At 39.4% G+C, this 57,671-nt stretch carries 44 protein-coding genes and 1 other annotated feature (2 of these 45 cut by a window edge); of the genes, 39 read left to right on the forward strand and 5 right to left on the reverse strand.

Features of this window, described 5'->3' with window-relative positions:
• From DFR58_RS10765 to DFR58_RS10945, 37 genes are all read left to right on the forward strand, one after another.
• Positions 1 to 247, forward strand: the 3' portion of a protein-coding gene (locus DFR58_RS10765; protein ID WP_114297856.1) for an acyl carrier protein. 5 nt of this gene lie to the left of the window's left edge; only the last 247 of its 252 coding nucleotides appear in the window; the start codon falls outside the window, past its left edge; the stop codon is at positions 245 to 247.
• Positions 248 to 316: 69 nt separating this feature from the next.
• Complete coding sequence (locus tag DFR58_RS10770; protein WP_114297857.1) at positions 317 to 1,471, forward strand: acyl-CoA dehydrogenase family protein; 1,155 nt, start codon at positions 317 to 319, stop codon at positions 1,469 to 1,471.
• Positions 1,464 to 3,080 carry an amino acid adenylation domain-containing protein gene (locus DFR58_RS10775; RefSeq protein WP_114297858.1) on the forward strand — a complete coding sequence of 539 codons (1,617 nt, stop codon included), beginning with the start codon at positions 1,464 to 1,466 and terminating at the stop codon, positions 3,078 to 3,080. Before DFR58_RS10770 ends, DFR58_RS10775 begins: the two co-directional genes overlap by 8 nt.
• Positions 3,081 to 3,306: 226 nt before the next feature.
• On the forward strand, positions 3,307 to 4,686 hold the full coding sequence (hemN, locus tag DFR58_RS10780) for an oxygen-independent coproporphyrinogen III oxidase (protein ID WP_114297859.1): 1,380 nt from the start codon (positions 3,307 to 3,309) through the stop codon (positions 4,684 to 4,686).
• A 268-nt stretch (positions 4,687 to 4,954) separates the two neighbouring features.
• The gene (locus tag DFR58_RS10785; RefSeq protein ID WP_114297860.1) at positions 4,955 to 5,209 is read left to right on the forward strand and encodes an acyl carrier protein; all 255 of its coding nucleotides are present in this window, start codon (positions 4,955 to 4,957) and stop codon (positions 5,207 to 5,209) included.
• A gap of 34 nt (positions 5,210 to 5,243) precedes the next feature.
• On the forward strand, positions 5,244 to 6,914 hold the full coding sequence (locus DFR58_RS10790; protein ID WP_114297861.1) for a class I adenylate-forming enzyme family protein: 1,671 nt from the start codon (positions 5,244 to 5,246) through the stop codon (positions 6,912 to 6,914).
• Between the two features lie 2 nt (positions 6,915 to 6,916).
• Positions 6,917 to 7,171, forward strand: a complete 255-nt coding sequence (locus DFR58_RS10795) for an acyl carrier protein (protein ID WP_114297862.1) — start codon at positions 6,917 to 6,919, stop codon at positions 7,169 to 7,171.
• A gap of 36 nt (positions 7,172 to 7,207) precedes the next feature.
• Positions 7,208 to 8,272: a 3-oxoacyl-ACP synthase III family protein gene (locus DFR58_RS10800; RefSeq protein ID WP_170138122.1), complete on the forward strand. Its 1,065-nt coding sequence runs from the start codon at positions 7,208 to 7,210 to the stop codon at positions 8,270 to 8,272.
• 21 nt (positions 8,273 to 8,293) lie between these two features.
• Entirely contained in the window at positions 8,294 to 9,337 is a 1,044-nt protein-coding gene (locus DFR58_RS10805) for a hypothetical protein (RefSeq protein ID WP_114297864.1), read from the forward strand.
• Positions 9,338 to 9,417: 80 nt separating this feature from the next.
• Positions 9,418 to 11,832 (forward strand): non-ribosomal peptide synthetase, encoded by a 2,415-nt coding sequence (locus tag DFR58_RS10810; RefSeq protein WP_170138123.1) that lies wholly within the window; start codon positions 9,418 to 9,420, stop codon positions 11,830 to 11,832.
• 44 nt (positions 11,833 to 11,876) lie between these two features.
• Positions 11,877 to 16,688 carry an SDR family oxidoreductase gene (locus DFR58_RS10815; protein WP_114297866.1) on the forward strand — a complete coding sequence of 1,604 codons (4,812 nt, stop codon included), beginning with the start codon at positions 11,877 to 11,879 and terminating at the stop codon, positions 16,686 to 16,688.
• A gap of 24 nt (positions 16,689 to 16,712) precedes the next feature.
• Positions 16,713 to 21,428 carry a type I polyketide synthase gene (locus tag DFR58_RS10820; protein WP_114297867.1) on the forward strand — a complete coding sequence of 1,572 codons (4,716 nt, stop codon included), beginning with the start codon at positions 16,713 to 16,715 and terminating at the stop codon, positions 21,426 to 21,428.
• Positions 21,429 to 21,446: 18 nt separating this feature from the next.
• Positions 21,447 to 22,226, forward strand: coding sequence for an electron transfer flavoprotein subunit beta/FixA family protein (locus tag DFR58_RS10825; protein WP_114297868.1), 780 nt, complete (start codon positions 21,447 to 21,449; stop codon positions 22,224 to 22,226).
• 27 nt (positions 22,227 to 22,253) lie between these two features.
• Complete coding sequence (locus DFR58_RS10830; RefSeq protein WP_242987555.1) at positions 22,254 to 23,459, forward strand: electron transfer flavoprotein subunit alpha; 1,206 nt, start codon at positions 22,254 to 22,256, stop codon at positions 23,457 to 23,459.
• 299 nt (positions 23,460 to 23,758) lie between these two features.
• Complete coding sequence (locus DFR58_RS10835) at positions 23,759 to 24,499, forward strand: Fic family protein (RefSeq protein WP_114297869.1); 741 nt, start codon at positions 23,759 to 23,761, stop codon at positions 24,497 to 24,499.
• 338 nt (positions 24,500 to 24,837) lie between these two features.
• Positions 24,838 to 25,068: a binding site (T-box leader), on the forward strand.
• Positions 25,069 to 25,171: 103 nt separating this feature from the next.
• Positions 25,172 to 26,752: a 2-isopropylmalate synthase gene (locus DFR58_RS10840; RefSeq protein ID WP_114297870.1), complete on the forward strand. Its 1,581-nt coding sequence runs from the start codon at positions 25,172 to 25,174 to the stop codon at positions 26,750 to 26,752.
• Positions 26,753 to 27,271: 519 nt separating this feature from the next.
• Positions 27,272 to 28,045: an enoyl-CoA hydratase/isomerase family protein gene (locus DFR58_RS10845; protein ID WP_114297871.1), complete on the forward strand. Its 774-nt coding sequence runs from the start codon at positions 27,272 to 27,274 to the stop codon at positions 28,043 to 28,045.
• A gap of 2 nt (positions 28,046 to 28,047) precedes the next feature.
• Positions 28,048 to 29,376, forward strand: a complete 1,329-nt coding sequence (locus DFR58_RS10850) for an asparagine synthase C-terminal domain-containing protein (protein ID WP_114297872.1) — start codon at positions 28,048 to 28,050, stop codon at positions 29,374 to 29,376.
• 94 nt (positions 29,377 to 29,470) lie between these two features.
• Entirely contained in the window at positions 29,471 to 30,673 is a 1,203-nt protein-coding gene (locus DFR58_RS10855) for a type III PLP-dependent enzyme domain-containing protein (protein ID WP_114297873.1), read from the forward strand.
• Positions 30,674 to 30,709: 36 nt separating this feature from the next.
• Positions 30,710 to 31,810, forward strand: a complete 1,101-nt coding sequence (locus tag DFR58_RS10860) for an AMP-dependent synthetase (protein ID WP_114297874.1) — start codon at positions 30,710 to 30,712, stop codon at positions 31,808 to 31,810.
• 44 nt (positions 31,811 to 31,854) lie between these two features.
• Positions 31,855 to 33,213 carry an aldehyde dehydrogenase family protein gene (locus DFR58_RS10865; protein WP_170138124.1) on the forward strand — a complete coding sequence of 453 codons (1,359 nt, stop codon included), beginning with the start codon at positions 31,855 to 31,857 and terminating at the stop codon, positions 33,211 to 33,213.
• A 97-nt stretch (positions 33,214 to 33,310) separates the two neighbouring features.
• Positions 33,311 to 34,522, forward strand: coding sequence for a bifunctional glutamate N-acetyltransferase/amino-acid acetyltransferase ArgJ (argJ, locus tag DFR58_RS10870; protein WP_114297876.1), 1,212 nt, complete (start codon positions 33,311 to 33,313; stop codon positions 34,520 to 34,522).
• A 2-nt stretch (positions 34,523 to 34,524) separates the two neighbouring features.
• Complete coding sequence (locus tag DFR58_RS10875) at positions 34,525 to 35,895, forward strand: B12-binding domain-containing radical SAM protein (protein ID WP_147273168.1); 1,371 nt, start codon at positions 34,525 to 34,527, stop codon at positions 35,893 to 35,895.
• 32 nt (positions 35,896 to 35,927) lie between these two features.
• Entirely contained in the window at positions 35,928 to 37,610 is a 1,683-nt protein-coding gene (locus DFR58_RS10880; protein WP_114297878.1) for a B12-binding domain-containing radical SAM protein, read from the forward strand.
• Positions 37,611 to 37,732: 122 nt separating this feature from the next.
• A complete protein-coding gene (locus tag DFR58_RS10885; RefSeq protein ID WP_114297879.1) occupies positions 37,733 to 38,647 on the forward strand; it encodes a 3-oxoacyl-[acyl-carrier-protein] synthase III C-terminal domain-containing protein in 915 nt (304 codons plus the stop codon).
• Between the two features lie 43 nt (positions 38,648 to 38,690).
• Positions 38,691 to 38,933 carry an acyl carrier protein gene (locus DFR58_RS10890; RefSeq protein WP_114297880.1) on the forward strand — a complete coding sequence of 81 codons (243 nt, stop codon included), beginning with the start codon at positions 38,691 to 38,693 and terminating at the stop codon, positions 38,931 to 38,933.
• A gap of 83 nt (positions 38,934 to 39,016) precedes the next feature.
• Positions 39,017 to 40,528: a class I adenylate-forming enzyme family protein gene (locus DFR58_RS10895; protein ID WP_114297881.1), complete on the forward strand. Its 1,512-nt coding sequence runs from the start codon at positions 39,017 to 39,019 to the stop codon at positions 40,526 to 40,528.
• A gap of 39 nt (positions 40,529 to 40,567) precedes the next feature.
• Entirely contained in the window at positions 40,568 to 41,347 is a 780-nt protein-coding gene (locus DFR58_RS10900; RefSeq protein WP_114297882.1) for an electron transfer flavoprotein subunit beta/FixA family protein, read from the forward strand.
• Between the two features lie 10 nt (positions 41,348 to 41,357).
• Positions 41,358 to 42,347, forward strand: a complete 990-nt coding sequence (locus DFR58_RS10905) for an electron transfer flavoprotein subunit alpha/FixB family protein (protein WP_207659217.1) — start codon at positions 41,358 to 41,360, stop codon at positions 42,345 to 42,347.
• Positions 42,348 to 42,435: 88 nt separating this feature from the next.
• Complete coding sequence (locus tag DFR58_RS10910; protein WP_114297884.1) at positions 42,436 to 43,725, forward strand: phthiocerol/phthiodiolone dimycocerosyl transferase family protein; 1,290 nt, start codon at positions 42,436 to 42,438, stop codon at positions 43,723 to 43,725.
• 30 nt (positions 43,726 to 43,755) lie between these two features.
• Entirely contained in the window at positions 43,756 to 44,907 is a 1,152-nt protein-coding gene (locus tag DFR58_RS10915; RefSeq protein ID WP_114297885.1) for an acyl-CoA dehydrogenase family protein, read from the forward strand.
• A gap of 26 nt (positions 44,908 to 44,933) precedes the next feature.
• Complete coding sequence (locus DFR58_RS10920) at positions 44,934 to 45,626, forward strand: hypothetical protein (protein ID WP_114297886.1); 693 nt, start codon at positions 44,934 to 44,936, stop codon at positions 45,624 to 45,626.
• Between the two features lie 29 nt (positions 45,627 to 45,655).
• Positions 45,656 to 46,279 carry a cupin domain-containing protein gene (locus DFR58_RS10925; RefSeq protein ID WP_114297887.1) on the forward strand — a complete coding sequence of 208 codons (624 nt, stop codon included), beginning with the start codon at positions 45,656 to 45,658 and terminating at the stop codon, positions 46,277 to 46,279.
• A 30-nt stretch (positions 46,280 to 46,309) separates the two neighbouring features.
• Complete coding sequence (locus DFR58_RS10930) at positions 46,310 to 48,022, forward strand: thiamine pyrophosphate-binding protein (protein WP_114297888.1); 1,713 nt, start codon at positions 46,310 to 46,312, stop codon at positions 48,020 to 48,022.
• A gap of 23 nt (positions 48,023 to 48,045) precedes the next feature.
• A complete protein-coding gene (locus DFR58_RS10935) occupies positions 48,046 to 48,612 on the forward strand; it encodes a nitroreductase family protein (RefSeq protein WP_114297889.1) in 567 nt (188 codons plus the stop codon).
• A gap of 56 nt (positions 48,613 to 48,668) precedes the next feature.
• Positions 48,669 to 49,823, forward strand: a complete 1,155-nt coding sequence (locus DFR58_RS10940; RefSeq protein WP_114297890.1) for an acyl-CoA dehydrogenase family protein — start codon at positions 48,669 to 48,671, stop codon at positions 49,821 to 49,823.
• A gap of 135 nt (positions 49,824 to 49,958) precedes the next feature.
• The gene (locus DFR58_RS10945) at positions 49,959 to 51,716 is read left to right on the forward strand and encodes a class I adenylate-forming enzyme family protein (RefSeq protein ID WP_170138125.1); all 1,758 of its coding nucleotides are present in this window, start codon (positions 49,959 to 49,961) and stop codon (positions 51,714 to 51,716) included.
• A gap of 36 nt (positions 51,717 to 51,752) precedes the next feature.
• Here DFR58_RS10945 and DFR58_RS10950 read toward each other — a convergent pair whose 3' ends face one another.
• Positions 51,753 to 52,367 (reverse strand): methyltransferase family protein, encoded by a 615-nt coding sequence (locus DFR58_RS10950; RefSeq protein WP_114297892.1) that lies wholly within the window; start codon positions 52,365 to 52,367, stop codon positions 51,753 to 51,755.
• A gap of 225 nt (positions 52,368 to 52,592) precedes the next feature.
• Between DFR58_RS10950 and DFR58_RS10955 the strand changes: the two genes are divergently transcribed.
• The gene (locus DFR58_RS10955) at positions 52,593 to 53,972 is read left to right on the forward strand and encodes a peptidoglycan DD-metalloendopeptidase family protein (RefSeq protein WP_207659218.1); all 1,380 of its coding nucleotides are present in this window, start codon (positions 52,593 to 52,595) and stop codon (positions 53,970 to 53,972) included.
• 69 nt (positions 53,973 to 54,041) lie between these two features.
• On the opposite strand, the gene DFR58_RS10960 is transcribed toward DFR58_RS10955, so the two are convergent.
• The 4 genes from DFR58_RS10960 to DFR58_RS10975 all read right to left on the reverse strand — a co-directional run bounded on the left by DFR58_RS10960 (position 54,042) and on the right by DFR58_RS10975 (position 57,294).
• On the reverse strand, positions 54,042 to 55,892 hold the full coding sequence (locus DFR58_RS10960) for a heavy metal translocating P-type ATPase (RefSeq protein ID WP_114297894.1): 1,851 nt from the start codon (positions 55,890 to 55,892) through the stop codon (positions 54,042 to 54,044).
• Between the two features lie 128 nt (positions 55,893 to 56,020).
• Positions 56,021 to 56,296: a metal-sensing transcriptional repressor gene (locus DFR58_RS10965; RefSeq protein WP_114297895.1), complete on the reverse strand. Its 276-nt coding sequence runs from the start codon at positions 56,294 to 56,296 to the stop codon at positions 56,021 to 56,023.
• A 131-nt stretch (positions 56,297 to 56,427) separates the two neighbouring features.
• The gene (locus tag DFR58_RS10970) at positions 56,428 to 56,862 is read right to left on the reverse strand and encodes a DUF3788 domain-containing protein (protein WP_114297896.1); all 435 of its coding nucleotides are present in this window, start codon (positions 56,860 to 56,862) and stop codon (positions 56,428 to 56,430) included.
• Positions 56,863 to 56,928: 66 nt separating this feature from the next.
• On the reverse strand, positions 56,929 to 57,294 hold the full coding sequence (locus tag DFR58_RS10975; protein ID WP_114297897.1) for an ArsR/SmtB family transcription factor: 366 nt from the start codon (positions 57,292 to 57,294) through the stop codon (positions 56,929 to 56,931).
• 249 nt (positions 57,295 to 57,543) lie between these two features.
• Here DFR58_RS10975 and DFR58_RS10980 point away from each other — a divergent pair, with 249 nt between their 5' ends.
• On the forward strand, positions 57,544 to 57,671 hold the beginning of the coding sequence (locus DFR58_RS10980) for an MATE family efflux transporter (protein WP_114297898.1). The gene runs 1,279 nt beyond the window's last position; the window shows 128 of its 1,407 coding nt (coding positions 1-128); its start codon is at positions 57,544 to 57,546; the stop codon falls past the right edge of the window.

Consider the following 57,671-nt stretch of genomic DNA (forward strand, 5'->3'; position numbering starts at 1 on the left):
GGCGAAGGATAAAATCAGGGGATACATAGAGGACAACCTTTCGGTATTTGATGACGAAGTAAATTTTTCTGATGAGGATAATATTTTTCAAATGGGGTTTGTCAATTCATTGTTCGCAATGAAGCTGCTGAGTTTTGTGCAGCAGGAATTTGAAATTGAAATTTGTGACGATGAGATTGATTTAAAAAACTTTAGTTCAATAAATAATGTAATAAATTTGATTAAAAGCAAAAGGGATATTGAGTAGGTTTAGATAGAGTAAATACAGGCAATTAAAGCTCATTATATAATGACAGGAAAAATGAGGTGTGGATAAATGGATTTCAATATATCGAATTTTCAAAAGGAAATGCTTGAGCTGATAAAGGAGCTGTCAAATAAAAAGCTTAACGAAAATGTTTTTGAGGATGACGAAAAGCAGGTTTTCTCAAGAGATAAGTGGAATGAATGTGCAGCTCTCGACATACTGGCCTTGCCGCTTGAGGAGCAGTACGGAGGCATGGGAGAGACTATGCTTACTATGGCAATGGCCATACAAGCACTTGGAAGGTATTGCAAGGATGAGGGCCTCATTTTTTCCATATGCGCGCATTTCTGCACCTGCATAGTTCCTATTTGGAAGCTTGGCACAGAAAAGCAGAAAGAAAGGTATTTGCCTAAACTGGTAAGCGGAGAGCATATAGGAGGTAATGGCTCAACCGAGGCCGAAGCCGGCTCCGACCTGTCTTCAATGAAGACTAAGGTAACAAGGCAAGAAAATTTCTACTTATTGAACGGGGCCAAGATATTTGTAACCAACGGCCCTGTGGCAGATGTTTTGATTCTATACGGGATACATCAGGACGGTATTAAAATTGCCAACATAAGCGGCTTTATTGTTGAAAAGGGCTTTGAGGGTGTGAGTGTGGGACAGGTGTTTCACAAGATGGGGCTCAGGACAAGCCCTATTGCGGAAATAATATTAAATGGATGCAGGGTTCCCGAAGAAAATCTCCTGGGCAGGGAAAGATGGGGGATGATGGGATTTAATAAATCCATGTATTGGGAACGCATACTGATGAGCGCTTATCATTTGGGAGCAATGGAGCAGCAATTTAATATTGCCCTTGAATACGCAAATAACAGAAAGCAGTTTGAGACAAGGATAAAGGATTTCCAAAGCATATCAGGCAAATTGGTAGAAATGCGGGCGAATATTGAAACATCAAGGTGGCTTCTGTATAATGCCTGCTGGAGGTTTGACAATGGAATGGAAAATCTTGCCGATGCGTCGATGGTAAAGCTTGTGGTATCCAATGCAAAGATTAAAAACAGCCTTGACGCGGTACAGATTTTTGGAGCATATGGCTTCATGAAGGAGTATATGGTGGAAAAGCAGCTAAGGGATTCAATTCCGGCGACAATATATTCCGGCACCTCGGAAATACAGAAAAAAATTATTAGTGAAGGCTTGGAGAAAATAGATGGATAAGTATTTGCTGCATCATTTATTTAAAGACTCGGCAATTAAATACCCCGGCAATACAGCCGTTATTGAGGGGGATAAAAGGATTACTTACAGGGAATTGGACGAAAAAAGCAGCCTGGTGGCCCGTACTCTTATTAGATCGGGATTAAAGCCCGGAGAGGTTGTTGCCGTTTATATTAATAAATCAATAGAAGCAATAATTTCGTTTCTGGGGGTGCTTAAAGCGGGAGCCGCCTACATTCCGATCGACGGCAATTATTCTCCCTGCACAAGGATAAGCACTATTTTAGATATAAGCGAGACGGCATTTGTGCTGACAAATACCGGCAATTGGAATTATTTTTTAAGCAATTGCAAAGACCGCTCCAAGTTTGATGAATTAAATATCGTATTTACCGACAATTTATATAATGAATCCTCACCACTGTCCTATATGGGAGATATCGACTTGAAAGGCAAATGCGTATTTGTTGGGGAGAGTGACGGGTATGACGGCGTTGATGTTGAGGTGCCGGCGGTCAGCGAGGATTTGGCGTATATACTTTACACATCCGGCTCCACAGGTGTTCCCAAGGGTGTTATGCTTTCTCATTTAAACGCGTTAACGTTTGTAAACTGGGCTGTTAACTATTTTAATACAAATGACAGCGACATATTTTCGAGCCATGCTCCGTTCCATTTTGACTTATCGGTATTTGATATATACGCTGCACTATCCTCTGGCGGAGCTGTTAATCTTATTCCGTTCCAGACAGGTCAAAACCCGCGCCTGCTGTTCGACTGGATATCAAAAAGTGGTATTACCTTGTGGTATTCGGTGCCTTCCGTGTGGATTGCAATAATGAATCATGCCAATCCCGATTTTACTAAAATCGGGAGCATGAAAAAAATACTTTTTGCGGGAGAGGAGTTTCCCAATGTGTACCTTAGAAGGCTTATGGAAGCCTTCCCTGCGGCAGATTACTACAATTTATACGGGCCTACTGAAACGAATGTATGCACCGCCTATCATGTAAAAGCTGCCTCGGAGGTTACGGACGAGCCGGTACCGATTGGAGAGGCATGTGCAAACACAGAGATTGTCGTCCTTAATGACAAAATGGAGCCGGCAGATATTGGAGAAGAGGGAGAGCTTTTTGTAAGAGGCACCACGGTAACAAAGGGCTATTACAAAAACAGTGAAAGGACTGAGCTTGTCTATATCAAAAGCCCGCTTAAGCGGCACAACGGTGAAAGGCTATACAGGACGGGGGATTTGGTCGTAAGGCTTGATGAAAGGAATTACCGCTTTATCGGGCGCATTGACAATATGGTTAAAATATCTGGCTTCAGGATTGAATTGCAGGAAATAGTTACTGCGCTTTTAAAGGTGGATTTTATTGAAGAGGCGGCTGTGGAGGCTGTTTATAATGAAGAAAGGGGAAGCAAGATACTGCACGGCTTTATCAAGGTACGGCCGGGACATAAATGCTCAATAATGATGCTGAAGGAATATTGCAGTGAAAAGCTTCCTTATTATATGATACCTGAAGCCTTTGTGGTGCTGGATGAAATGCCGAGGAATGCCAACGGCAAAATTGATTCAAAAAAGCTGCTATATAGTATGCAATAAAGATTTTACAAACATAGAGAATATAATTGCTTACAGAAATTTTTAAATAGCATCGAAAAGACGCCTTGCGGGGAAATGTCTCTAGGGTCTGTCATCAGGCGCTTTTCTCAGATGTATTCCTTACGGGTCAAAAAAATTTCTTCCATCAAATTATATTCTCCATGTAAAATCTTTATCGCTAAATATTATAGAAAGCATATAGAGAAATGGAGAGTGCAATATAATAATGAAACTTTTAAGAGAGATGGATAATCAGGATTATCTTAAGATTGAATATTTATCAAAAACATACAATGAAGCAAGCATACCATTGTATATCAGCTATCCCACACTGACCTGCTGGAACGGCAATTCTTCTGAGGCCGAGTATATCGAAGGAATAAGAAGTGAAAGAAACCCGTTCTTATACTTCCATTTTCCCTATTGTAAATCGGCATGCTATTATTGCCTGTGCTATAAAATGGTTGGGTCATCGGAAGAAACCATAGACAGGTATTTGGACTATATGGAAAGAGAAATTCGTTTAAAGGCACAGTATATGCCCTTAGACGAAATGAATATAAGCCAGATGCACTGGGGCGGAGGAACTCCGACAAATCTCACTCCAAGGCAGCTCGAAAGAATTTTTACAGTCATATCGGACAATTTTAATATTACCTCCGGCGAAAAATCAAGTATTTCAATTGAGTCCTATCCTGATGACACGCTAATAGGCATAGATAAATTAAAGCTTATAAAGGAGCTTGGCTTTACCGAAATAAGCTTTGGTATTCAGGACTTTGATGACAGAGTCCAGAGGATTATTAACAGGGACTGTAAGCCTGAGGTTGTGGAGAAGCTTTTTAACGAAGCAAAAAAGCTGGGGCTGAGGATTCATGTCGATCTGTGCTACGGGCTTCCGTTTCAGGAGATATCAGGTTTTCGGAATACACTGGAAAAAATATTGATGCTGCAGCCGGACAGGATAGCAATGGAAAATTATTCGCACTTTCCTGCCTATTACCCATTGCAAAGGCTAATTCCTACAAGCTCTGTCCCAAATTCCTTCAATAGAATAGTTCTTTCCATTTTGGCAAATGAGCTTTTAACTGAAGGCGGTTATGTCAGAATAGGGGATCACTATGTCAAGCAGGGAAATAACATGCATATTGCGTTTGAGGATAAAAAGATTAACCGTGACCTTATGGGGTATTCAATTTCAGACAGAAGGCAGGTCGTGGCGTTTGGAAGCTCGGGAATAAGCTTTATTGACGGTACGTATTGCCATAACAAAAAAACCGCGGAGGAATATTTTGAGGATCTTGATTCAAATAAAATGCCTCTGGACTGCAATGGAGCGCACAAGCTGAATCAGGACGATAAAATAAGGGCGGCGGTAATTCTTAAATATCTGCTGACGTACTATGAAATTGACAAGACGGCAATAAACAAGGATTTTGATATTGACTTTGATGAGTATTTCGCAAGTGAAATAAAGCAGCTGGATAAATTTGCAAGCGACGGTATAGTAACGCTTGAGGACGATAAAATTAAGGTCACCGATATGGGAAGGTATGTAGTAAAGCATGTCGCGTTTGTATTTGATAACCATTACAGAAAAGCATAGATGTATATAGGACGTGACAAAGATTTTACAAACATAGAGGATGTAAAATAATATCCTCCATAATAATTTCTACTCTAACTATAAAAGCATGTATACCTTTAGAAGGCGCTTGTGATTTTAGTTAGCTTAAATTATATCCCGGTCACGCATTCCGGGGAAATTATTATTCTGGAAATTATTTTACAGCCTTTTTAGATAGTTTATATCCTAATTTATATAGACATATAGGATAAAAATAATTTTATATAAAAAATAAGGGGATGGTATTATGTCAACACAGTCGGGTGTTAATTTGGATAGCTTAATTGACAACATAGCAAGGATTGCAAAGTTTCCAAAGGAAGAGGTGAAAATGGATTTCAGGCTGTACAATTCACGAGTGGTTTCCTCTCTGTCTATGCTGGAAATTATGAGCTTTGTTGAGAAGGAATACGGCATTGTCATTTTGCCGGAGGAAATGATTGAGGACAACTTTGGAGATATCGGCAAATTAAAGGAAATGATAGACAGAAAGCTGGCGTGAGTGATTATCAGATATTTAAGTGGGGGATAAGTAAATGTTTAAAGGTAGAAAAACCATTGGTAATGTTATTAATTCATATACCGAAAAGTTTCAGGACAAAACGGTGCTGATGTTTGATGATTCACACTATTCATTTAAGGATTTACAGAAAACGGCAATAATCATAGCTTATAATTTATCTAAGCTGGGAATTAAAAAAGGTGACAGGGTTGCCATTGTGATGAATAACAGGGTGGAATATATCTTTTGCTATTATGCGCTGGCGCTGCTGGGGGCGTGGGTGATACCCGTCAACATTCGGTATGAGGCGGGAGAATTGAAAAATGTCCTTTCAAATGCCGAGGCGTCTACCGTTATATATGAAAGGCAAATAGACAATTTTGATTTTTACAGGGTTATTGACGAGATAAAGCATGAATTGCCAAACTTAAGGAATTTGATAGTATGCCAAATGGAAGAGCAGGTTGAGGACAAAACTCTGTTTTTAGATGTGCTGAGGCTAAAGGATGATGAGAATTACCATGATGCCTTCAATAAGGTGATGGAATTGGAGGCGCAGGTTGAGGAGGATGCCACCTTCCTTTTAGCCTATACGTCGGGTACTACGGGAAACCCTAAGGGTGTGATGCTCCAGCACGATTATTTTGTAACGATATGCCATAATCTTAATGAAATATGGAGCGGTGAAAGAAAAAAGGAAGAGGGCGGGCAGTCCCACGGAATAACAATGTCCGTTGCTCCCTTATATGCCGCGCAGGGCTTTATGGCGTTATTCATTGAGCTTCTGACGGGAGAGACAATTCAGATGTGCTCAAGCTTTATACCAAATGAGATAATACGGTATCTCAACAATAAAAACGTCATAGCATTTCACACCCAGCCTACCTTCTGGAGCCTTTTATTGACGGTCCCTTACTTCCACCATTTAGACCTGACCCACCTGCAAAGATGCGTCGTATCGGGATCATTATGCTCGCCCACTCTGGCGGCAAAGATAGCAGAACTTACAAAGGGCATAATCATAAATGCATACGGGCTTGTTGAGGCTACATGCATATCAACTATTACCAGGCTGGAGGATTTGCCCGACATCACTTTTAACACAATAGGCAAGCCTGTAGACGGAATTGAATATAAAATTGTGGATTCGGAAAGAAAAGAGGTGCCCAAGGGTGAGGTCGGAGAGCTTGCGTTAAGAGGCTTCAATATGAAGGGGTATTACAGAAATCCTGAAAAGACCAAGGAAGTGATAGATGACGAGGGATGGCTCTACACAGGAGATTTGGTCAGAATGTATGATGAAGAAAATATCAGCATTGTGGGGAGATCAAAGGATATGGTGGTGCGTGGCGCGTTTAATGTTTATCCGAGCGATATAGAGGAATGTCTGTATGGCTTTGATAAAATTCATGATGTCGCCGTCGTAGGCAAGCCCAACGAAATACTCGGAGAAAGCCTTGTTGCCTTTGTTGTTCCAAAGCCGGGGGCTGTATTAAAAGAAGGTGACATTATGAGGTTTTGCAGAGGAAAGATATCCAATTATAAAATTCCCGATGATGTTGTTTTTATATCACAGATGCCTATTTTGGAGTCGGGAAAGGTAAAGAAGAATGTGCTTAGAGAATGGGCATTATCCGGCACACCCGATAATCAAAGACTGTTTTTTAACAACAGGGCCAGAGCTAATTTTGGTAAAGGAGAATAGAAATGGCAGATATAACAATGGAAGATTTTAAAGAGATCATATCCGATCATTTAGGCATAAACATTGATGATATCAAACCGGAATCAAACTTTATAAATGATTTCAGGATTGACTCTTTGTCACTTGTAAATTTTATTATCAAGCTGGAAATGAAGCTGGGAATTAAGATTCCCACAGAACAACTGGTGGAGATGAGGGACATGGAAGCGACCTTTAGAATAATCAGTGAGGCAATGGCGGCCAAGGAGACGAAATAGTCCATATTAAAAGGAAAGAGGGGAAAGAGGATGGCAATGGATAGTATAAGAATAAAAGCTTTTTCATATTATGTTCCGGAGGGAAGAATTACGAATGATCAGGTAGTAGAGCCGTTTCTTGAGGTCAACAAGGACCATTTAAGCAGTGAAGACATTGAATATATTTCATATAGCTGTAAAAGAAAGTTTGAATTTTTAGGAGTTCAGACCCGCTCCATAGGCATTAACGGGGATAATGCGGTGGGAATGGCCGTCAAGGTTTGCGAGGATGCTATGGCAAAAGCCAATGTCACTCCCCAAGAAATTGATTGCCTTATTTTTGCAGCGGTAAGCAATCCTTTTTTTGAGCCTTCCTTTGCCACTGTCATAGCGAAGGAAATCGGAATAGAAACCGGCGATTTCTTTGATATAGGCGATACCTGCAACGGGTTTATGAAGGGTATTGAAATTGCCGGCATTTATCTTTCCACGGGGAAATACAGGAATGTTTTAGTGGTAGCCAGCGAGCACCCGTATGAAGTGGGGGAGAGCATTCAGAATACTGCGAGGATTGATGTTGTGGAGGATATAGACAAGAAATTCTCCACATTTTTTGCTGGAAGCGGCGCGGGTGCGTTTTTGCTTTCTAAAGAGGGTGACGGGCCCGAAATAAAGCACTACTTCCAGTACAGGGAAACCGAAAACTGGGATATATCTCTATACATGCTGCCGGGCATAACACTGCCCAAGACAAGATATGAAAAGATATTGAATGGAATATGGGCAGATCCTTACAGCCTTTCGGCTCTGATTATACAGAATATGCCCGGCTTTTTATTAAAAAGCTTTGAGGAAAATGACATTGATAAGGATAAGATAGATTTATTCTTTACTCATCAGCTTGGAGACAATATTACCTTTGCCACCTTGGACAAGCTGGGAGTAGAAAGATCAAAGGCTCCCATACATACCTTCAAGGAGTTTGGCAACTTAGCCGCCGCAAACCTGCCGGTATCTATAGGAATGGCAAATGACGCCGGGTTGCTGGAAAAAGGTAAGAATGTGGTGCTGATGAGCAGTGCGTGCGGTTTAACCTTTGCGTGCATGTATATAACATGGTAGTTTTATAGGGGGACATTTATAATGGGAGCTATATCGGTGAGGCAGCCATCGTTGCTACTGGGGAAATTAAATAATAACGACAATTTTATAAATAAAATTGTAAAAGAGAATTATAGCCTTTTAGACGATAGTGTTGCTATGGCGCGCTACAGGGGCAACATTATTTTTAAAAGCACCGGGAATGATACGAAAATCATAGCGTGGCAGAGAAACATACTGAAGGTAAGAAGCGGCTATAGCTCTGCCCCCTGTATTTTGACCCTTACAATAGATGGGGAAGGGAAAATAAAAACCATTGATGTAGATCCCTCATTCCGCGGGAGCAAGGGAATAGTCTGCTCGGCTAAATATTTCGACAAAATAGTCAAGAAGCTTTTAGGGTATAAAATTGACAACTTGTTTTTAAGCAAGACAAAGACAAGCGACACACACTGCTTTCATGTCACCGAGGTGCTAAGGGGCGTGTTTACCGCATATAAGCTGTATATGAATGAGGGCTGTGACAAAATGGAAGAACCCGCTTTGTTCTATGAAGAGGAGAACCTTAATTCATATATTGAGGACGGAGCATTATACCTGTCCGGCTTGCAGACCTATAACAATGAAAAAAGCATACGGTATGCATTAAGACTTGAGGATATATTTGAAAAGGTCTGTTTTGACGAGAACGGCGCAATGCATGTTTATGAAGGAGCAAAGGTTGAATTTATTATTAACGGAGAGGCTGTAAAAAGCAAAAGGGTTAATGTCAACCCCAGAGACAACAGCTTTCCCAATTTTACCGAGTTTATAGTGGAGTGTATGCCGTTTCTGGAAAAGGCGGTAGAGCCGTCGGGAAGGTTGAAAATATTTAATACAAACACATACATATTTGCTATTATAGGGCTGCTTACACAGTCTGTCGCCATAAAGATGTTCGGTCATAACTATGATTATGTATTCCACATAATCAACAACATTCAACGCATAAATAATGTTCCGGCCTGTGTTGGGGGGCTTTTAAACCAGGAAGAGGCGGATAAATATTACCCGGAATTTAAATTTTCCGATATATTCGGGATATGATTCCATGCGTACTCACCCCCCTGCCCCCTCTCTTTTCAAAAGAGGGGGAGATAGCTGCATATAGAAATGAGGAGTTGCAATTGAATTTAAATGAAAAGGATATATTGTCCATGTATTCCCGCTTAAACGACACCGATTTGGAATACGACAGGGATAAAACTCTGGCGGAGCTGTTTGAATGCCAGGTCCGGTCAACACCCGATAGTATTGCTGTGGTGTTTGAGGATAAAACGGTTACTTACAGCCAATTGAATATAAAAGCCAATAAGCTGGCGTGGAAATTAAGGGATATGGGCATTGGCAGAGGCAGCCTGGTTGCAGTCATATTAAACCGCTCCATTGAGCTGTTTGCGGCTATTTTGGGTGTCTTGAAATCGGGCGCGGCTTATATTCCCATAGACCCCGATTATCCCCCCGAAAGAGTGCGTTACATGCTTTCGTTCAGTAATGCCGCCCTTGTCATATCGTCACAAAATATTTCGGAGGGAACAGACTTACATGGCAATGTCTTGAACGCTGACGACACAGCCCTTGAAGGACAGAAGGAGATAAACCCTCCCGTTTTAAACGGGCCGGAGGATCTTGCCTATGTCATATTCACCTCGGGTTCCACAGGGAAGCCAAAGGGTGTGATGATTGAGCAAAGGGCGGTAAATAATTTCTTTGCGGGAATAACACGGCTTATTGATTTTAATCCTTCAAAAAAGATACTTGGGTTAACAACCGTTTCCTTTGACATTTTTGTGTTGGAAACCTTTCTGCCTCTTTTTACGGGAGCGCGGATAATACTGGCAAATGAACGGCAGCAGATGGATTCAAAGCTTCTTAGCAGCCTTATAGTAACGCACCGGGTAGACATGCTTCAAATAACGCCGTCCAGGCTGCAAATGCTCATGTCCCACCCAAAAAGCCGGGAAGCCTTAAGCTGCGTTAAAGAAATTATGGTTGGGGGAGAAGCGTTTGTAAAAAAGCTTTTGCCCGAGCTGCAAAAATTCAGCTCCCTTAGAATTTTCAACATGTACGGGCCTACCGAAACAACTGTATGGTCAACCGTCATGGAGCTTACAAACAGAGAAAAAATCACTATAGGAAGGCCTATAGCAAACACGCAGGTTTATATATTAAACGACAGAAATATTCCGGCGGGGATTGGTGAACCGGGTGAGCTTTGCATTTCAGGTGACGGACTGGCAAGAGGCTATTTGAATGATCGCGAAAAAACAGATGAAAGCTTCATTGAAAGCCCGTTTAAGGAAGGCACAAGGCTGTATAGAACGGGGGATTTGGCCAGACTGCTGCCCGATGGAGATATAGAGGTTATAGGCAGGAATGATTCACAGGTAAAGATAAGGGGCTACCGCATAGAAATAAAGGAGATAGAAGAAGCTCTGGGCAAATATGAAGGCATAACAGGCTGTGCGGTTTTAGCACTTGACGATAAAATGGGCTATAAATATCTTGCCGCATACTATACTTCAAACGGGGAGCTGGACAAGTCGGGGATCAGGGAGGAGCTGCACGGCGTTTTGCCTTCGTATATGGTGCCGTCGGTGTTCATCAGGATAGATGAATTCCCGATGACGCCTAACGGCAAGCTTGACAGAAAGGCTCTGCCCTCGCCTGAAGGCTTTAATAATGAGACATCGTCTGATAATACCCAAAAGGTTTCGGTGGATAATGAGGTACAAAGAGAAATTTTAAAAGTGTGGATGGAGCTGCTGCCTGCTAAGAGCATAGGAATTAATGACAATTTTTTTGATATAGGCGGCAATTCCATGCAGCTTGTCATTATGAGCAACATGATAAATGAGGTATATGAGGATAAGGTCGAGGTGGCGGATATATTCGCAAATCCTACCATAAAGCGTCTGGCCGGCTTCATAGAATCAAAGTATCAAAATAATGACGAACCATTATATGAGGCCCCGGTTATAGAGTTCCCGGATGCCTTTATGCAGGATTCATATGAGGACAGTATTAAGCTATGCCTGAATGTAGATGAAAATAAAATCAGAGGCTTTGAAGAGATTTCCTTAAGTTATGAAATTACTAATGAGATACTCTTTGCGGCAATGTTCCTTTTCCTTATATCACAGATAACAAATCAAAAGGCCTTTTCAGTTGCTTCTATTTTAACGGGCGAAAATGCCATAAGGAACATATCGCTGGATTTTAACGGCATTGAAGACTTAGCTGAGGTTTTAATGCAGATGAAGGGGATAACCGAGAGGTATTCCGGCTGCTTGAGCTACCCTGTTGAACAGGTAAGAGAGCTTGGAAAGGGCATTAACAATACCCCCGCTTCGGTATTGGTGGCTGTCGGAGGCACTCAGACCAAGGGGCTGGAAAATGTTTTCGACTTGATTTTCCAAATCGACAATAAAGACGGCGCGCCGGTGTTTCTATTGGAATATAACGCTTCAGTGTTTAAGCAGTCCAAAATCAAAAAGATATTAAGCAACTATCAGGAATTAATTGAAATGCTGGTTGATTGACAAATGGAAATTTGAATAATGGATTGGAGCTATGGTATAACATCATGAAAAAGGATTTATTGAATGTTAAAAATTTGAGCTTTTCAAAGGACAGTGATAGTAGCGGTTCCATAACCCAAATTACCAGAAGGGATATAGCCATTATAGGCATGTCCGGGAAATTCGGAGGTACTGCGGACTATAATGAGTTCTGGGACGCCATAAGATCGGGAGGCAGTCTGGTGAGGGAGTTCCCCGAGGCAAGGAAAGGGCATGTGGATCAGTATTACCGCAATAAGGGAGCCGGTGACGGGTACAGCAAGGAGTATTTTCTCGGAGCTTACTTTGACAGGATAGATGAGTTTGATTACAGGCATTTTTCACTTTCTCCAAAGGAAGCGGAATTGATGGACCCTCATCAAAGAATATTTTTGCAAACCGCGTGGAATGCCATAGAGGATTCGGGCTACGGAGGCAATAAAATAAAGGGCACTAGGACGGGCATATTTGTCGGGTATAGCGCGGATTTCGGGGAGGATTACAGGGAAATCATCAGGACAAATGACCCCGCGGCTCTTGAGCTTTCTGTTGTGCCCAACTTAAGGAGCATTATCGCAAGCAGAATTGCCTATATTCTCGATTTGACAGGCCCGTCGATGGTTGTTGACACGGCATGTTCATCTTCTCTCATGGCTATACATCTTGCGTGCAAAGCACTGCAGCAAAATGAATGTGATATGGCAATAGCGGGGGGCATTCGGCTGTTGCTTATTCCCACCAAGAAGGATGACGAGTTAAGAATAGGGCTGGAAAAAATACTGGGGGTTGAATCGGACTCGGGACATGCAAGGACATTTGACGAAACCTCCGACGGGACGGGGCTGGGGGAAGGTGCGGGTGCGCTCATGCTCAAGCCTTTAAGCAATGCAATTGAGGATAACGATCAAATATATGCCGTAATTAAAGGCTCCGCCGTAAATCAGGACGGTGCTTCGGTGGGAATAACCGCGCCTAATTCCGAGGCGCAGTCCAAGGTTATAATAAGCGCATGGAAGGATGCAGGTGTGAAGCCTGAAACTATTTCCTATGTGGAGGCACACGGAACGGGTACAAATCTGGGAGATCCTATTGAGATTAACGGGCTGCAAAGAGCATTCAGAAGGTTTACCGGCAAAAGGCAGTTCTGCGGAATAGGCTCTCTTAAGACAAACATAGGGCATCTGGATAACGCGGCAGGCACAGCGGGTATTTTCAAGGCGGTATTGTCATTAATCCACCGCGAGCTTCCGCCAAGCCTCAATTTCAATTATCCAAACAAAAAAATTAATTTTGTCGATTCTCCCATTTTTGTAAACGACGTATTAAGGAAATGGGAGGCCGCCAATTATCCGAGACGCTGCGGAGTCAGCGCGTTCGGGCTTAGCGGAACAAACTGCCATATAATATTGGAGGAGGCGCCGGAAGGCAGCGGCAATGCCGCGGAAGAAGCAAGGGGCTATAAAATATTGACAATATCCGCGTCCGGCAAGGAGGCATTAATTGATTTAATCTCCGGCTATAAGGCGTTCCTTGCATCCGGCAGGCAAATAGATATAGATTCCCTGTGCTATACCGCAAATACGGGAAGAGGGCATTATATATACAGACTGGCATTGATTGTGTCCGGCAAGGAGGATTTGCTTGCAAAGCTTGAAAGGATAAGCGATCCTGAAAGCATGGCTGATGACACATGTATAATGTACAAGGAGCACAGAGTTGTCGCAGAGGACTCTCTTGTTACAGGCGACGGGGAGATCACCGAAAGCAATAAGAGTCTGCTGACATCCAGGGTGGAAGAGTATATCCTGCGGATGGAGGGCGAAGACTTTGATGCGGAAGCCTTTAATACAATTGATAATTTATCGCGGTTATGCAGTCTGTATGTTGACGGAGCGGATGTCGATTGGGAGAAATATTATTTAAAGCAGGGCAGAGACATAAAGAAAATGTCAATTCCGGCGTATCCTTTTGTAAAAAGGCAATGCTGGGTTAAAACATCGGATAAAATCAAAAACAGAAAGGCATTTTACAAAAAAGAAATTGACATGCCTCTTATAGATAATTTGAAGATAAGCATGAATGACTTCTTTGTGTATGAAACAAGGTTCAGTGTTGAAAATAACTGGGTACTGAGCGAGCACAAGATATTAGGGCAGTATTTGGCTCCGGGAACCACATACATTGAAATGATAAGGGAAATAATCCGCTGTCACTATAATGACGCCGGCTTTGAGATTTTGGGGCTTACCTTCTTAAGCCCTATGACAGTTAAGCCCGGAGAAGCGAGGGACGTACACACAGTTTTGCAGGGCAGGGGAAATGCTTTGGAATTTACCGTATCAAGCAAGCCGGAATACAGCGGTGCGTCTGTCGTCCATGCCGCCGGAAAAATCAATCTTTCACCAAATAAAGCGGGGAGGAATTCTCCCAATATTGAAAAGATGAAGGACTCATTAAAGGAATTAAGCATGGACAGTATAATTCAGGTTGAAAGCAGCAGGAGTGATATTGAGGTTGGAGCGAGATGGGACTGTGCCAGAAAAATTTTTTCAGGGGACAAGGAGTATCTGGCATATATCGAGATACCGCGGCAGTATGAAAAGGATCTTGAAAGCTTCATTATTCATCCCTCGCTCATGGATTGTGCGGTAAATGTTTTAAATTCGGAAATAAGCAGTGAGCTATTCCTTCCATTTACATATAAGAGAATAAGGTTTTTTGAGCCGCTGCCAAAAGGCTTCTGGTGCTGCCTGAGGCGGAAGGAAAAGGGAAGCGGTGAAACCATTAGCTTTGACATTGACCTTGTAAGCAGTGATGGTAAGCTGCTGGCGGAAATAGAGGAATACACCATTAAAAAGGTCAACAGCCTGGATTTCGGGCCGGATAATCACCAGGACGGCAAGCTTTTCAAATTAGGCTGGAAGGAAGCAGACGCTATGGAGGAGCAAAGTGACTCTTCAAATTGCACCATTCTTTATTTCAAGGGACAGGACAATTTAAACAGCCGGATTTGTGATTTGCTTAGAAACAAAGGCGGCAATGTTATTGAGGTAGTTGAAGGAGAATGCTTCAAAAAGACCAATGAAAGCCTGTATGCCGCTAATTTCAGTGAAGCCGGATATAAGGAGCTGTTTGAACGGCTTAGCATAAATTCTGCGGACTATATTATCCACTCTCTGGCGGTTGACAGCCCGGTCGGCTATGAAACATCCGGGGAAATGGACTTATCTATGCATAAAAGCATTTTCAGCTTCTTTAATCTTATAAAGGCGGCAGTAAACGGAAGCATAAAGATAAATCGTAATATGGTGGTCATAAGTGATTATGCCTATGATATCAATTCCCATGACGATGGAGGGACCAAGCCTTTAAATGCCGCGCTGTTAGGGCTTGCCGAGGTTGCGTCAAATGAGTATTCAAATTTGAAGATAAAAGCCATAGATATAGACCGCAGAACCGATGCGGATGTAATTGCTGACGGTATTACCGGCAGAGGCGATATTTGTGTTACAGCGTACAGGAATAACATAAGGTATGTTAAGGAACTAAGGCCTGTGGATATAAACCGGTTTGAGGAAAGCAATTTTGAAATCAGGGAAAATGGAGTATATGTTATAACGGGGGGAACGGGAGCACTTGGATTAAGTGTCGCAAAATATCTTTCAAGTCTAGGTAAAATCAAGCTTTGTCTTGTAAGCCGCTCAGAATTCCCTCCGAGAGAAGAGTGGGAGAGCATTGCGGAAAAAGAGAACGCAGGTGCCGGGGCAATGAGGTATGCACTAAAGATTGCCGCTATAGCCGATATTGAGAGAAACGGCAGCAGGGTATATTTAATCAGTGCCGATGTTGCCAATGAGGAATCAATATCACGGGCTATAAGCAGCATAAGGGATGACCATGGAAAGATAAACGGAGTTGTTCATGCAGCCGGAGTAGCGGGCAAGGGCTTCTTATTCAACAAGGAGGACGGGGCATTCAGAGAGGTTGTAGGCCCTAAAATAACAGGCACCTGGATGCTGGATAAGCTTTGCAGAGAGGATAATATGGATTTCATGCTTTTATTCTCATCAATATCGGCATTCATGGGTGAAATGGGACAGGGAGATTATTCGGCTGCAAACGCCTATATGGATTCCTTTGCTGCCGCAAGAAGCAGGAAGGGATATAAGACTGTGTCCATAAACTGGCCTGCATGGAAGGAAATTGGGATGGCCTTCGATTTTGATATTGATTTTGACAAAGAGATATTTATTCCGATTGAAACCCAAAAGGCTTTATCCGTTATGGGTAAGGTGCTGGAAAGAAAAATTGATTCAATAATTCCCACAGCCATTGACTATAAGAATCTGGAGCAGATAAGGTACAAGCTGCCCTTTACTCTGCCGGCAAGGACAGAGCAGGCAATGAGGAAGCCCAAGACCTCCGGCAGTGCCGCTGTGGGCTTCGCCGGTGAAAGCATATCCGTAATAATAAAGGGAAGGCCGGCAGAAAAGATTACCGTCACAGAGAAAGCTGTGGCAAGGATTTGGTCGGCAATACTGGGTTTGGATGAAGTAAACATAAATGACAAGTTTCAAAGCTTAGGCGGTGATTCCATACTTGCTACGGAATTGCTGAAGGCTATGGAATCGGACTTTCCAGGAATGATTGACATAGCCGATGTGTTTTCATACCCCACAATAGCGTCAATGGCGGCTTACATAGACGGCATAAACGAGTGTGAAGGCCGCACTGAAGAGGGCAATAGCGGCCCCTTGACCATGGAGGATATTTTTATCAGGCTTGAGGAGGGAGAAATAACTCCTGAAGAGGCAGACAAATTAATCAGCAAATTATAAATATGATAAAAGGGGAAGTGAACCATGGAACAAATAAAAAAGTTTATTTATGAAAAAATTGCCAATAAAGAGCTGTCACATGAGCGGGCCAAAGAAATGCTCATGGAGCTGCAGGACAAAAATACAGGCTCTGATGAACCAATTGCTATCATTGGCGCAGATGGAAGATTTGCAAATGCCGACAATCTGGAGGATTTTTGGACTAACCTAAGAAACGGATTGAATTGTATAGGGGATTTTCCGACAGAAAGAATAAAGGACTCAATCACTCATCTGTATTCCAATCCCTGCTATTGTGAGTTTGTGGAAGGCGGGCCCATTGATGAGAAGGACTATTATAATAAGGGCATTTATGCAAAGGGGTCTTACTTAAATGAAATTGATAAGTTTGACGCAGACTTTTTTGACATCCCCCCGAGAGAAGCAAAGTATATGGACCCTCACCAAAGGGTGTTTTTGGAGGTTGCTTTCGGGGCCATTGAAAACGCCGGCTATAGCAGGAAAAAAATTGCAGGGACAAAAACGGGGGTGTTTCTGGGAAAGGAAAACACCAATATATCCTTTTATAAAAATATGTCCAAGGCCGACGCGCTCCAGCTTACCGGATCGTGGGAAAGCATTACCGTAAGCAGGCTCAATTATTTTCTCAATTTAAAGGGCCCCGCCATGATGATTGACGCCGCATGTTCGTCGGGACTTATATCGGTTCATATGGCTTGTGAATCCATTCATAGGGGAGAATGTGATATGGCGGTTGCGGGAGGCATCTGCCTGAATATTCTGGCGCCTCAGGATGTTCACAAGGATGGGAAGGATTTGAGTTCAGTCGAGGCCACAGACTTTTTAGTTAAGACCTTTGATAAAAATGCCGGAGGCACAGTATGGGGGGAAGGAGTGGGGATCGTTCTGCTTAAGCCTCTGAGCAAGGCTGTTAAGGACAGGGATAATATTCATGCCGTTATTAAGTCGAGCGTAATAAACAACGACGGAACCTCAAGCGGAATAATAGCCCCGGATGCCGCATCTCAGGAGGAGCTTATAATTAAGGCATGGGAAAAGGCAAAAATCAGGCCTGAAACAATAAGCTATATCGAAGCACACGGTACGGGAACCGTGCTGGGCGATCCTATTGAGTTCAAGGGCCTTACAAATGCCTTCAGACGCCATACAAAAAATAAGCAGTTCTGCGGCATCGGCTCTTTAAAGACAAGCCTTGGGCATCTTGTAGCGGCGTCGGGCATGGCTTCGCTGTTTAAGGTGGTTTTTGCATTGAAAAATGCACAGATCCCTCCGTCAATAAACTTTAATTACCCAAACCCGTATATCAATTTCTGTGACAGCCCATTGTATATAACCGACAGGCTGACGGAATGGAATAAGCAGGATGACCCAAGAAGGGCGGGAATAAGCTCATTTGGCTTTAGCGGGACAAACTGCCATGTTATTCTTGAGGAATATATAAAGCCGCAAGAGGAAGAGCAGGAAAAAGCCACCTTGAATTGCCTGACTATCTCGGCTAAAAATGAAAACTCCGCAATTAATTTTGTTGATAAATACAGGGATTTTGTTAATAAAAGCGGGAATATTTCATTGGAGGATATGTGCTACAGCGCCAACACGGGAAAGGATCATTACGCTCACAGGCTTGCCGTTATTTTCAGTGACAGGGAGGAGCTTGTAAGTAAGCTGGATTCCATTATAAGCAGCGGACTTGGCTCAATAAAGGCGGAGGATTGCTATTATCAGGCCCATAAAATCATTTCAAAAAAATCAGGCGCGGCTTCGGAGGGGTATATTGACGAGACAGAGCAGCAGGAGCTTACAGACATGGCGGACAGGCTTATAAAGGAGCATATCAATGACGGCAATGCCGGGGACGGGCTGAGGCAATTATGCAAATTATACATAAAGGGTGCAGACATTGATTGGGACAAGATGTATTTGGGGCAGCAACGCTGTCTAATAAGCGTACCCAATTATCCAATGGACAGAACAAGGCATTGGACAGAGTCCAAGGTGTCCAAAATAAAGAGCCGGCAGCTTGGGGAAAGGCTTACTCATCCCCTTGTTGAGCACCGCCTTATAAATTCGATAGACGAAAGCATATACTCCACAGAATTTGCCGTTGATAAGCACTGGGTGTTAAGTGACCATAAAATAATGAACAACTGTGTGATACCCGGAACTACGTATCTGGAAATGGCCAGAGCAGCCGCTTCATTTACCACAGGCTCAGACAGACTGGAGCTAAGGGATGTATTTTTTATAACTCCGCTTATGGTTGATGAAGGCGACTCTGTAAAGGTTCATACTGTAATCAGGCATATCAGGGACGATAAATACGGCTTTACTATTGCAAGCTTATCCGATAAGGAAGAGGAAGGCCGGTGGCTTAAGAATTGTGAAGGTACTATTTTAGTGCTTGAAGAGGATGACGCAGGGATTTGCAGCCTGGATGAAATCAAGGCAAGCAGTGCTGAGGTGGCAGATTACAGCGGCAAGGGGCAGGAGAATACCTTCGGTGTTTTTTCATTCGGACAAAGATGGGCTAATGTTGTAACGGCATATCACGGTGATAATGAGGCACTGGTTGAATTGGTGCTGGCTGATGACATTGCGGCAGACTTAGATACATTAGAGCTTCACCCCGGAATGCTGGACAATGCAATGAACTATATGAGCCAAAGCAGTGAGAATAATACCTATCTTCCATTTACATATAAGAGCTTTAAGAGCTTCGCTCCTATGGAAAAGAGGACATACAGCCATATAAGAAGGAAGGCCGGTAAGACAGAAAATGCCGAAACCGTTAACTTTGACATAACACTTTTAAGTGAAAATGGAGCTGTATTATGTGAGGTTACCGATTATGTCATCAAAAGGGTTGATAATGTAGGCGCGGCAATTTCTGCCGGTTCGGACAGCAAAATAGATTACTTTGAAATGATTTGGGAGCAGACGGCCCTTGCCCAAAGCCATGAATTAAATTCCGGGGACAGCATTTTGATATTTAAAGGAGCTTGTAATGCCGCGGACAGTGTCGTAAATAAATTAAGACAAAGCTTTAAGCTGGTAGAGGTGGAGTATGGCGGCGGGTTTGAACGGGTGGCCGACGATAAATATATGGTGGGTGACAGTGACGGGGATTACCAAAGGCTGTTTAACGAATTAAAGGACTACCGCTTTAACAGAATCATACACTCCTTTGCATGGAACGGCAATGAGGTAGAGACGGCAGGGGATCTAAAGCATGAGCAGAGCCTTGGAGTGTACAGCATGTACCATTTGGTCAGGGCTGCGGTTGCAAGCAAGATCAAGCCTGTGAACGGAATAACCGTTCTGGCCGACTATGTCAATGAGGTGGATGGCAGCGAGGAGACAATAAAGCCTCATAACGCTGCATTATTCGGAATTTCGAAGGTTGTCGGGCTGGAATATGAGCATTTGGGATGTAAACTGATTGACGTGGATGGTGTGACCGATGCCGGCAGCATAGTAAATGAAATATTGGCAGACGACGGCAGCAGCATTGTTTCATTGAGGAATAACAAACGCTATATGGAAAAGCTGGCTGCTATAGAAAAGGAGCAGCTAGAGCAAAAGCCCTTGGAGCTTAAAGAAAACGGAGTCTATGTTATAACAGGCGGTACGGGAGGCTTGGGGCTTGCGATGGCGCGGTATATTGCATCACAGGCTAAAGCAAGGCTTTGCCTTGTAAGCAGGACTAAGACGGCTGACAGGCAGCATTGGAAAAGCATTTCAGAGGGCGGCAGCTCAAAGGAGGCCGCAAAAATAAAAGAGCTGTGTCAATTGGAAGAGGCAGGCTCTCAGGTGTTTTGCTATAGCGCAAGCGTTTATGACGAAGGCGGAATGAAAGAGGTCATAGCTTCAATTATCGGCGAGCACGGAGGCATAGACGGAATTATACATTGTGCGGGTGTTGCCGGAAACGGGTTTATTATAAACAGGAATGAGGATGTGTTTGCCGGTGTTATTGAACCTAAAACAACGGGAACACTGCTGTTGGATATTTTGACACGGGAGGCAAAGCCGGAATTTTTTGTACTGTTCTCAACAATAACCTCCCTTACCGGTGATCCGGGGCAGGGGGATTATACCGCTGCCGGCTGCTATATGGACTCCTTCAGCTTCTGCCGCAATAAAAGGGGTATGAGGACTGTAACAATAAACTGGCCCATCTGGTCTGAAACGGGAATGGCGGTTGAGTATGGGGCAACTGATGATTACACAATATTCAAGTCTCTGGATAATCAGAGAGCCTTTGAGGCCTTCAGCGTTATAGCGGGCTCATCAAAATGCCGTGTTATACCCGGTAAGATAAATTATAAATATCTGGCTGTCAGAAAGGATTCCATTACCTTCAATATGGAGGACTCGATAAGAAAGGCTTTATCGAAGGAGGTAAGGAGAATGGAGAAGGACAGTCAGCAAAGCGGAGGCAGAAAGGTTGTCGAGGTCAGCATAACGGGAAAGCCAATGGAGGAATTGACTGAAATTGAGAGGGTGCTGATACAGATTTGGGCGCAGGTTTTGGATGTCGGCAAGCTTGATGTATACGATGATTTCCAGACGGTAGGCGGAGATTCCATTCTCACCGCTGAGCTTCTTAAAGCCATTAATGATGAATATCCTGACGTAATGGATATATCGGATATTTACTATTACAACACCATAGTATCAATGGCGGAATATATAGATGGAATTATAAACAGCAGGTAGCGGGGGAGTGATCCGAACTTGAATATAATAGTATGCGTTAAGCAGGTACCCAATCCTGAAAATGCAAATTTTAATGAAAAAAGCAATACCGTTATGAGAGAAGGCGTAAAAGCCATAATCAACCCTTTGGATTTAAACGCTATCGAGGAAGCGTTAAGGCTCAGAGATAAAACGGGAGGCAGGGTAACGGCTTTAAGCATGGGGATACCGGAGGCTTCACAGCTTCTTAAGGAGGCTGTGGGCATGGGGGTTGATGAAGCTGTTCTTTTAAGTGATCCATTGTTTGCCGGAGCAGATACCCTTGCAACCTCCTATACCTTATCGAAGGGTGTGCAGAAAAAAGGCAATTATCACTTGATAATATGCGGAAAGCAATCTATAGACGGAGATACGGCACAGGTAGGGCCAAGCCTTGCAGAAAAGCTGGGCATACCTCATATAACCTGTGTTGATAAGATTGAAGAAACGGGCGAGGGCTTCATAAAGTGCAGGAGAATAGCTGATGAAGGCTATGAAATAGTACAAATGAAATTGCCCGGACTGATAACGGTTGTAAAGGGAATAAATGAGCCGAGGCTGCCCACGCTAAAGGGGATTATGAGGTCAAAAAAGGCTGAAATTCCCATATGGAATTGTGAGGATATAGGCGCTGATGCCGGGCAATGCGGATTTTCCGGCTCACCCACGAAGGTTTTTAAGTCCTTTGTGCCTGACCGCAGGGTGGACAGCAGGATAATTGCGGGAAGTCCTGAGGAGCAGGCGGCAATTCTTTTAGAGGAACTGAAAAAAGCTTTGTAAGGGGTATTAATATATTTATATTTGCGGGTGATTGATGTGAACAGTATAAGGATATTACATGATAAATGCACTAAATGCGGAATATGTATAAAGAAGTGCCTGTATAACGCCATTGACCTTACCGATAATAAAATAGAAGTCAACGGCAATTGCAATTATTGCGGCTCATGCAGGGAAGCGTGCAGGCATGGGGCAATATCAATAGAGCGGGCGGGTGTGCTTCAAGCCAATGACATTACCGCTTTTAAGGGTGTGTGGGTCTTTGCCGAGCAAAAAAGCGGGGTGCTGGGCAGTGCGGTTATTGAGTTGCTGGGAGAAGGCGGGAGGCTGGCTGAAGCTCTGGGCGTGGAGCTGTCCGCCGTGCTTGTCGGCCATAATGTAGGCCCTATGGTTGAAGCCCTGTCGGCCTATGGCGCCGATAGGGTGTACATAGTAGATAATCCCAGGCTTGAGAACTATAACGACGAGCTGTATTCCGCGGTGGTATGCGATATTATTTCAAGGTATATGCCTGAAATATTTCTTATCGCATCTACATCCATAGGGTGCTCGCTTGCGCCCAGAATGGCTTCAAGGCTAGGCACAGGCTTAACCGCGGACTGTGTAAGCCTTGACATTGATATTGAGAGTCGCAGATTAATCCAAACAAGGCCTGCCTTTGGGGGAAACCTTATGGCAAGCATTATTTGCCCTTACCACCGACCACAGATGTGTACCATAAAGCCGAGGGTTATGAAGGCTGTTTCGCCGGACTATTTAAGGCGCGCGGAGGTTATTGCCCCACGCGTTGTCATACCCGGCGCGGTTAATGCGTCCGTTATTGATATTATAAAGGATGCGGGGCAAAGGGTAAATTTATCCGAGGCCGATATTATTGTATCGGCAGGCAGGGGAATGGAAGAGCCCCGGAACCTGGAAATGATATATGAGCTTGCCGGAGTCCTGGGTGCTTCTGTGGGGGGCTCAAGGGCAATTGTTGATGCGGGGTGGCTTGACTACCGCTGCCAGATAGGGCAGACGGGAAAGACCGTCAGACCCAAGGTTTATTTCGCATGTGGAATTTCGGGCGCCATTCAGCATTTAGCGGGCATTACCGCCTCAAAGCTCATAGTGGCAATAAACAGTGATCCCGATGCCCCTATATTCAAGGTGTCCCATTTAGGCATAGTGGGGGATGTGAAAAAGATAATTCCCGCGTTTATTAACGAGTTTAATAAAGGGGGCGGGCTTTAGAGCCTGAGCCACCCGAACCTGCACGGCCAAATCCAACAGCCTGTTTAAAATCATATATTATTTGATATGTATTCGGTATATGTATCAAATTAAATTTTGTCAATAAATTTATTCTATATATTTAGCAATAAAGATTTTACATGGAGGATATAGCTTGATGTAAGCAATTATATCCTCCATGTTTGTAAAATCTTTATTGCATCCTATATAATACAAATTTCTAATTAATGTTAGAAAATTAACAGAAACTATAGTATGATGGATATGGTAAATATTAAAAAGCGGGCAGAGGTATAGTTATGGATTTTAATAAATTATTGGAAAAGAAAAAAAGGTATGATGAGGGAAAAGACAAGCTCAGTGAAGTGACTGTTACATCATATAAGGAGGCATTTTTGCTGGAATTTACTCATAATTCCACAGCCATTGAAGGAAATACCCTTACGCTTATGGAAACAAAGGTTGTATTGGAGGACGGGATCTCTATCGGCGGGAAATCACTTAGGGAGATATATGAAATTGTTAATCACAAAAAAGCCTTTAGCTATGTGCTGCAATGTATAAAAGAAGGGCGTTTGCTTGATGAGAGAATTGTTAAAGAAATTCATGCAATTGTTATGGAGAACATTATGGTGGGCGGCATATATCGGAATGAAGAAGTATTTATCAGCGGAGCCGGACACACACCACCCGCACGAAATGAAATGTATAGCCAGATAAAGGACTTTTTCTCACAGATGCCGATTAAGAAAGGCTTGAATGCAATTGAGCTTGCTGCTTGGACTCACGCCGAGTTTGTAAGAATTCATCCGTTTCTTGACGGCAACGGCAGAACATCAAGGCTTATCCTGAATTACCAGCTTATGATAAATGGCTTTTTGCCTGTCTCAATAGCAAAGGAAAGCCGTTTGGATTACTATAATGCTCTTGACAAATTCGCCTCGGAAGGAATTCTGGATGATTTTTCTGGGATGATTGGGAGTTTGGAAGAAGCGGAGCTTGATAAATATATTTATCTTATAGACCGGCAAACTCAGTGACATCAAATTCCAAAATTTTAGCGTTTCAAGCATGAAGATTTTTTTTAAGAAAGAATTTGCCGGATGAAAGCCCCTTTTAAATTGCATTTTCGGGGGATATTCTTTTCTATTAATGTAGTGGTATTAATGTAGGGGCAGACCTATGTGTCTGCCCTCAAATTCCTGTACGGTTCGTGTTTGTGGGTAATTCAGGGCAGACACGCAGGTCTGCCCCTACGATTTCTATAGCGTCTTTATTTCTTTAAACTATTCTCTGTTATATATATGTGTTAAATAATAGAATAAAAAAATGTTCTTGACAAATGCAATAAAAAACCATATAATAGAAATCAATATCAAGAAAAGTGATGATTGGAGATATTAGAAATCCATAATCTTTCAGAGAGCCGGTGGGTGGTGTGAATCGGCAGCATTAGGGGTTTTGAACTGGTCCATGAACTGCAGCCTGACTTTTACAGTAGGGTGAGCCGGATTTCTACCGTTAAAGGGATAGATGGTGTTAGCTGTCGAAAAAGTGGATTCATTTTGGATCAATTTGAGTGGTACCGCGAGTAAGCCTCGTCTCTAAGTTATAGAGATGAGGCTTTTTTGATGGCCGGATTCCGGGTTCGGCCATCAAACGTTAATTATATATTTTATTGCTTTTAAAAATTTAATGAGGAGGATGGGTTTATGAGCAGAAGAATACTGGTGCTTGACACCACATTAAGGGATGGGGAACAGGTTCCCGGGGCAAAGCTGAATTTGTATGAAAAGCTGGAGATTGCGCAGCAGCTTAAGGCTCTTAACGTAGATATTATAGAAGCGGGCTTTCCTTCTTCTTCAGCCGGAGATTTCAATGCGGTAAGCGAAATAGCTAAGGCTGTGGGTGACGGGCCTATGATAACGGCCTTGAGCAGAGCTGTAAGAAGTGATATAGATTCTGTGTACCAAAGTGTAAGGTGGGCCGAAAGGCCGTTGATTCATATTGTTCTCGGTGCTTCGGACGTTCATGTCGAAAAGAAGTTCGGCAAATCAAAGGACGATATTCTGAGCATGGGAGTGGAAGCGGTAAAGTATGCCAAATCATTGCTTCCTGATGTGCAATATTCAACTGAGGACGCGTCAAGGGCGGATTTTGAATACCTGTGGAAGACCGTTGAGGCGGTGGTAAAGGCGGGTGCCACAATGATTAATATTCCCGATACCGTGGGCTATGCGGTGCCGGAGGAATTTGGCGAGCTGGTTAAAAGGATAAACTACAGGCTGAAAAATTTAAATGACAGGGTGATACTCAGCGTACACTGCCATAACGATACCGGGCTGGCAACGGCAAACACCCTGGCTGCCGTCAAAAATGGGGCCGACAAAATAGAGTGTACAATAAACGGGCTGGGCGAAAGAGCGGGAAATTGTGCTCTTGAGGAGGCTGTCATGGGAATAAGGCTGCGGCCTGACTACTATGGGGCACACACAGGCATAATTACAAAGGAAATTTATAAAACCTCAAGAATGGTGAGCAATATTACCGGACTGGATGTGCAGGTTAATAAAGCCCTTACCGGAGATAACGCCTTTGCCCATTCCTCGGGAATACATCAGGACGGACTTCTTAAGTCAAAGGATGTTTATGAAATAATCAGCCCCGAGGATGTGGGGGTAGAGGGAATGGAGCTTGTGCTTACCGCACGCTCGGGCAGACATGCGTTTAAGGATACGGTAAGCAGGATGGGATATGAGGCTCAAAATGAAAAGGATTTTGAGGAGCTGTTTTCAAAGTTTCTGCAGCTTGCCGATACTAAAAAAGAGGTTTACAATCACGATGTCTATTATTTAATAGATAAGCATAACAGGGATAAGTCGGAGGGAGGCATGAGAGCAAGCAGCCTTGAGAAGCTTGGCTTGTGTGAGCTGCTTTCCTTTCAGGTAGTAAGCAACGATATTTTCCCCACTGCCACAGTCAAAATAAAAAAGGGAGGGGAAATATTTAAGCAGAGCGCTGTCGGAGATGGGCCTATTGACGCGCTTTATACCGCCATAAAGGATGTTGCGGGAATGGACGTTTCATTAAAGGAGTATAAGATAAGCAGTATGTCAAGAGGAAAGGAAGCCCTTGGAAGGGTCAATATAAAAATATGCTGCGACGGAAAGGTCTATACAGCACGGGCTATAGATACCGATATTATCAAGGCAAGCGCACTTGCACTTATAAACGGTATAAATACATTTATACTGGATAAGGCGGGAACGGAAAAAGACAAAACCGACAAATAAATGTGAAAAATGATCCTCGTTTTAAAGCTTTTGATGATATGTGCAAGGGGAGCAGACCTTTAAGTCTGCTCCTGAAAGAATTTGCACGGGATATGGTGAAAACAGCTTGACAGCTTGGGTCTTTTTTGTTGCAGCATACTTATTGTCGTGTACCGAATATTGGTAATTCTCTTTGCATTTACATTGTTTCGACATTTCAGCAATAACCTTACATCTAATTTTTAGCCTTTCAATAGTGACGATATAGTAATATTAAAAAGCAAGAAAAAAACCAAAAATATTACAAATTATTTGACAATCTTTGGTCTAATATGTTATTATTAATCAAAATGTTATTAATAGTTACTTTTAGAAAGTGCTTAGATCCAGCTACACTCAAACTTTGTCGGAAAAGCCCTTAGTAAAATATATTTAAATTTATGAAGATTAGGTCACAGCCTTATTAATTATTATTTATTGCAGATGAGAGTTATACATCAAACAATATATGTTTAAAAGATTAAAAGGAGATGTGAGTTTATGCAAAATGCAGTAAATAGTCAGCTTGTTATTGAGACAATAAAAAATGGGGTATTAACAGTTCAATTTAATCATGCCCATTACAATAATCCATTTAGTGATGCACTGGAAAGTGCAGTATCTTACAGTCTAACTAAGGCTGAGGAGAATCCCGATGTTAAGGCAGTTATAATTACAGGAGGGATAGATCGCTCTTTCAGTGTAGGCGGAGACTTTAATGAGGTTAAGGAGCTGAAAGGTGGAAAGGAAGTTGAGGAATGGATTGACGGTGTTGTTGGCCTTTATATTTCTTCCCTCAGACTAACGAAGCCTACTATAGCCGCTGTAGATAAGTACGCAATAGGGATAGGATTCCAATTAGCTCTGACATGTGACTGGAGAATAGCCACAGAAAGGTGTCAGTTTATAATGCCTGAGCTTAAACATGGTATTGCTTGTACATTAGGACAGTATATGCTTGAAAAGTCACTTGGAAGAGCAGCAATGATGGAGATCATATATGATTCTGAAGCAATTTCAATAGAAAGATGCTTTAAATATGGGTTGATTAATAAAGTTACGAAGGTAGAAGACTTACTTGAGGAATCCCAAAAGCTAGCCGAAAGATTGGCGAATTATCCTGAAGTGCCTTTTGGAAAAACTAAAAAGGTTATAAACGAATCATATATCAAAGGATTACAGGATGTTATGGAAAATACAAAAGCTGTGCATAGGGCATCGTTTGGAGCAGGACATGCTCAAAAATTTATGAAAAAAATTGTAGGTGAAAAATAATAATGAGTAAGTACTTAAACAGTTTTGCCATATCAGCGCAGAAACTCAATGGAGGAATAAAAGGCTTAGCAGAGGAATGCTTAGGTAAGTCTTTTGTTGGGTATTTTCCAGATAATAATAAATTTAAATCAAATAATGAATGCTTTTACATTTCGTTTGAAAGCATGAGCAATCTTCCATCCGAACAAAATTATATAGCTATTAAGGACTGCGAGTTGTCTGTTGTTGGAAGTGATATGAATACACAGGCAATTTATTATATTTGTTTGCCTGAAAAAAAATGCTTTGTTGTTTTTAATGATTTATTATTGGCTAAAAACATATTGAAATCTTTGGAACTAGAAGCAGCATATGATTTAGAAAAATACGCAACAAATTTAGAGTTTTTTAAATATGTAAACAGACTATATGCCGGCGAAAGAATTGATATTAAAAATAACGGTGAGCAATTAGCATTTAACAAGGCTTCTTTTTCCAATATACTTCTTCAAAATGAACAGGAGTTAACAATTGAACAGTCAAAAAACAGCTTTTATAATGTATTGTTTGATTCAACCAATATACTGACCCAAGGGGCCAACGATATCTATATTACACTATCAGGCGGTATTGATTCAGGAACTGTAGCTTATATCTTAAAAGAACTTGGTAAAAAGGTTTATGCTTTTACTTTAGGAACTGATTGGTCTGATGAATATGAAGAAGCAAAGCAGACGGCAGCCTACTTGGGGATACCACTTGAAAAAATCCATTTAAGTATTAGTGAAATAACTAAGGAAGTCCCTAATGTAATAAGATATTTTGGGTTTATAAACAATGTATCTATAGAAATAGCCTTGGTTGCATTTTGCTTATATAAGAAAATAGCAGGCAATAAAAAAGATAATATGTTATTTGCTTCCGGATATGGCTCTGATCTTTTAAATGCAGGTATATTTTCTCCGTTTGATAATTATAGCCAGCTAACAGCAGAAATAACTGCTAACCTTAGAAAGACTCAAGTATCAAATGAATTTTGCAACTTGTCAGCTCTTGATATGGGAATTATGCCTGTTCATCCGTTTTGGAAGACCGAAGTTATACTGGAAGCATTAAAGGTGCCTAGTAAATATAAGGTGGTTGATGGAAAGGATAAGTACTATTTTAGGAGCATAATGGAATCCAAATTGCCTCACTCAATAGCTTGGCGAATTAAGAAAGGTGCACATCAGGGAACAGGACTTACATCATATTTATGTAAAGCAATCGAAGAAGAATTTAAGCTTAGATCAAAGAATGAGGATACTTATAAAAATATTATAAAGAGATACCATAAAGAGATTTTTTGCTGAATTTGGATGTGTAGACAACTCGTTATAAGCCGATAAAATAGCTTTACTACCATATAATTGGACAAAGAGTTCAAACAAGGAATGGTAATTTAACATGTTGAAAGAGAGTATAAAAGAGCAGATCTTAATCAAAGTAAAAGGTGAAGCCTTTAAAAAGCATCCTTTTTTTTACCTGTATGATTTAAGTAATATTACTAGTAAACTTGAACTGCTAAATACTTATGCTGCCGATAATATATCTTTGTATTACGCAATGAAGGCTAATAGCAACTTTGAAATTTTAGAACTTATCAAAAAGCATCCGAATGTAAAAGGAGTAGAGATCGCTTCGTCAGGTGAATTAGATATTGCACTTAGTCATTTTAAACCACTTCAGGTTATATATACCGGGCCAGGCAAAAGACCCTATGAGCTTGAGCTTTCATTAAATAATAAGATTCGGTTCCTAAGTGCTGAGTCATTGACAGAAGTGTATCGTATCAGTGAACTGATTGAGATACATAACTTGGGAAAGGCTGATATTCTAATTAGAATTAATCCTAATTATGATATAAAGAATTCACTCAAAAAAATGGGGGGAATCTCTTCTAAAATGGGAATTGATGAAGACAGGATTATTGATGTTTTAGAGGAGGTTTTAAAATTTAAAAATATCAATGTGGCTGGAGTTCATGTTTTTGCAGCAAGCGGAATTATTGAGCATAAGGATCTGTTAGAATATGTAGAGTATATTTTTAGACTGGTTTCAAAAATAGAGAGCATATGCAACAGAGAGTTTAAGATTATTGACTTTGGCGGCGGTTTTGGGATTGATTATTCGTGCGCAAATAAAAAATTTAATGTTGAAGCATTCTTTAATCATTTAAAAATGCTGGTAGATAATTTCCAATATAATAATAAGGAGCTGGTATTGGAGTTAGGCAGGTTTATTACTGCAGAAGCAGGCTATTATATATCACAAATAATTGATATAAAAGAATCCAAGGGGAAAAAACATATTATTATAGGCGGAGGTATTAATCACATAAGATTAATAAGAAAACACCCAATAAACATTATACCTATGGGCAATCGCTTAATATATGATAAGCAGCCTGCTGTAAAGGATGAATTTGTTGAAATAGAAGGCCCTCTTTGCTTTGGAGAGGATAAGATTGATGAGGATATTTTTATAAAGGAAGCAAACATAGGTGATTTAGTTGTTATCTCGCATGTTGGAGCTTACGGATATAATGTAGCTTCTTTGGAGTTCTTGTGTCATCCTAAGCCAAATGAATATGTTTGCTGTAATGCTTAATAAGAATTTATAAATTAATTATAAGGGGAACTTTATATGGAAAAGAAGACTGTTTACCAATTAAATGATGAATATTTAAAACGAATTTTAAGCATCCATTTTGATAGGAATAACGGATCTCCGTATTGGTTGGAAAAGGCTAAAGAGAAAAATATAGATGTTTTGAGTGAAATAAATTCATTTGAGGTATTTAAGGATTTGTTTGCTTTTAAAACAAGAAATGAGATGGCTGAATATGAAGATGATTTAAGAACGAGACAGCTCGAAGACTTTATACCTAGAAGTGTAAAGAAGAAAGCTCCCTGGATTTGGGCTTCTGAAACAGGAGGTACAACCGGTATTGCGAAGCGTGGGACATGGGGAAGTCAATACTGGGATGATATTTTAGATTTCTCGAATGAGTTTTTAGATTTGCATGGGGTTCCTAAAAATGAGAACTGGCTTTTTATAGGTCCAACCGGACCGCATACAACTGGAAGGTTATTGATTTCTATTGCAGAAAATAGAGGTGGAATGATTTATTGCATTGATATGGACCCTAGAATTGTAAGGCTTTATCTTGCAGAAGGCAATGAAAAAGCTGTTCAAAGATATGTTGAGCATTTGTGGGAGCAGGTTGTTCCAATAATTAAATATCAGAATATAGGAGTTGTATTCTGTACTGCAAGTTTACTTGAGCTATTACCGCAATATGTAGATGTTTCTCTCTTTGAAAAGGTTAAGGCTGTTACTCATGCCGGTCTAGCCATGTCCAGAGATACATATAAATTTTTAAAAGAGGATCTTTTCCCGAACAAGCCTGTTGTAGGAATTTATGGAACGTCTGTTTCTGGTATTTCATTTCAAAAGCCCTATGAAAAGGAAGATGACTACAGGATTATTTATATACCATCCCAGCCGTTTATTTCTCTGGAGGCTATAAATGAAGACGGAACATTAGCTGATTACGACAAGCAAGGGGATGTGCGCTGTTTTAGATTTACTGAGGATTCTATTATACCAGGCTTCATTGAAAGGGATAAAGGAATAAGAATAAAACCTTTTGGGAAAGTAGCAGATAGGTACAATTGGGATTGGATTTGTGATATTCAAAGCCCGGCTTCGTTATCAGGGCAGAAGATGGAAGGAGTATACTAATGATTTGTATTCCTGCTGTTTTAAATAACGATTATATTTACACAATGGAGAAGGATGATATAGTATCAGTCAATAATAGACTAATTGCTCAATCATCTGTTTTTCCCATTATTAGGCTCAGCCAGGTTAAAAAGCATGGAGAAGAATGCTTTAAAAACTTCCAATCAATACCGATCAGGAATGTATTGGATGATCTTAAAAAAGCTGCAGAAGTTTTTAAAAAAATGGAGTTTGAAATTGGAAACATTAAGATAAACAAGAGTGATTATGTAAGGCTGGTTTCTGAAAGTACCGGACTGACGCCTGTTATTGTAAAGAGCGAAATAAATGAAATCGCAGATATTTTATATAACATGGAAGATATATTGAAGGTACAGATTCCGGGAAATATTGATGATGCATTAGATAAAAGGCTGTATTTCAATCATAATAGTTGCATAGGATATTATCCTGCAGGGAAGACATTAGCAATCAAGCTTCCGGGGAATATTCCAACTATTTGCCTTTATTGGTTAATACCATTTGCACAAAAAAGGCCGGTATTTTTGATACCGCCAAAAGAAGACCTGTTTACACATTTTTTGTTGGTGGAGGCTATAAAAAAGGTTAATCCGGTTCTTGCCTCTTTTATTACCTTTTTGCCGTGCAAAAATCAGTTTCAGTCGAATTTATTTAATATTTCTGACCAGATAATGGTTCCTGAAAGTGCAATGTCTTTGATGAAAAATTCAGAGGATTTACTTTGTAAAACTTATTTTATTCATTATGGACGCAGTAAGTTTCTGATAACAGATAGCTATAAATCTGAGTTTGCAGATATGTTATTCCGTAAGATGACATGGAATAACGGCAGAACCTGTACCGGTTTAACCTCTGTAATTACTACAAACAATGCAGAAGCAATTGCGAATGATTTGTCGATGAAAATAATCATGAATATTGAACAAAATACTGAGGAAATGGTTCCCGCATTTTCACTTGAAAAAGCAAAGCTATTAAATGACATGATAGAAGAATTTGTGTCAAGAGGCGAGGCTGTTGATGTTACTTCGAAAATAAGAAATAAGTCTCGGCTAATTGAAGTCAATAATAAAGGAATACTTTATCCTACGGTATTGTTAATAAAGAATAAAAAAAGTAAGGTCTTCGGCTTGGAATTGCCGTTTCCATTTGTATCCATTATTCAGTTGGAAGACGAGGATGAAATTATTGAATACTCAAAAAACACTTTAATACTGAGTGTTATATCGGGAAATGATAACCTAATCAATGATTTGTGTTACGAAAAGAGTATATTGAAAGTGTTTTCCGGAGTGAATATAGAAAGAGGCTATAATTATTTTGATCCTCATGAAGGCTATATTCTCGATTATTTGAATCAAAAAAAGGCTGTATTGCTTTAGAAAAAAAAGCTAGGTTTTTTATAATTAAGGTATAAAATATATAGCGTAAATTTAAGCTTTATTAAATAACCTTAATAAGATTGGAGAGACGATAATTATGATTAACAAAGCTGGTTTGACTGCGGTTAAAGGATTTAAATATGCCGGAATTAATGCTGGTGACAGTAAAAAGAAAAATATTGGGCTTATATACTCAACTACTGAAGAAACTTATGGAGTTGCAGTTTATACAAAGAGCGATGTTCTTGCGGCTCCGGTAATGATATCCAAGGAAAATGATGCTATAACAAATAAAAAAAGAGCTGTTCTAATAAATAGTGGGAATGCGAATGCATTTACTGGGAAAAAAGGGTTTAATGATGCAAAAAGCTGTACTAATAAAGCTGCCATTCTGCTTGATATAAAGCCTGAAGAAGTATATATAGGGTCCACTGGTATTATCGGTCGCGAACTTGATGTTGATTCCATTTTAAATGGTGTTAAAAAATCAGCTAAAGATTTAATGGAAGGTGAGAATAAAGCTCTTGACTTTATCGAAGCTATCATGACAACCGATACCAGAGTTAAGCAGGCCTCAATAAGCTTTGAAATAGATGGCAAACCGGTTAATATCGCTTCATGCGCAAAAGGTGCAGGAATGATTATGCCAAATATGGCTACAATGCTTTGCGTAATTACTACTGATGCCAAAATTACACCGACTATGATGTCAAAAGCCCTAAACGCATCAGTTGAGCATACTTTTAATTGCATAACAATTGATGGAGATACCAGCACGAATGACAGCATATTTTTACTTTCCAACGGTTTAGCAAATAATGAAATTATAGACTCTGAGGGAGAAAATTTCAGCATATTTACACAAAAGCTTCATCTTCTTATGGAACATATGGCAAAAGAGGTTGTTAATGATGGTGAAGGGATAACTAAATTCATTACTATAAAAGTTATTAATACCCCTACGAGAGAGAATGCCAAGAGCATAGCATTTTCCATTGGTAACTCTCCGTTAGTAAAAACTACATTTTACGGACAGCAATTGAACTGGGGACGTATATTAATGGCAATAGGAAAGGCACAAACTGGATTGAATTGTAATATTATTGATATTTATGTAAATGGATTCAGGGTGGTTGGAGATGGCGAACCGGCATTGAGCTCAGAAGAATTTAAAAAGGCTGAACAATCACTTTCCGATAGGAATATTGACATATTAATTGATTTCAAACAAGGCGATGATAAAATAACAGTCTGGACATGTGACTACTCTATAGACTACATCAAAATAAATGCTAACTATATTACTTGATAATGGGGAGAGGTAAAATGAAGATTTTGTTAATATGGCCTCCATTACCTGAGTACTGTGTATTAACCCAAGAATTTAGCTGTTGCGAGCCATTGGGACTTGAATATATAGCAGCACCCGTTATTGATAAATTTGGTGTTGAAATACTGGATATGCGTTTTGACAAGAACTTATTGGAGGTATTAAAACAAAAAGAACCTGATATAGTGGGATTGTCAATCCCATATACTACAACGGTAAATGTTTGCAATGATTTGTTGAAAATAATAAAAGCTTATAATCCTAATATTAAAGTTATTATAGGAGGGCATCATCCAACAGTTGGATTGAGGCACATATCTACAGAATATGTTGATTATGTAATTGTCGGAGAAGGGGTAGAAACCCTTCGGAACCTGCTTGAAGCTATCGCTCAAAATGGAGACCTCAGAGAGATAAACGGTTTGGCATTTAAAGCTTCAGGAGAATTTATTTATAACAAAAGTTATGAATTGCAAACATTAGATTACTATCCTCAGCCGGCAAGAAATCTTACTGCAAAATACAGGGATAAATACTTCCATGCACACTATAAGCCTGTAGCTTTAATGAGGTTTTCTTATGGATGTCCATATAATTGCTCGTTCTGTGTGCTGTGGAAATTATGTAATCGAAAATATATATCCAGAAACAATGAACTCGTTGTTAAAGAATTGTTGGAACTGGATAATGAGAATATTTATGTTGTTGATGATGAGGCGTTTATAAACACTGATAACATGAATGACTTGGCGGATAGAATACAAAAAAACAATATTAAGAAGAAATATCATATGTACGTCAGATCCGATACGGTTGCAAAAAATCCCGGCTTATTTGAAAAATGGGCAAGTATCGGATTGGATTCAGTTCTGATGGGACTTGAATCAATATTTGAAGATGACTTGAATGAATATAATAAAAGCATTAGTTCCAAAACAGCATATGAAAGCTTAAAGATATTGCATTCAAATGGAGTTGAGGTAAGGGCGAATTTCATTATTAAGCCTGATTACTCTAAAGAAAAATTCCATCTGGTAAGGAAAGCGGTTGAGCAATATGATATTGATAGGCCCACATTTGCCGTTCTTACACCATTTTATGGCACGGACGAGTATGAGAAAGTAAAGGACAAGTTTATTATAGAGAAGCTCGAATTTTTCGATTGCTACCATACCTTTATGAAGACTGCGCTTCCTTTGAAGGAGTTTTATTATGAATTTGCAGAGCTGTTTAAATGTGCGCAAAACAGAAAGAAAGATGGTAATAAGGAAAAGGTGTTTTATGCAGGGAAAAGCGAAAACTCATTTGAAGAAATGATTGATAAAATGAAGGGGTCATATATTTTTTATTAAATGTATTAAATATTTGAGGTGAGGGTTAAAGAATGAACTATAAATCAAAAAGTTTGTTAATAAACTATGTAAGCGTACCTGAACTCTTAAGCTGTTTAATTCCCGATATAGGTTTGGCTCTATTGGCCGGAGCGCTAAAAAAAGAAGATCACTTGACAAAAATTCTGGATTATTCAACTTTAGAAACAATTAAAAGGTTTTGCCCATCGAAGCATTTACAAGAAGAATTTCGAGAAATTTCAGGTGATTTGGAAAATTATTTTCAGGAAAGTAAATTTATTGATAGCGATTTATTAAATAACTTTGATTTATCCAGATATAAAGGTCTACTGGAAAAGGAAAAAGAAGAAAAAAGCAGGGAAATTAAAAAAATAATAAATGAGATAGATAAAGAAATTCAAGTTATGAAGCCAGATTTTATAGGGTTTAAGCTTTGGTCAGGAGAATGTTTTATAGAGACAGTAGAAATTGCTGAAGAGATAAAAAAGCGTTATCCGAATTTAAGAATTATTGGGGGAGGACCACAAGTTGATTGGTCTCAGGAACATATTTATGATGTGACTGATGTTTTTGATGTGCTGGCGTTTGGAGACGGAGACGAAACTATTATTGAAGTAGCTGAGTATTGTATTGGCGAAAGAGATATTGAGATTATTCCAAACATATTATATAAAAAAGATGGCAAGGTTTGCTTTAATGATTCAAGAATGGTAAAGGATTTGGATAAATTACCGTTACCGGATTATTCGTATGAAACCTATCCGGCGTTAAAAGCAAACAATAAATTAAAGGTTTTTATGCTTGAAGAGAGCAGAGGGTGTCCACATACCTGTAATTTTTGTATACACCCGATTAAATCCGGAGATCGCTGGAGAATTAAAAAACCTGAAAGAATAATTAGCGAAATTGAGAATATTATTAATACGCATAATTCAAGGTATTTTAGATTTAGTGGTTCTAATACTCCTAATTTGTTACAAACTCAAATTGCACAGGAAATTATCAAAAGGAATATTAAAGTTAGATATAGTAGTTTTGGACATATAAACGCTTATAGAAATTGCGATTACAGCTTAATGAGAGCTGCCGGATGTGAATCATTGCTATTCGGTCTTGAAACAGGAAACTATGGATTGCAGAAGGATGTAATAAATAAAGTAATTAAGGTTGAAGATGCAGAAAAAGTATTGAATGATTGTAAAAGAAGTGGAATCAAGACAGTTGTAAGCGTTATATATCCAAATCCTAAAGAAACTGAAGAAACAAGAAAAGAGACTCTTGAATACCTGAGAAAAATTAAGCCGGATGGTGCGTTTATTTGTATGCCGTTTATTGTACCAAGGACAAGCTGGTTTATTGATTCAGACAAATACGGAATCGATATTCCTTCAAAAGAAAAACACATACGTTTTATGATGACATACCATGTTAGATACAATGGGCATCCAATCTTATGGAATTTCGGATCTCATAAAATAAATAATCTTGACTTTAGGCAACAGGGTTTGGAGTGCGGAAGATTTGTAGATGACATAAAAAAAATAGGGTTAGCTACACAGGTAACTGAAGAAGAAATGCTTTTTGCATCGATAGTCAAAGAGGATTTTATGGATTTTGCTTTAAAATACCAAAGAATTCGAAACAACTGTGATATGGAAGGCCTTGAGAAACTAATAACTAATCTAAATGAAAATGTATGCAATGTTTCAAATTAATTTTAATGAAGAATAAATGCTTTTTAGTGATGTAGGGTAAATATTGGTTTATTACGTGTTAATAAGTAATTATAATAATTGTATAATTAGTATTTGAGTAAATCTTAAGGAAAGGGATATTTATGAGTATAAAGGTAGGGTACATTGATATTCATTTGCCAGATGAAGCAATACCAATAGATAGTTTTTTAAAAAGCATGAACTTTGAAAACAGTTATGATCCTTATAATATTAGCAATAATAAGTTTATTAGTTCAATATATAAAATTGATAGCAATATGGAAGAACATATATTTGAACAGTTAGTCAAAAAATATTTACTATATAAGAGATTAGATGGAAGTGAAATTGATTACTTAATATACACGCAAAGTGATTCTAATGAGAACAAATTAAGTGTAGCTTACAGTATTCAATATAAATTAAATCTGAGTAATGCGCAGGTGTTTTCAATTAATCAGGGCTGCTCCGGAACTCTAATAGCTATGAAAGTGGCTTCGGCATTAATCAATAACAGGGCAGCCAGACGAGTTCTCATACTAACAAGCTGTTTTACTCAAAAGGATTCCGAAAGGTTTATTGGTTCAACTATTTTAAGTGACGGTATTGGTTTAATGGAGGTTACTGGATCTGATGGAGTATTTCAAATGCTTGACTTTATGGGGAAGACAAATGGGGGAATTAATGAAGATAACTTTCACTTGAATGGAAATCCTGCAAGAATTGTAAATATAGGTGCTAAGCTTATAAAAGCTATTCTTAAAAAAAATAGTATGACTCTTGATAATATAGCGTGCATTGTACCATTAAATACAAGTAAGGAAGCGTGGAGCCTGTATTGTGATGCCCTCAAATGTACTTTAGACAAGGTGTTTTTGGATAATATTATTGATGGTGGACATATGGGAGCTGTGGATACAATAAGAAATCTAAAATCAATAATAGATAAAAACAACTTAAAAGAAGGAGAATATATTATCCTTTTTGGTATGGGGTTTGGTACTTCATGGGATGTAATGCTTTTACAATCAGTTTAGATGTTATTTTAACAGAAGGCTTTCAATTTAAGAGGTATATATTATGAGTATAGAAAATGATATAAAAAAACTATTTGTTAGTAAATTTAATTTGACAGAGGAAATATTATGTTCCGGTGACAGTATCGTTAATGAAGGACTAATTAGTTCAATAGAATTTGTTAGACTTACAATAGAGCTAGAGAATCTTTTTGATTTGGAATTTGAAGATGCCGATTTTAATCCGGCAAACTTTAAGAATGTTTCAACGATTGCAAGCTTAGTAATGAAGAAGAAGGAAGTATAGCATAGAAAGACTTATATTATAATAATCAGCCAGCAAAGAGACAAATAGGGTTTAGGTTAATATAAACAAGCTGTGAGGTTAAAATGGGGAATATATATTCGAAATTTGAAGAGAAAGCCTATGTATTTAAAGATAAACCTGCTGTAGTTGCACAAGAGGAGTCAGTTACCTATAAGCTCCTTAAAGATATGGTATCAGCAACCGCTTTATATTATAAGGAAGCAGGGTTTAAAAAGGGAGATATAATTTGCTTTATTTGTGATAATTCTATTGATTACATTGTATGTTATCTAGCTGCATGCAAAAATGACATATGCTTTGTTCCTATTGATTCCAGACTAACAGGTGATGACATATACAGAATCTCAGAGATTGTTAAGCCAAATACAGTTATTTGTGAAAATAGGTTTCACAATATTGGATATAAGATGCTTAGTTCGGAGGGCTCTAAAGATATTGTCAGTAAAGAAAAGATTTTTTATAGAAACAATATGAATTTAATTTACTATAATGACAGAGCTAGCAGAAACCCTTATTTGAATGAGGACGATTTTACAATATTGTTTTCTTCCGGAACAACAGGGGGGCCTAAAGGTGTAGTTTTTTCTCAAGATATTATAATAAATCAAATTATAATTTCTTCTAAACATTTTGAGATGGCTGATTCCGACAGAATCCTATGTCCTGTTACCCTTGCTCATAGTTATGGTATCTTTGACCATGCTTTAACGTCTTTGATGATTGGAGCAACTTTATATCTTCCAAATATAAGCATGATGAATCCAAGGATTATTTTAGATATTATTCATGAAGAAAAAATTACTTTTTTTGGAACCTTGCCATACATGTATGATATGATGGCTTCTATAAGAACAAAGAAGCTTTATGATTTTGCATCAGTTCGTTATATGATATGTGGGGGAGCTCCGTTACTAAAAGAAACAATAGATAAATTTGAAAATAGGTTTGGTAGAAAGTTTAATCAGGTATATGGAATGACCGAGGTAGGATATATTGCTTTTAATAAAGAATTAAAAGATGCCAATTCAATTGGAAAACCATTCAGAGAGCTACAATTGAAAATAATTGATGCCGAAGGCAAGGAATGTGGCAGTGGAGAATTAGGAGAGCTTATAGTAAAAAGGGATAATATGGTGTCCCGGGGATATTTACAAAATCCTCAAGAACAAAAGGCTATGTATAAAGACGGCTGGTTTTATACAAAGGACATTATAAGAATAAATGAAGAAGGCTATTTGTATTACTCAGGAAGAATTTCCGATTTTATAAATATTGGTGGCAATAAATTGAATCCTGCAGATATTGAAAAAGTTATAAATGAAATTACTGGGGTTAAGGAGTCTATAGCTATTGGTGTCGAAAATGAATTTGGACATCAAGAAATATATGTCATAGTAGTTCCTGAAAAAACAGAAAATCTTGAAGAATTTGAAAAGGATGTAATGCATTATTGTATAAAGAGACTGGCTGCTTTTAAGAGACCCAGAAGGATAAAATTTATTAATGAACTTCCCAAAACTCCACTTGGAAAGATTAGAAAAGGAGAACTAATAGAAATATTAAATAAAAAGTAATCTGAACTCAATATTACAATATAGATGAGGTTGTGAAATATGAGAATAGGAGTCTGTATAAAAGAGGTATTGGATACAAATTGCAGCATCAGGCTAAATTTAAGTAATAATAGGGTTGCTACTGAAGGGCAAAAGCATATTGTTAACCCATATGACGAATTTGCACTTGAGGAAGCACTTAGATTGAAGGAAAAAAATTCAGACGTTGAAATAATTACTTTCACAATAGGGCCGGAAAGAGCTAGAGAATCAATTTATGCTGCATTAGCAGCAGGTGCTGATAATGCCTTGCATGTAGTTATGGAAGACAGTATTTTAATTGATAGTTTGGGAATTGCACTAATAATTCAAAAATTAATCGAAAAAGAAAAAATAGATATGCTGCTTTTAGGAGAACAGTCTACGGATTATAGCAGCCATGAAGTAGGGCCAATGGTAGCCGGCCTTTTAGGATGGGCTCAAGCCATGGGTGTTAGTAAATTAGAAATTAATATGGAATCCGTTTTAGTATCTCGTGAAACTGAGGAAAGCAACATTGAAATAATAAAGCTTAATAAATCATGTATTATTGGGGTGACTAAAGGAATAAATGTGCCAAGATATGCAACTTTGAAAGGAATAATGAGTGCGAGAAAAAAGAATATAATAAGACTTCAGATTGAGGATTTGGGCTTAAACAATACGGAGCTGACAGGATTAGAAAATGAAAAATTTTTTTATCCCCCTGAAAAAGGAAATTGCACGCTGATTGAAGGAGATCCGAAAGAAGCTGCTGCCGAGCTTGTTAGAATACTGAAGTTTGAGGAAAGGTTATTATGATATTTATAATTTGAGAAAGGAACTAGTCATGAATAGAGTGACACTATTATTCTTAGAAAGTGGGAATAGAAATTTTAAAAAGAGTGCCTTTGAATTAGCAACGATTGGTATGAATCTTGCGGCTGATTGTAGGGGGGAATTACATGCAGTTATAATGGGATGTGGGCTTGAAAGTAAATTAGATGAACTTAAGTGTTTTGGAATATCGAAAATTTACTATATCGAATCAGCGGAGCTGGAATATTTCCATGTACATACTTATGCACCGGCTTTGTTCACGCTAATAAAGGAGATTCAGCCATATATTGTTCTAGGAATGTCATCTGTTATAGGTAAAGACCTATTTCCAAGACTATCGGCTATGCTGGGTGTCACAATGGTGTCTGATTGTATAAATATAGAGTGCAATAATAATAGTATTATAGCAACCAGACCGGTTTATTCAGGCAAGGTATTTGTAAAAACAAGATTTACTAAAGGCGCTCCATATATTGCTACATTGCGGGTAAATTCCGCTGAAATAAATAAAATAGAAAGCAGCGGGTTTGAGGTGAAGAAAATTCAATTTATAAAGATTGAGAAACAGCAAGGCGTATTATTGGAAATCAAAGAAGGTGAGAAAAAGAAAATAGGCATAACACAAGCTGATATAGTTGTTTCGGGTGGACGGGCACTAAAAAATTCAAACGATTTTTCTATACTATATGAAATTGCTGATATTGTCGGCGGTGCTGTAGCAGCATCAAGGGCTGCTGTAGATGCTGGTTGTGCCAGCTATGATATGCAAGTAGGTCAAACCGGAAAAACTGTGTCCCCAAAATTATATGTGTGTTTTGGAATATCCGGTGCTGTACAGCATATGGCAGGTGCAAATGGAAGCAAGCTGATTGTGGCTGTCAATAAGGATCCGGATGCACCAATTTTTAAATATGCTGACTACGGCATTATTGGTGATGTATATGAAATTGCACACGAGATTAAAAAGATGCTAAACAGCTAATTGCTTTAGTTCATATACGGAATTGTATGCATATTAACTTTAGTTTTAAAAAATTGTAAGTTAAAGCTTTAAATAGGAGGGGGATATTATGGGAAAGGCGCTTTGTACGGCAGAGCACATGGGACTAAAGTTTGATAGAGCCATTGCATGTAATCTTCAAATCACTATTCATTGCAAGGGGATTGTCAATATTGAGTTCTTTCAAAAAGCTTTAAATATTATTCAAAAGAGACATTTTTACTTAAATGTATTTGTAGATAGTACTAAAGCTGAATTTAATCAATTTGAAGCTTCACCATTTATACCATTAACTGTTATTGATGACAAAGGCTTAAACCAATGGCCGGAAGAAGCAGAAGAGGATTTGAATAAAAGGTTTAGTGCTGAGAATGCTCCATATGCCAGAGTGAAGATTCTAAGAAGCAGTAATGAGTGTAAGATTATTATGACCCTTTGCCATTTTGTATCCGATGGCATTTCGGGGTTAAACTTGTTAAGAAGTATACTTGAAGTCTATAACAAATTGTTAAATAATGAGACTGATTTTGGTTTGAAAGAAATTCCTGAGATGGCACTAGACTTTGAATTGTTTCCCGAAGGCATAGACGAAGATTTTTCAATATTTCCACCAGAGATAGAGCAAGATATTATTCAGAAAAACCGCATTCCTTTAGAACAAAGAAAAGTCGGGTTTTTTGAGCACACTCTATCTGTAGAAGAAACGTGCAGTCTGACTTCAAAGTGCAGGAATGAAAATACAACAGTTTATGGAGCTTTGTGTGCCTTTGCTATGGCAGCAATGGCAGATGAAATTAGCGAGAGATATGTTTCTATAGAAGAAGTTGCTGTTGATTGCATATCAGCAATAAATATGAGACAACTGCTGAATAAGCCTATTAGTGATGAGCAGTTGGGTTTTGGAGCATTAATGGCAAAAACACATCAATCTGTTTTTAGTAAACAGAAATCGCTTTGGGAGGTTGCAAAAAATGCAAAAAGAGATCTGGAGAGTTTTATATTGAAGCATGGTCTTTTTAAACAGCTATATTTTATCAGTGAAGCTTTTGGATTAACTGATGAAGAGTTTTCTCAGGAGATGGAATATTCCGGGCAATATATTATTATAAGCAATTTAGGGATAATAGAAGATAAAAATATGCCAAGACAGCTTGGGAATATTGAATTTGAAAAGATTAGCTTATCTGGAACAACACATTATGTTCAAGGTACTGAATGGGGCATCTTTATAACAGCAAATACATTCGATGGCAGATTAAACCTTGGTTTTAATTATACCAAGGGCTATTGGGATAGTAACAGAGTCGAAAGATATGCCAATAAAGTAGTAAAGATAATTAATGAAATGTCTAATGGTTGACAAAAAAATAGATGCAGTGGGGGGAGCGGAATGTATTTATTCAATGAACAAGAAAATGAAATAAAAAATCTTATAAAAAAATTTGTTCTTGAAAATATAGAACCTAATGCAAATGAGAGGATCAATTCGAGAATTTTTCCTAAAGATATTTTATATGAGCTGGGGCGGCTTGGTTACTACGGAATGATAATAAATGAAGAGTATGACGGTATAAATATGGATGCAGTGTCATGCATGTTAGTAATCAATGAAATTTCTAAATCTGATCCGTCCATTGGGCATATACTTGCGGGCTTAAATTTCGGGGTGTGCTTTCCAGTACAATTATTTGGAACACAGCAGCAAAAAAATGATTATTTAGTTTCCAGCATGAAAAAATTTAAGATTGGAGTTTTAGCCTTTAATGAGCCCGATGGTGCAGGGATGGGACAGATAAACACTATTGCCGAAGAGGACGGGGATTATTTTATTATAAATGGCGTAAAATCAATGATAACTAATGCCAGTATTGCTGATTATGGGCTGATATTTGCAAAAACACGAGATAAAGTAACCGGAAATGAAAGATATAATATTTTTATAATAGATATTAAGGATAATAACGCAATATCTTTAGGCAAGGAAGAAGAAACTATGGGGCTGCAGTCGCTTAAGATTGCTGATATACACTTAAGTAATGTCAGGGCGCATAAATCTTGCATTCTAGGATCTGATGGGGATGGTTTCAAAATTATATTAAAGAGTATGGAGCTAATGAGGATTGCGAATTCTGCGGTAGCTTTAGGGATAGCGCAAAGAGCATATGATGAAACAGTGAATTATACAAAAATCAGAAAAATTGATGCTCTTCCTATGATAGAACTTCAAAATGTACAGTTTAAGCTTGCTGATATAAGGACAGAACTGGCTGTTATGGAATTAAGCACCTTTTATACCGCTCAACTCTTTGACCAAAATCCGGGTAACGTAAAATACTATTCATCAATATCAAAGTATTTCGTTACGGAAAAGGCAAAAGAAATTTGTGATAAATGCTTACAGTTATTTGGTGGATATGGATATATTAGAGGCTACATTATAGAAAGGTTATACAGAGATATAAGAATTATGACTATACTTGGTGGTACGAGCGAAGCTCTGCAGTCATTTATAGCATATGGTATTACTCAGGAAGACTTGTAATATTGATGTTAGTGTGAGGGATAATTATGTATGAAAAAGATAAAATCAAACAAGAACGAAACACTCTAGATAATAATCATGTTTGCAGGTATAGTATATTAGATAATTTCAGGCTGCAGCTTGATTATTTAAATCAGTATTTATATCAAAGGAAAAGTGTATGTATAGGAACATTAGGGCCGGTAGGAACAACTAGCTATAATGCAGCAATGTATTTTTACAAATATTTGAAAGAAATAAAAAACGATTTATATATAGATATACAGTTATGGGATAATTTCGATTTAGTATTCAGATACCTTCTTGATAAAAAGGTTGATTTAATTGTCGTACCTAACGCTTATGAAAAAATAACAGAAATGTACTGGGAACCTGAATTGAAAAATTTATTTTCCTTTTTATTAGAAACTCCTGCTTATGGACTTGCAACAAAAAGGGATGAAAAAGATCGTGTTATTAAAGAAAAGGTTAGGATTGCTTCCTGTAGACCTGTAATTTGCTTAATTGATAAACTGATAAGGGGAGTTATAGATAGTAAAGAGGGATATGAACTTGTACTTGCCAATTCTACAACAAAAGCAGCGGAAATGGTGATAAATGGTATAGCTGAGTATGCAGTTACTAATGAAACATCGATAGAGAACAAAGAGTTGGAATTTGTTTCTGGAACCTTTAGTGCTGAGGTTCTATGGTCAATATTCTGCAAGAAAAACCGGTAAGGTTGTTATATAAGTGCTTAGGAGGTTTTATGGGAAGGCAAATAGATTTAATTGATGTATCTGGAGAGAGGGAAATTTGTGAAGGATTCAAACAAAAATACTTAATATCGGATAGGTATGAAATATTACTTAATACTTTAACTACGGACGTTAAGCTCGGAAATCATTCTCATCACTTTGCACAATTTGGCTATTGCTTTTCAGGACGATTTAATTTTTGTGTAGAAAACAATGTGTATCTGATAAAAGAAAATGACTCTTATAATTTAACACCTGATATAGTTCATGGCGCTGAAGTATTAGAAGAGATTTATACAATAGATTTTAAATATACTATTCATGAAAAATTATGTAACACCATTAATGTAAATGTATTAAAACCTGCTCAAGATAAAGGCGATGAATTTAACTTGCCTGAAATTAAGGTAATACGTTTAAAGGGGCAAAGCTTTAGAGATTTGAACTCATATGAGCTTGAAATGTATAATGAGAACTTTCTAATGGTTGGTGATAAAATGACAATTTCTATTGATAGTAATTTCTTTGAATTATCGAAGATGGCTATTTATAAGCTTTCTGTAGATGATACTAATAGTTGTGTTAATTTGAAAATTGAAGATAAAGATAACCTGTTTATATTACAAGTAAAATAATTCAAGATACTGAATAAAGGATGGGTTGATATGGGAAAAGTGAATGGAGGCTTTTTAGTTTCACAGGCTGTTCAGAGAGAGGGAATAGAGCAGGTATTTGGTTTGATAGGGTACTACGTTTCCCCTATCTTTGCTGCTTGCTCAAAAACTGGCCTGAAAATATATGATACCAGACATGAGCAGGCTGCCGTCCATATGGCGGATGGATATTCTCAATTAACAGGTAATCCTGGTGTAGCTGTAGTTACTGGAGGTCCTGGTTTTGCAAATGCTATTTCCGGGATAATAAAAGCGTATAAATCATTTACCCCTCTGGTTTTAATAACAGGAGGATTTGAGCCGCAGCGTAAAGATGCCGGTGGGCTAGAAGACATGGATCAGCTTACTTTAGTAAAGCAGTATACCAAATGGTGTGGGACGGTATATGATACTGCAAGAATACCTGAGTATATTGCTATTGCATTTAGGCATGCTGTTTCAGGGCGAAGAGGGCCTGTGGTATTAGAAATTCCCATTAATTATCTTAGAAATGAAATTGATGAGGAGTTAGTTGTTTGGCCAGAAAAATATAGGACAGATGCTAAAATTTATGGTGATAATGAGAAAATTGCAGAAGCGATTTGTTTAATAGAAAAGGCAAAAAAACCAATTATAATAGCTGGAAACGGGGTGTTTTACTCCAAAGCCGAAGAAGAATTGAAAATGTTTGCCGAATACACAGGAATTCCCGTTTTTACTGTGAATGCAGGAAGAGGCGTTCTTCCCGATGATCATGAGCTTTGCTTTAGCCCGGGAAGGGCATTAGAAGCAGGGCCGCAGTTATACGCATTTAAGAATGCAGATACAGTGATTGTATTCGGAAGCAGCTTGGATTACTCAGTTTCATTTGGAAGGCCTCCTGTCTTTGCTCAGAATCAAGTGTTTATACAAGTAGATGTTGATCCAAGTGAAATTGGATTCAGTTGCAGAAATATTGATGTTGGTATCGTTGGACATAGTAATGTTGTTTTGAAACAAATATTAGATTCAATGAAAGCAAGCGGAAAAGTAAATAAAAATAAATATTCTTCGTGGATTAGTGAATTAAAGAAAATACGATTTGATTTCTGGTCAGATTTAGAAAAGGATATTAATAATAATTCAAAACCAATACATCCGCAAAGGCTTATAAGTGACATTCAAAAGGTCATACCTAAAGACTCTGTAATAGTTATGGATGGCTCAAATGCAATGCTATGGGCTTGCTTATTATTCAAGTGCTATAAACCGGGCCACCATGTAATAGGGCCTAGCGGTACTTATGGGCCTATGGGAACAGGATTACCTTTGGCACTTGGAGCGAAAATTGCTAAACCTGATAAGGTTGTAGTGTTATACACTGGTGACGGCTCATTGGGCTTCAATCTTATTGAAGTGAACACAGCGGTTAGGATGGGAATACCAGTTGTAATAATTATTCACAATGATAGTTCGTGGGGCTTTTGCAGAGAAACACAAAGAACTATTTTTGGAGATAGTTCATGTAATTATGGAACGGATTTAGGTTTTACAAGATATGATAAAATTATTGAGGATTTTGGTGGTTATGGAGAATTGATTAGCGATCCGGATGATATTGTTCCTGCTCTAAACAGAGCTGTTAATAGTAATAAAATTGCTTGCCTTAATGTTATTGTTGACGGTGAAATGTCTCCAGGTGCTAACTTTCTTAATGGTACAGTAAAAGTAAATGAAAAGGAATAGAAATAGAAGTCTTAGAGGTATATATGAGTATTTATGAGATTATTCTTCAACGAAGAACAATTAGGAAATATAAGCAAAGAAAAATTGATAAGGACATCTTAAAAAAGCTGATTAATGCTGCGAGACATGCGCCATCTGCTGCAAATCTTCAGCCTTTAAAATATATAATTATAGATGACCCGGAGACTGTAAGCAAAATTTTTGAAAATGTGAAATGGGCTGTTTATATTTATCCTGAAGGTACGCCGAAGGAAGATGAAAAACCGGTTGCTTTCATTGCGGTGCTTATTGACAAAGAGATTAAAAGCACAGGATATGAACTTTTAGATATTGGGCTTGCTGTTCAAAACATATTTCTTACTGCTTGTGCAGAAGGAATTGGAACTTGCTTATTAGCTGCTATAAATAGGGAAAAAATAATTTCGACTTTAAGTATTCCTGAAAATTATACTTTAAATTCATTGATAGCACTTGGATATGCCGATGAAAAACCTATTGCTGAGGAATGTGAAGATTCAATTAAATACTATAAAGATCAAGACGGAGCATTGCATGTTCCTAAGAGAAAATTACAAGATATAATCCTTTAAGAACTTTAGTATAAATAATTATAATTTTATATATAGAAGGTTGAGGAAATATTGCAATGGAATACTTTTTAAGTGAAGAACAATTGATTATAAAAGAACTCGCAAAAAAAATTGCAAAAGAAAAGATTGCACCCATAGCACAAAAATATGATGAAGACCAGGCTTTTCCAGATGAAGCAATAAAGATACTTGCAGATTCAGATATCTTTGGGATTTATATAGAAGAGAAATATGGCGGGTTAGGCGGAGGCATATTAGAGATGTCACTTGTTGTGGAGGAACTGAGCAAAGCATGCGGAGGCATAGCTCTTTCCTTTGCCGGCACTGCACTTGGAGCTTTTCCAATAGTTCTCTTTGGCTCCGATGAACAAAGACAGAAGTACCTTCCGGAAATAGCATCCGGTAAGAAACTTTCGGCATTTGGTTTAACTGAAGCAAATGCGGGCAGCGATGCCGCAGGCATTCAGACTTCAGCAGCTTTAGATGGAAACGAGTATGTTCTAAATGGTACAAAACAGTGGATTACCAATGGAGGAGATGCAGATATATATACAGTCATCGCATGCACAGATAGGCAAAAAGGTGCAAGAGGCTTTTCAGCATTTATAGTCGAAAAAGGCATGCCAGGATTTTCTTTTGGGAAAAAAGAAAACAAAATGGGTATTAGAGCATCAACGACAAGAGAGTTAGTATTTGATAATTGCAGGATACCTAAAGAAAACCTTTTATCAAAAGAAGGAATAGGTTTTATTGTAGCGATGAAAACACTGGATAGGACAAGGCCAGGGGTTGCAGCACAGGCATTAGGAATTGCACAGGGGGCTTTTGATGAAGCTCTGGCATATTCAAAGGAAAGAGTTCAATTTGGACAGCCTATATCTTCATTTCAGGCTATTCAACACATGCTTGCTGATATGGCTATACAAATAGAGGCAGCAAGATGTTTAGTTTATCAAACATGCAGACATATAGACAGTGGGACCAAGAATATATCTAAGGAATCTGCAATGGCAAAAGTTATGGCCTCTGATGTAGCTATGAAAGTAACTGTGGATGCAGTTCAAATTCTAGGGGGCTATGGATATATGAAGGAGTACCCTGTTGAGAAAATGATGAGAGATGCCAAAATTACTCAGATTTATGAAGGTACAAACCAGATCCAAAGAAATGTTATTGCACTTGAATTGATAAAGGAGCTTTCAAAAAAGTAATATATGGCTTATTAACTTGAAAGACAAAAACGACAAATAAATGTCCTAATTTTTTGTTTTTATATCTCCATAAATGTAATTTTATGCTATAATTAAGGTAATACATGCTATAAAATTAAGGAGATGAAAACAAATATGCAAAAGGATCCTCGTTTTAAAGCCTTCCATGGAATGTGCAACGGCGAGCAGACCTTTAAGGCTGCTTATGAAAGCATTTATGGATCTTCTCCCGAAAGAATTTGTACGAGATATGATGAAAACGGAGAGATTATAGAGCTTTCCTTCAGACAGTATGATGAGGTGACGAGAAGGACGGCGGGACATCTTAAAGCGTTGCTTAAGGATGTCCCGGCCGGCTCGTGGGTAGCCTTCAAGCATGATACAACACCTTATTGGCTTAGTGTGTTCTGGGGACTTATGATGGCAGGGTATAATGTCCTTCTGGTGGATTTTAAGCATAACGATGAGCTGATAGGCCACTTTATGAAGGAGTCAGGTGCGCTTGCCATTGTATGCTCACAGAAGGATAAGAGTATGCTGCCTTTTAAAATCATAGCTTATGAGGATGCAACAGAGGCGGGAGCGAATTATTATGAAGATACGGATTTTAATTGGGCCGACAGAATTGCGTTATGTACATCGGGCACCACCTCCACCTCAAAGATTTTTGTATATGACGGCAAGGCCTTTATAAAGCAGCTTCAGTCCTCCAAGCTTTTATGCCTGAAATTTGATCCTTTTGTTTCAAGAAAAGGGGACAGAGTTTTGGCTATGCTGCCCGCACACCATATTTTTGGACTTATTGTAACGCTGTTTGCGCTTACATGGGGGGATACTGTTGTATACCTTAGAGACAAGGCTCCCAGCACCATTTTAGATACCTGCAGGAGGCATGAGATAAGCTGGCTGCCGTCGGTGCCGTTGTTCTGGAATAACGTAGCTAAAAGGATAATGCTTAAGGCAAGGCAATCCGGCAAGCTGCCCAAGCTGGAATCGGCACTGAAAGCCAGCCTTCTTATACAAAAGGTCTTTGGCATGTCGGGAGCGCGCTTTGTAAAAAAATTTCTATTTAAAAACCAGCTTGACAGCTTGTTTGGGACAAGCCTTAGAATAGGGATAAGCGGCGGGGGACATGTTTCGTCTGAAACCATAAGGCTTTTAAACGGCTTGGGCTATTGCTTTATGAACGGTTATGGTTCTACAGAGGTGGGGCTTACATCGACATGCAATGAATACGATATGGACAAAAGGCTTTCAGGCAGCATAGGCAGCGCTATAGCTAATCTGGAATATGCCGTGCTGGTCTCTGACGGTGAGGAAGGCACAGAGGAAATAAAGAGGAGCGGCACCGGCGAGCTTGTTATAAAGGGTGGTATGCTGCACATAGGTAAGCTTAAGGGAGGGGAATTTGTACAGCCCGAAAGGTATATGGGGGTATGGTATAAAAGCGGCGATATAGCATATATAGACAAGAGCGGCCTTGCATGGATAAGGAGCCGCGTAAAGGATGTTATTATAACTGAGTCGGGTGAGAATGTTTATCCTGATGAGATAGAGGAGTATTTTCAGGGCCTTCCGCACTGCGAGGGTGTCTATGCGGTAGGCCTTAAAGGGAAGGAAGGGAACGACATTATCGCTTTGGTGCTTAAGCCTTCGGTGGACTCCGGCGACAGGGAGGCAATACAAAAAATAGCCCTGGAATTTAACGCAATTAATAAGCAGCTTCCCGTATTCAAAAGAGTTGGCAGAGTAATTGTGTCGAATCAGGAAATTCCCATGGCTAATGGAATAAAGATAAAAAGACTTAAATTAAAAGAAATAATAGAAAACGGTTCGTTCAAATGCTCTCAGCTTAATTTGAAAACAGGAGAGCTTGAGCCCCGTTGTGAATAACAAAGAACAAACGGGGCTGTTTTCTAAGCCGGATATTCAGTAAATAAAGGGGATATAACGCTTGGTTCTTTTTTTGTACTCATCATAGCTATTGCCGTGCACCGAATATAAATGATCCTCTTCGCAGCGTACCTGAATATCAAGAAACAGAATAAAAACAATGTTTAAAAGGAAAATGCTGAATGTCGGCCAGATGAGCCATACCCCGATATTCAGCATAAATAGCCCTAAATACGTGGGGTTTCTTATATATTTATACAAGCCGGTTGTAACTAAATCGGTTTTTACCCTTTCGTCAATTCCTACTCTCCATGAACTTCCCATCTTTAACTGAGCATATAAGCAAATGGATAAGCCTGCCAGGCCTGTTAAATAGCCAGCTATATCAAACCATACACAGCTGAGGGCTTCAATTCTGTTAAACAGGGAGCCTAACTGAATTTGCAGTGAATGTAAAACTATAATGATTAACGTGTATACTGTTAAAACCTTGGTCAGCTTATCCATATATTTTTGAACATTTGAGCTTGACGCCGCCATTACCCCGGGATTTATACCGCTGCGTTTTATTTGCCTCATTTGCTTTACCTTCCATAGAACAGTATAAAAAATAAACAAGGTAACTACAAAAACTATTTCAATAATATTCATGATTTCATTCCCCCTTAGATTGATTGAACACATGAGTACATATTCATGTGTTAGTTGAATTATATTTCTTTAGCTCTGTTTTGTCAATATGCATATGACAGGATATTCAAATAGGTTCTTGATAATAGCGCTGATAAAAAGTATAATTAAATGGTACAAGCAAGGCTTGGAAAAATAAATTTTAAAAATTTTAAACGGAGTATTGGAATGAATTTATTATATAAAATGTTTAGTCGCGAAATGCTTAGACTCAAAAGGCTTAATCTCAAAAGGCTTAATTTTAAAAAGCTTAATCGCAAAAAATTACTGAGGATTTCGGTGGTATTTCTCCCTTTATTGGCAGCGTTGGTTATTACAGCTTCAACAAGGAGTTATTCGGTTAACATAGATAATAAATATTTAGGAACGGTTAAATCCAAGAGGGTTGTGCAGGATATATTGAAGGATATTGTAAAGGAGGCAGAGGTGAGGCATGGCACTGAAATTTCTGTTTCCGGAGAGATAAGCTATAAGAGCGTTTTTTTTACAGGCCGGGACAGGATTGAGGAGAATGAGCTGCGGGGTGTGCTGGAGAGCAATGTTGCATTAACGGCAAAGGCTTTTGCAATTACTGCAGACGGGAAGGATATTACATACTTAAAGGAGCAAGCCTCGGCGGAGGAAGTGCTGAATAAAATAAAAGAGCCTTACATACAAAGCCAGGAGGACGGCCCAAATGTTGTATTTGTAGAAAATGTCGGTATAGTGGAGCGAGAGGTTTCGGTGGACAAGCTCAAAGACAGGCAGGAGGCTTTTGACAGCTTGACCATAGAGAGCAATGACAAGAAGGAATATACTGTGGAAAAGGGGGACATAGTAGGCAGAATTGCCGAAAGGTTTGGTATCACGGCACAGGAGATACAAAAGGTGAATCCCGGTATTGACATTGACAATATCTCCATTGGGCAGAAGCTGATAATAGTTGCTCCAAAATATGCTGTCAATGTGAAAAAAAGCTCCTATAAAACCTTAGAGGAGAAAATACCCTATGGGGTTGAATATGAGGATTCTCAAGAATTATACAGGGGCGAAAGCAGGGTAAAGGCTAAGGGGGCGGATGGAAAGAAGCTGGTAAAAACCGAGCTTGTAAGCATCAACGGTATATTGGAGAAAACCAACATTATAAGCGAGGATGTTTTAGAGGAGCCCAAAACAGAAGTTATGCTCAGAGGTACAAAGGAACGGCCCCGAACAGCTGCGACGGGTGTTTTTGCCAGACCAAACCGTGGAAGCGTTTCTTCCCGCTTCGGGCAGAGATGGAGAGGGAAGCACACCGGCATAGACATTGCGGCTCCTAGGGGCACACCCAACAAGGCTGCGGATGGAGGTGTCGTGACGTTTGCGGGCTGGGAGGGTAATTACGGCAAGCTCATAATTATTGACCACGGAAACGGTTTTACCACCTATTACGCACATAACGATACTATAAAAGTAAAGAAGGGGCAGAGAGTGGCTAAAGGGGATGTAATCGGAACGGTCGGAAGCACCGGGAACGCTACCGGCCCGCACCTTCATTTTGAAGTTCGCAAAAACGGCAACCCTGTCGATCCTTCTAAGTATATATAATGCTTACCGTAAGAAATCCGGCATATAAAAAAGCAGGACGGCTGTCCTGCTAAAAAAAAAACAACTAAATTAATTCCGCCATTTTAGCAGAAGCGAGGAATTGACGATCACGGCTACTGAACCGACGTTGTGTACCAAAGCGCCGACTACCGGATTTAAAATCCCGGTTATAGCCAGAGCAATGGCAATAAAATTCAACAGCATGGAGGCGGCGAGGTTTATTTTAATTGTCTGCATTGTCTTTTTTGCAAGCCGCAGGAGATGCGGTATTTGCTTGATATCGTCTCCTACCAGAACGATATCTGCTGCGTCAATGGCAATGTCGCTGCCATTGACGCCCATGGCAATGCCTACAAGAGCAGCCTTTAATGCAGGCGCATCATTAATGCCGTCTCCTACCATGCAGACGGAATCCCCCTTGCTGTGATATTCCCGGATTTTGTCCAGCTTATTCTCAGGCAGGCAATCCCACTGTACGTCGCCGATACCTGCCATTTCTGCAATATGAGAAGCGGCTGCTGCCGCATCCCCCGTAAGTAAAACGGTCTGGACTCCGGTCTTATGAATTGCTTCCACTGTTTTATCGGCATCGGGACGTATAGTGTCCGACAAGGCTATCATTCCGCAGGCAATACCGTCCTTTGCAATATAAATTATGGTACAGCCGCTGGACTTAGCCTTTGCTGCTGTTTGGAGCAGCTCGGATGAAAGAGCAATGCCCTGCTCTTCCATAAGCGCCTTGTTTCCGACAAAAATCTTTTGCCCGGCAACCTTGGCTAAAACACCCCGTCCGGCTAACAGGCTGAATTGCTCCGGCTGTTCCGGAGCTCCGTGCTTCTGTCGGTAGTCTGAAACAATTGCTTTTCCAAGAGGATGCTCTGAGCGCAGCTCGGAGGATGCGGCCAGAGCGAGAAGAGATGAGCTGTCCAGTGTGGGATCAATACTATGTACCTGCGCCACTGTGAGTTTTCCGTAAGTGAGCGTACCTGTTTTATCAAAGGCTATGCGCTTCACCTGAGAAAGGCGTTCCAGTGCATCGCCCTCCCTAACCAGAATACCGAATTTTGTAGCGTTTCCGATACCGGCCATGATGGCTGTTGGGGTGGCAAGCACCAGCGCACAGGGGCAGAACACTACCAGAATGGTTACAGAACGGATGATCTCATCTGTTATGAGCCAGGTTATGATGGCAGCCAACAGTGCAATGACAACAATCCACGTTGCCCAGCAGTCTGCAATTTTAACTATTTTGGCTTTTCCGGCATCGGCGGACTCTACAAGGCGAATCATACGTTGCAGAGAGCTGTCTTCTCCCACCTTCTGTGCAACCATGTCAAAAGTGCCAAATTGGTTTACAGTTCCGCTGAATACTTCATCACCCTCACTCTTATCCGCTGGAATAGATTCTCCCGTCATGACGGACTGGTCTATGGAGGTCTGCCCTTTAAGGATTATTCCGTCCACGGCGACAGTCTCTCCCGCAAGTACACGCAGAACATCTCCGATTTTTACCTGCCCGGCGGGAACTATATCTTCCTTTCCATCCTTTACAACACGGGCGGTGGCGGGTGTCAGATGAACCAGCCTTTCAATTCCTGCGCGGGCCTTAGCCACGGTGCGTTCCTCCAGATAAGCTCCGAGAGCCATGATAAATGCCACCTCGCCTGCCGCAAAGGTTTCTCCTATAAAAATAGCTGCAATTAGTGCAATAGATACCAGAACGTCTGCCTTGATATCAAACTCTGTGACTATTCCTGCAACGGCTCCTTTAACTATCGGGATGCCGCAGAGCAGGATTGCTATCCATGCCGCGTCGATGGGGAGATTACCAATATTAAAAAAGCTGATAATGAGCGCGGGAACGGAGAGTATCAGGAAAAGTACTGTCCTTTTTTCTTCATTTTTTAAAAATGTAATCAAGCAGTGCAACTCCTTTCTATACCCATGGGGGTATACGTATATTGTACCCCCATGGGTATCCCATGTCAACAAAAAGACAGCCGCTTCTTTACTAAACGGCTGTCTTAATCCATAACATTTTAAATTTTCTATGACATTCTTGAAAAATGCTCTACTGCCTTGGCAAAATCCTCAATGGTTTTGTCTGCATCGCCATGCTCAATCCCTTCACGGACACAGTGGGTTAGGTGACCCTCTAAAACAACCTGCCCAACCTTGTGCAGGGCACTTTTAGCAGCGTTTATTTGAATGAGGACATCTTCACAGGGAACGTCTTCGTCCACCATCTTGTCTATGGCCTTGATTTGTCCCATGACTTTATTGAGCCGCCTGTGCAGGTTATCGCAATCCATGCATTTGCGCATAATCCCACCTCCTTTATACCCATAGGGGTATAAAAACACTATACCATTTTTAAGCTATACCGTCAACAACCGAATGTTTTTCCTATGCTGCTGCCTAAGTGTTTAAATTTTCCTTTTTTTAGCAGGGACAGTCACGCAGGCTGTTTTGGCTTTACCCTTATTTGAATCAGCCTCACTACATCCTCCAGAATCTCATGCTCTGTAACATTTATCATCATCCAGCGGCCTCCGGCAGAAAAAGGGGTGCCTTTGTACAGGTCTTGGGTGTATTTGCTAAAGGAAGGAAGCAACAGCTCGGCTTGGGAGCTTTCTTTACTGCCAACCACTATAAGAGCAATAAAAAAACCGTCCATAGGGTAAAGCGTACATAAGGATTTCCCGCTTTTTTGGTATTTTACATTCCAGCCGGGCTGCATTGAGCAACGGCTATAAGATAATTTGGGCTGAATACCATAAGTGCTTTTTAAAAAGGTATTTAAATTCTCCCATAATCCGCTGCCTACATATTTTTCGATATCATTCAAGGCAGGAGGATTGTTTTGATCATAGAGTATATTCCATTTCATATAAAGTTTCACCTCCGTAAAAAAAGCTTTTGCCGGCTATTAATTTGCTTTAAGCAGCCTTGGCAGTTATTTTTCTGAAATATGAAGGAGGCCCTGATCAAACATGCGCTTGACATGCTCGTCATCAAGAGAGTAATATACAACCTTGCCGTCCTTCCTGAATTTAACGAGCCTTGCCTGCTTTAAAACCCTAAGCTGGTGAGAGATGGCAGACTGAGTCATGTTAAGAAGAACCGCTATGTCACATACGCACATTTCTGAAGCAAATAATGCATAAAGAATCTTTATTCTGGTGGTGTCGCCAAATGCTTTAAAAAGCTCTGCCAAATCATAAAGCGTCTCTTCAGGAGGAATATTTTCTCTAACCTTGTCCACTATGTCATTATGGATTGAAGTACAATCACATTTTATAGCTTCTTGAGTATCATGCATTCAATTATCCTCCACAACACATTCATATATTTAAAGAAATATTATATTCTTCAGTTATATAAATGTCAATATATATGTGAACAGAATGCTAAAATACCATGAATTGTAATTTATATATATAATTCTTGACAAAAGAAAAAAGTAGAGTTAATATAGCATTGTTATATAACAGTGTTATATTTTAATTTAAAAGTTAGATTTGTTTAACTTTGGCTTGTAATTTTAATTTTATAGAGAGGGGATTTTTGAATGAATGATGCATTAGTTGATGAAAAGGAAAAGCAAAAGCATTTTATATTAAATGGGAATCTATGGAGAGTCATGGCTAATTTATCCTGGCCGGCGATTGTAGCAATGGTTTTGTATGGTATGAACTC

The sequence above is a fragment of the Anaerobacterium chartisolvens genome, from assembly GCF_003337415.1.
Taxonomy (GTDB): domain Bacteria; phylum Bacillota; class Clostridia; order Acetivibrionales; family DSM-27016; genus Anaerobacterium; species Anaerobacterium chartisolvens.

Bases quoted from the DNA above. Each gene is read 5' to 3' on its own strand.
- DFR58_RS10770 (WP_114297857.1), top strand. From the start codon at position 317: ATGGATTTCAATATATCGAATTTTCAAAAGGAAATGCTTGAGCTGATA.
- DFR58_RS10775 (WP_114297858.1), top strand. From the start codon at position 1,464: ATGGATAAGTATTTGCTGCATCATTTATTTAAAGACTCGGCAATTAAA.
- hemN (WP_114297859.1), top strand. From the start codon at position 3,307: ATGAAACTTTTAAGAGAGATGGATAATCAGGATTATCTTAAGATTGAA.
- DFR58_RS10785 (WP_114297860.1), top strand. From the start codon at position 4,955: ATGTCAACACAGTCGGGTGTTAATTTGGATAGCTTAATTGACAACATA.
- DFR58_RS10790 (WP_114297861.1), top strand. From the start codon at position 5,244: ATGTTTAAAGGTAGAAAAACCATTGGTAATGTTATTAATTCATATACC.
- DFR58_RS10795 (WP_114297862.1), top strand. From the start codon at position 6,917: ATGGCAGATATAACAATGGAAGATTTTAAAGAGATCATATCCGATCAT.
- DFR58_RS10800 (WP_170138122.1), top strand. From the start codon at position 7,208: ATGGATAGTATAAGAATAAAAGCTTTTTCATATTATGTTCCGGAGGGA.
- DFR58_RS10805 (WP_114297864.1), top strand. From the start codon at position 8,294: ATGGGAGCTATATCGGTGAGGCAGCCATCGTTGCTACTGGGGAAATTA.
- DFR58_RS10815 (WP_114297866.1), top strand. From the start codon at position 11,877: ATGAAAAAGGATTTATTGAATGTTAAAAATTTGAGCTTTTCAAAGGAC.
- DFR58_RS10820 (WP_114297867.1), top strand. From the start codon at position 16,713: ATGGAACAAATAAAAAAGTTTATTTATGAAAAAATTGCCAATAAAGAG.
- DFR58_RS10835 (WP_114297869.1), top strand. From the start codon at position 23,759: ATGGATTTTAATAAATTATTGGAAAAGAAAAAAAGGTATGATGAGGGA.
- DFR58_RS10840 (WP_114297870.1), top strand. From the start codon at position 25,172: ATGAGCAGAAGAATACTGGTGCTTGACACCACATTAAGGGATGGGGAA.
- DFR58_RS10845 (WP_114297871.1), top strand. From the start codon at position 27,272: ATGCAAAATGCAGTAAATAGTCAGCTTGTTATTGAGACAATAAAAAAT.
- DFR58_RS10850 (WP_114297872.1), top strand. From the start codon at position 28,048: ATGAGTAAGTACTTAAACAGTTTTGCCATATCAGCGCAGAAACTCAAT.
- DFR58_RS10855 (WP_114297873.1), top strand. From the start codon at position 29,471: ATGTTGAAAGAGAGTATAAAAGAGCAGATCTTAATCAAAGTAAAAGGT.
- DFR58_RS10860 (WP_114297874.1), top strand. From the start codon at position 30,710: ATGGAAAAGAAGACTGTTTACCAATTAAATGATGAATATTTAAAACGA.
- DFR58_RS10865 (WP_170138124.1), top strand. From the start codon at position 31,855: ATGGAGAAGGATGATATAGTATCAGTCAATAATAGACTAATTGCTCAA.
- argJ (WP_114297876.1), top strand. From the start codon at position 33,311: ATGATTAACAAAGCTGGTTTGACTGCGGTTAAAGGATTTAAATATGCC.
- DFR58_RS10875 (WP_147273168.1), top strand. From the start codon at position 34,525: ATGGGGAGAGGTAAAATGAAGATTTTGTTAATATGGCCTCCATTACCT.
- DFR58_RS10880 (WP_114297878.1), top strand. From the start codon at position 35,928: ATGAACTATAAATCAAAAAGTTTGTTAATAAACTATGTAAGCGTACCT.
- DFR58_RS10885 (WP_114297879.1), top strand. From the start codon at position 37,733: ATGAGTATAAAGGTAGGGTACATTGATATTCATTTGCCAGATGAAGCA.
- DFR58_RS10890 (WP_114297880.1), top strand. From the start codon at position 38,691: ATGAGTATAGAAAATGATATAAAAAAACTATTTGTTAGTAAATTTAAT.
- DFR58_RS10895 (WP_114297881.1), top strand. From the start codon at position 39,017: ATGGGGAATATATATTCGAAATTTGAAGAGAAAGCCTATGTATTTAAA.
- DFR58_RS10900 (WP_114297882.1), top strand. From the start codon at position 40,568: ATGAGAATAGGAGTCTGTATAAAAGAGGTATTGGATACAAATTGCAGC.
- DFR58_RS10910 (WP_114297884.1), top strand. From the start codon at position 42,436: ATGGGAAAGGCGCTTTGTACGGCAGAGCACATGGGACTAAAGTTTGAT.
- DFR58_RS10915 (WP_114297885.1), top strand. From the start codon at position 43,756: ATGTATTTATTCAATGAACAAGAAAATGAAATAAAAAATCTTATAAAA.
- DFR58_RS10920 (WP_114297886.1), top strand. From the start codon at position 44,934: ATGTATGAAAAAGATAAAATCAAACAAGAACGAAACACTCTAGATAAT.
- DFR58_RS10925 (WP_114297887.1), top strand. From the start codon at position 45,656: ATGGGAAGGCAAATAGATTTAATTGATGTATCTGGAGAGAGGGAAATT.
- DFR58_RS10930 (WP_114297888.1), top strand. From the start codon at position 46,310: ATGGGAAAAGTGAATGGAGGCTTTTTAGTTTCACAGGCTGTTCAGAGA.
- DFR58_RS10935 (WP_114297889.1), top strand. From the start codon at position 48,046: ATGAGTATTTATGAGATTATTCTTCAACGAAGAACAATTAGGAAATAT.
- DFR58_RS10940 (WP_114297890.1), top strand. From the start codon at position 48,669: ATGGAATACTTTTTAAGTGAAGAACAATTGATTATAAAAGAACTCGCA.
- DFR58_RS10945 (WP_170138125.1), top strand. From the start codon at position 49,959: ATGCAAAAGGATCCTCGTTTTAAAGCCTTCCATGGAATGTGCAACGGC.
- DFR58_RS10950 (WP_114297892.1), bottom strand. From the start codon at position 52,367: ATGAATATTATTGAAATAGTTTTTGTAGTTACCTTGTTTATTTTTTAT.
- DFR58_RS10955 (WP_207659218.1), top strand. From the start codon at position 52,593: ATGTTTAGTCGCGAAATGCTTAGACTCAAAAGGCTTAATCTCAAAAGG.
- DFR58_RS10965 (WP_114297895.1), bottom strand. From the start codon at position 56,296: ATGCGCAAATGCATGGATTGCGATAACCTGCACAGGCGGCTCAATAAA.
- DFR58_RS10970 (WP_114297896.1), bottom strand. From the start codon at position 56,862: ATGAAATGGAATATACTCTATGATCAAAACAATCCTCCTGCCTTGAAT.
- DFR58_RS10975 (WP_114297897.1), bottom strand. From the start codon at position 57,294: ATGCATGATACTCAAGAAGCTATAAAATGTGATTGTACTTCAATCCAT.